Source organism: Streptomyces sp. SID14515 (assembly GCF_010548505.1).
Lineage (GTDB): Bacteria > Actinomycetota > Actinomycetes > Streptomycetales > Streptomycetaceae > Streptomyces > Streptomyces caviscabies.
The window spans coordinates 56,901-113,464 of the sequence record NZ_JAAGMH010000070.1 but is presented as its reverse complement, the minus strand read 5'-3'; the positions used below and the strand labels follow the sequence as shown (position 1 = coordinate 113,464).

Genomic DNA, 56,564 nt, shown 5'->3' with positions numbered 1-56,564 from the left:
GCCGCTCGTACGGGCCGGTGCGGCAGGTGAGGATGACCGGGCGCTGGTCCATGTTCCTTCGGTCGCTGCTGAGTTGGTCGAGCAGGGCCGCCGCGTGGGTGGCGCCCATCTCGTCCACGCCGTCGATGACGGGCATCACGTGGTGGCCGGTGACGAGTACGCGGGCCTCTGCCGCGCTCAGCGCGTACCGACGGGATATCTGCTCGGCGAACCAGACGTCGAAGGGCCGCCCAGGCTCCCAGGCCGTGGCGGCGATCCGTACGGGGACGGGTGCGCCCGCCTGGCGGGTTTCCAGCAGCGCCAGAATCACCTGGCCCGCCAGCACGCTCTTCCCGGCGCCGGACTCCCCGGTGATGACGACGCGCCGGGGGTGCAGAGCGCGGACGTGGTCGACGGCCCCGGTCCGCGGGTGCTCCCCGTCGGGGGTGTCCGGTGCCCGGAAGCGGAGGTCGATCAGGGGAGCGCCGAAGCCCAGGAGCCGGGCCAGCGCCGCCCTCTCCGCACCCTGCACGAGACCGGCCAGCCGGGACGCCGTCACCTCCGTCTCCGGGCGGCGCCGGAGGATCGCCACGGTGCCAAGCCAGGCGGCGAGCGCGGCCAGCGGCACCGCCACGACCCCGGCCGTGTCACCCGGCTCCAGCCCGCCCTTGCCCAGCGTCCGCACCGTCCACAGCAGGCTGCCCACCGTGACCACGGCCAGCAGGGGGTTCAGATACCGCAGCACCGTGTGGATGCGCTGCTCCCGTTTCGCTTCCATGGGGGCGATCTTCCCCGAACGCGCTTGCGGGAAGCGGGGGTTCGGGCCAGGGCCGACGTCTCCGCAGCTCACGGACGGCGGCGGTCCCGCCGTCCTGCGGTCCTGCGGTCCTGCGGTCCTGCTGACCTGCCGTCCTGCCGTATTCGCTGGTGGCGGGCGTGTTAGCGTCGGCGTCATGGCAGTACAGCGTGCTGGTGACGCGGAACCGGAACCCGAACCGGCGCACCCGACGCCGCCCGAGGGGCTCAAGAGCCGGGACCGGATTCTGTGGGCCGCCTCGACCATGCTCGGTGAGGGCGCGGGCTCGGCGCTGAGCGTGCGCGCCGTGGCCGAGCGGGCGCGGGTGAGCACGGGGTCCCTGCGGCACCACTTCCCCACGCAACGCGCGCTCATGGACGCCATGTTGAAGGTCGTCTTCGACCTCGTCCTGCCCGAGGCCGGCTTCCGGGACACGTCCATCTCTCCGCGTGACCGCCTGCTCGGCTGCGTACAGGGCCTCCTCGTACCGCCGGACAGCGCCCGGGACGCGCGTGAGGCGTGGCTGACCGTGCACGAGCGGTACATCGCGTCGGAGCCCACCCAGGCGATGCGGGCGGAGTACCAGGCGATGCAGCGCGAGGTGACCCGCCGGGTCGAGGAGTGCCTGAACGTGCTGGTCGAGGAAGGGGCGCTGCCCGCCGGAGACACGGCACGGCGCGCGCGGTTCCTGTTGACCCTGGCCAACGGCGTATCGATCGAGCAGGTGCTGCCGAGCGAGGACTCGTACATCGCCACTGAGCTGGACATGCTCCGCACGGGTGTCGACCTCGTGCTGGACAACCGGGTCTGAGCCGGTCCTCTGCGTGCGTCAGGTGCCGGCTCCGCCGTCCAGGAGCCAGTGGTAGCGCATCCGCATGGCCCGCTCGGTCGCACCGAGCGCCGCGCCGACGCCGAGCGTGACGTTCAGCCATATCGGCAGCCGCAACGGCGACTCGAAGGTGCCCAACGACTCGGCGATGGCCGGGATTTCAGAGATCGGCTGCGCGGCCTGGAGCAGATTGAGGCCGACGCCGATGAGCAGGAGCACCACCGACACGGCCCCGATGAGCACGCTGGCACCCGGGTGCTGACGGGCGAAGTTCATGCGTCGCCCCTCCGCCGAGCGGGGGTCGGGGACGAGACGCGTCTCCCTGCCGTCGTCCGCGACGAAGTGGCAGCGGCGCATGCCCACTTCGCTCCTGCGGACCTCGATGTTCCCGCCGGGGACGGGGAAGCGCGCCGGGAGCTTGGACTCGGCCTCGCAGAACCCGTCGCGGTACAGCCGGGCCCGGACCACGCCCGTCTCGGGGTCGCCGCCGTGCTTGACCTCCACGGTGTACGTCACGGAGAAGCCGCCGTCCTCCGGCAGCGCGATGGAGAGGAGCGAGCGCCGGGTCATCTGCCACCAGCGGAAGGGCTTCAGCGGCTTCCCGTCGCCCGGCTTCACCCGGCGCTCAAGTCGTCGGTCGTTCCAGCTCAGCCCCATGGTGACGCCCTCCCTGGCAGCGACCAATACGGTGTGCTACTTCAACCTCCCGACCCAAACTAACACACTGTACTAGTAACGTACGGTGATCAGAGTCCCCCGCGTGACGGCGGCGCCGCCGGGGCGATCGTCGTGCTCCACGGGTCGGCCAAGGGCGTCTCCGCCGCCAAGCGGGCCGTGATCACGCAGAACTCGGCGGACGCCCCCGGAGCGGCCGAGGAAGGCGATGCGTTCGGGGCGTCGGTCGCGGTCGCGGACCTGAACAAGGACGGGCGGCCCGACCTCGTGGTGGGGGCGGCGCAGGCGAACGGCCAGGGCGCGGTGTGGGCCCTGCCCGGCGGTACCTCCGGGCAGCCCCTCTACACGTCGTCGGCCTCTTTCGGCCCGGGCTCTCTCGGGCTGCGGAAGAACGACTGGCTGCTCCTGCGCGGCGAGTACGCCTTTGCGGATGGCTCGACACTCGCCGGCCATCCGCAAAGGCGTCAGCTCACTTGCCGATTTCCACGTCGAAATTGGCGTAGAAGATCATTCCGATGATGCCTGCCGCGACGATGAGACCGATCACCACCACGATGGTCAGGAACAGTGGTCGAGCGAATAGCGTCCGCATGACGTGCTGTCGCTGCCTCAAGCGCTCTGCCATCCGATTTCCCTCCTACGTCGGCTCTTCGGACATGCGAGCCGATCAGGCGTTCTTGAAATATCCGAACCTGTAGCCGGTCTCGTCGCAGCGGATGTGCTGGCGCTTGTCACTGTGGATCGCGCTGCCACTGTAGACGAAGTCGATGTTCCACACCGCGTACGCCAGGGCGTTACCGGCTGCGGAAATCCACTGGTCCTCCGGCTGGTTGGAGACCTGGACCCCCGGATTGAGGTTCTTGTGCGTGGCCGAGGCCGAGTAGACCTTGTCGACCTTCGTCGTCGTCGAGCGATACCACTGCTTCAGCGTGTGCTTGGCGATCTCGATACCGAAGACCTTGTAGTTGACCCAGTTGTAGCAACTCCAGTCCCCTGCCGTGCCCCGGGTGGCCGGAGCGGTCACGCCGCCTTCACTGGTGATGACGACGTCACCTCCGGCGAGCTTCGTCGTGACCCTCTCGCCGGTGGCGGTGCGCCGCGCCTCGGTGTCGGGATCGGCGCCCGGATCCCCCTTCTCCCCGGCCAGCGCCGTGACCAGCTCCGGATCGGCGATGTAGTTCAGGAACTTCGCCTGCTCGTCGGACGAGAGCGCCTCGAACTGCTCGGCGGTCCTGTCGGCGTCGGCGTCGTCCTGCTGACCGAGCCAGGCGACGTACTCCGAGGCTGTCGGCTTCTCGATCCCGGCCTTCGGCTCATCGGCGGCGGACGCCGGAGACAACGTTGCCATCATGCCGACGACCGAGGCGACCGCGACCGCCACCGTCACGACCTTGCCCGTGCCGCGGGACCGCGCCATACTGCGAATGCTCACATCTGCCCCTTCCAAGGGAGTGAGTAACAGCCCCGTGGTGTCCTACCACCGCGGGGCTATTTTTCTGCGCCCGGCAGAGAATGCCTATGGGTAGAACTGGAAGGTATGGACGTGCTGATGACGCGTCGACAGAACTCATCGCTGCGCGACGGCCGGTCGTGAACGCGCCGTCCGACACGTCACGCGCGCAGCCAATCCCCCGAGTTATCCCCGTATTTACATCTCGCCGTGCTGTGGTCCCCAGCACCGTAACGGTATTGAGGACGAACACGGAAGAGGTAAGGGAGGGCTCTTGCACAGGACTTGACCGGCAATGGACCGCCGGCCGACGGCAATCGGCATTTAACGTGTCACCCGCAGTAGCATCGGCCGATACTTACATCACCCAAAACCGCCGGATGAGGTGATCTTGGCGGCGGCTTTCCGGCCGATGGACACGACGTGACGCACCCACCCCCTCCCTCTGTGACCTGGGCCACTTCGATCCTGTTTCCTCGGCCCCTTCTCACGAAGTGAGATCCTTCGAAGTGAGATCCTTCGCCCTCAGCGCCAGCCACAGGTCGTAGCGGGCGCTCGGAGGCCGCAGCAGCGAGCGCTTGAGCGCCGTTTCGAGGCGGGTGAGGCGCTTGCGGGCGCCGGGCACGGAGATGCCCAGCTCGGCGGCGGCCGGTCCGAGGCGGCCCTCGCACCGCACCCAGGTGCGCAGGGTCTCCTCGGCGCCGATGACGGGGGCCAGTTGCCGGTCCGCCCAGTCGCGTACGGCGGGGCGGACCAGGATCTCGTCGAGACCGCCCGCCGCCTTCGACGTACCGGAAGCCGGCGATCCGGACCGCGCGGGCTCGGGGGTGCACGCCGGGGCGGGGGTGGCGCGGACGCGCAGCGCCAGGTCGAGCGCCGCCTGGTCGGCCAGCCGGTGCAGGTCGAGGCCGAGCAGCTCGCCGATGAGCCGCAGCCGGGCTGCGAGGGTGTTGCGGTGGACCTTGAGGTGGTCGGTCGCGTGCGACGAGAACGCCAGCCAGGAGGCCGCCGTGGCCAGCAGCTCCTGGCTCCCGGGGTCCTGCGTACGGCGCGGGACATGGGTCAGGAGCGGGTTCAGCAGCTCGTCCGCCCACCGGCGGCCGGCCGGTCCGACGACGAGCGCGGGGTCCGGCGAGACTCCGAACCGGGCGTGACGGGACGGCAGTTCGTGGGCGACGGCCAGGGCGTGGAAGGCCTGGCGGTAGCCGGTCGCGGTGTCGGCCAGCGGCACGGGTTCGCTGACGCCCACCACGCAGTCGCCCACCCGGGCGGCGACCGTCTCGTCGGTCGGTACGGCCCCCGGCTCCGGCGCCTTCTCCTCCGCGGGCATGACCAGGATGAGATGGCGGGCGTAGACGGGGCACCGCACGATCCAGGACCGGCCGCCGTCCGCTTCCGCGCAGACCCGGGCCACCTCGTCGCGCCCGTCGCCGGAGCACTCCACGACACACACCCGTACCGGATCGGGAAGCCGGGGCCGCAGCGCACCGGCGACCTGCTGGGCGATGGAGAGCTGCCCCGTCATCAGCAGATGCAGCACCGCCTCGCGGCCCCGGGACTCGGCGAGGTCCACCCGGCGGCGCTTGCGCTCCAGCGTCTCGGCCTGGAGGCACAGGGACAGTGGCAGGACCACGTCGGCCAGCAGCGTGGCGAGCCCGGCGGCCACCGGCCGGGGGGCGACGACGACGAGCACGGGGGCGGCGGGGTCGGCGGCGCTCAGGGGGAACAACAGGGCGGTGTGCGCACCGGTGTCGAGGGAGTACGCCCGGGCCCCGCGCTCCGTGAGGGCGTTCGCGCCCTCGGCGACGAGCCCCGCGACATCGGGCACCACCGCCCGCTCCGTACGGGCCGCCGCGTGCAGCACCGTGCCGTCCGGCCCGACGAGCCCGGCCCAGCCCTCGGCCCGCCCGGCGAGCCAGCGCAACAGCTCGGCCGTTCCGCCGGAGCGGGCCAGCCGGTGCATCCGCAGAAGATCGTCCGCACGCTCCCGTGCTCGCATCCGTCCCCCGTTCCTGCCCGGGGCACAGCCGCGGTACGGGTGGACCACCCGGCCCGACTGTGCGGACCGATACCCCCGTGGCCGCCCCACTGGGCGTATTGAATCTCCCGGTCTCCCTACCCGCCGTTCTATCGTCCGAACGTGGTCCGGCACGTCGGGGGAGACGGGGGAAGCCGGGACACTCGGGGGCTCGGCGGCAGCGGCTCACGGGGGTGGTCGCTGTCGCCGGTTCCACCCAGCGCGCTGCCCGGGCCCGATTGTCAGTGGTGCCTCCTACCGTCGTACGCAGGAGTCGGTTTCCACCGTCCGGCTTCCGGCTCTCGACGTCCGAGGAAAGGCGCCCCATGGAGTTCCGTATCGAACGCGGTGCCCTGACCGAGGCCGTGGCCTGGGCGGCCCGCGTCCTGCCCGTACGGTCACCGGTCCCGGTGCTGGGCGGCCTGCTGCTGGACACGGAGGGCGAGGCCGGGGGCGAGGGCGGACGGCTGCGGATCTCCGGGCTCGACTACGAGGCGTCCGCGCGCATCGACGTGGACGCCGAGGTCGTGCGGCCCGGCCGGGTGCTCGTCATGGGGCGGCGGCTGCTGGACATCTGCAAGGTGCTGCCCGACGGCCCCGTGGAGTGCGCGGTGGAGGGCTCGCGGTTCACGGTGTCGGGCGACGGCGCCCGGTTCGGCCTCTCCGTGCTGCCGCTGGACGACTACCCGGCACTGCCCGCGCTGCCGCAGGTCCGGGGCGCGGTGGACACGGAGCTGTTCGCGTCGGCCGTGGCCGATGTGGCGGTGGCCGCGGGGCGCGACGACACACTGCCCGCGCTCACCGGAATCCGGCTGGGGCTCGACGGCGACACGATGACGCTCGCCGCGACCGACCGCTACCGCTTCGCCGTACGCACCCTCCCGTGGAAGGCGACCGCCCCCGGCGAGAGCGCCGACGTCATCGTCTCCGCCCGCCGCCTCACCGAGATCGCCCGCTCGCTGGGCCGGTCCGGGCTGGTGAGCGTCGCCCTGGACGCCGGTTCGGCGGGCTTCGAGCACGCCGGGATGCGGACCACCGTGCGACTCCTGGATGGCCGACTGCCGCGCCACGAGAAGCTGTTCGCGCTGGAGGACCCGGCCGTGGCGGTGGTGGACCGGGCCCGGCTGACGGAGGCGGTCAAGCGAGTCTCCGTCGTCGCCGACGGGGACAGCCCGGTGCAGATGACCTTCTCCCGCGCCGACGCCTCGGTCCTGCTCCGGGCGGGTTACGAGGACGATGTGGCCTCCCAGCGGCTGCCGGCCACCCTGGAGGGGGCCGAGGAGCTGACGGTGGCCTTCAACCCCGGCTATCTGGCGGACGCCCTGGCCTCGTTCACGGATCCATCGCTGCGGCTCCTGCTGCTGGGGGCCGGCCAGCGCGCGCTGATCACGGACGGGACGCCGACGGACGGGGCGGGCCCGGGCACGCACCGGCATCTGCTCATGTCGGTGCGGCCGCAGTTGGTGTGACGGGGTCCGTGGCGTCAGCGGGCCCGTGGTGTGACCGGGCCCGCCGCCGTCCGTCCCCTCGCCGTCCGTTCCCGCGCGCGGGGCTCAGCTCTGCGGCCGGACACCCGCCTTGTCGACCACCGCTGTCTCGATCACCGCGCTGTCACCCATGAAATCGCCCTTCTTGCCGTACTCCGTGTCCCGCGTCAGATGGCTGCTCCAGCCCAGGTAGGACAGGTCCTCCGGGTCGAAGACCCACTCGGTGCGCACGCCGGAACGCTCGTCGCCGCGGGCGATGCCCACGCCCTTGCGGCCCATGGCGTCCACCGCGTCGGGAGTCTTGGTGACGCCGGGGATGAGGGCGACGGCCTCGAAGAGCCCGGCGGCGGTGTCGGGCGGGAGGAGCGCGTGGCCGACCAGGCCCCCGATCGACTCGAAGAGGGCCTGGTCGCGGTCCTCTCCCTCGAACTTCGGGGTGATCTCGTCGAAATAGTCCAGCAGTTGCCGCGGATCGGTCGGCAGCGTGGCCAGCCAGCGGTAGGTGGGCCGGTGCAGGCCCGGCCGGGTGCCCTCGCTGTCGCCCAGCTCGGCGTTGATGGGCAAGGTGGCCCCGCCCTGGCGGATCAGACCGAGCTTCTTCTGCGGGCCGGGCTTCTGCGAGTACCAGGACTCCGACTCCTCCAGCGGGCCGACCACCGCCTTTCCGCTCGTCAGGTCGACGTCCCGGCCCGTGCCGCGTGTGTAGAGGAACTGGTCGTCGCGGATCGGCAGGGCGTCGCTCTTCCCCGCCGCGTCCGAGATGCGCAGGAGCACCTGGGACACCGACCGGGTGTCCCCCGTGGAGCCCGTGCCCGCCGGGCCGCCGTTCTGCGCGGCGTAGCCCAGGACCAGCGCCCCGGCCACGGCCAGCGCGGTGGCGGGCGCCAGGAAGGAGGGTCGCAGCAGACGCGGGCGGGCGGGGCGGTCGGCTCGCTCGCGGGCGCGGTCCGGGGCGTCGGCCCCGGTACGGCCCTGGGCGCGGGCGGTGTCGTCGTCGATCAGGTTCATCAGGCGTTCCCTGTGGTGCTCGTGACGGCCCGGCGGAAGGTCGGTCCCGGGGGCGGGCGGCAGCAGCCGCGCCAGTTCGGCGCGCTCGGCCGCGTACGCTTCGCGGCCGTTGTCGGTACCCGTCATCGCGATCCCCTCTCGCTCGGCAGGGCGACGAACGCCGCCCTGCCTCCTACCTCTCCGCGGCCCCGGCCGGGTTCCCGCGCTTCCTGCGCTTCCCGCTCCTCCCGCGCCTCCTGCGCGAGCCGTTCGCCCGTCAGCGCGCGCAGCCGCTTCCGGGCCCGGGAGAGCCGGGAGCGTACGGTGCCCACGGGCACGCCCAGTGCGTCCGCCGTCTGCGCGTAGTCGAGCCCGGCCCAGACATAGAGCGCGAGCACCTCCCGCTCGGGCCCCCGGAGCCGGTCGAGGACCGCGCGTACGGCCGCGAGTTCGCGCTGGTGGTCCAGTCGCTCGGCGGACGCCTCGGCGAAGTCGGCGGTCTCCTCGGGCTTCGGCTGGCGGGCCAGGAAGGCGAGCCGGCGGCCGACCCCACGGCGGTGGTTGCGCGCCTTGTTGGTCGCGATGCCCAGCAGCCAGGGGCCCAGCGGACCGCCCTCGGCGCGGACCTGTCCGCGGGTGCGCCAGGCGGCGAGGAAGGTCTCCGACATCACGTCCTCGGCGGCCGAGAGGTCCCCGGTGAGACGGGCGGCGTGCTGGTGGACGGTGCGGGCGTACCGGTCGTAGAGGTCCGCGAAGGCCTCCCGGTCACCGGCCCGGATCCGCTCCCGTACTTCGTTGTCTTCCACGCCCTGTACCTCTCCGGGACCTGCGCCCGGTTCCCGTGGCCCGCGTCACACCCGGGGTCGGCGTCTCACGACGATCGTGCCAACCGGGCCGTGGACGCCGAAACGGGGGGTGGCCCGGCGTGAGCCGGACGCACCCCCCGTTCGGGTGGGGTCCTCGGGAACCTCAGGGGCCCTCGCGGGCCGGGGTCAGCAGCTCAGGTTCGAGCCGGTGGTGGTGCCGAGCACCTGGGTGAACTGCGTGAACTTGTCGATCCGGCTCTGGACCTGGGCCGGGTTGCCGCCGTTGCACTCGATCGCACCGTTGATGGAGCGGATCGTCTCGCCGAAGCCGGCGTTGTTCACGATGGCGTTGTGGCCGGTCATCGTGCCGGGGCCGGTCTGGGTGTTCCAGTACCAGAGGCCGGTCTTCCAGGCGATGGCGGCGTTCTGCTCGACCAGGTACGGGTTGTTCAGCAGGTCGATGCCGAGCGCGTCACCGGCCGCCTTGTAGTTGAAGTTCCAGCTCAGCTGGATGGGGCCCTTGCCGTAGTACGCGGACTGGCCGGCCGGGCAGCCGTAGGGCTGGCTCGCGTCGCAGTAGTGCGGGTAGTTCGCCTCGTTGACTTCCTTGATGTAGACCAGCCCGCCGGTCTCGTGGCTGACGTTGGCGAGGAAGGCCGCGGCCTCGCGCTTCTTGATCTCGTCGCTCCCGGTGTTGGCGAAGGCCGGGTAGGCGCTCAGGGCGTCGGTCAGGCCCTGGTAGGTGTAGAAGGCGTTCCGGTTCGGGAACATCTGGTTGAACTGGGCCTCGCTGACGACGAACCCGTTGCTCTGGCCCGGGTCCTCGCCGCCGCCGGTTCCGCAGGCGCCGTTGTCGGCCCAGACGTCGGAGCTGCCCGGCGTCTCGTTCTGGGTCCACCACTTGGCGGTGTAGTTGCGGCCGTTGTAGGAGGCGGTGCCGCCTCCGGTGTAGACCGCGGAGGAGTTCCAAGCCGTGGCACAGGTGGCGGCCTGCGCGGTGGCGGCGGGGAGGACGACGAGCGCCGCGACGATCGCGCCGAGCGCGACCAGCAGGGCCATGACACGTCGAATCACGTGATCACACTCCTTAGACGCGGCGCGACGTCCGGCCGTGCGCCGCCGTGGGGGTGCCCGACACTCAAGCGAGGATGGTCTGGACCTGTCAAGGTCTAGACCATCCTCGAAAAAGGCGCAGGTCGCACCGGGCCCGGCCGGGCCCGCCCGGAGCGTTCGCGTCAAGAGCGCTCTCAACAGCCCCTATTCCGGAGGGAGTCCATCCGGAACGCCTCGCGAAACGGGACGGAACCGAAGGTAAAACCTTTGACCCGTCCAGCATGCGGACGGATCGGCCCCATCGGCCCGCCCGGCCGCCCCGAGGCCCCTCGCGCCCAGGAGCCCGCGCCGGGAACACACCGGGGATCACGGGGGATCACCGGGGATCACGGCAAGAACCCCCCGGTCGCGCACGCGTAACGGAACGGCACCGCACGACCATATCCGCGAGCCCGCACGACACCGCCTGTGCAAGGATCCCCACGTGGATCAGCTGACACATGACGACCCGTCACACATCGGCCCGTACCGCCTTCTCGCCCGGCTCGGCGCAGGCGGCATGGGCGAGGTCTATCTGGCGCGCTCCGCGGGTGGCCGGACCGTCGCCGTCAAGCTCGTGCGGTCCGAGCTCGCCGCCGAGCCCGAATTCCGCAGGCGGTTCGCCCAGGAGATCGCGTCCGCCCGCCGTGTCGGAGGAGCCTGGACCGCCCCGGTTCTGGACGCGGACACCGACGCCGCGACACCCTGGGTTGCCACGGGATACGTGCCCGGCCCGACGCTGCACTCGGTGATCGCCGACCGCCCGGACCCGCTGCCGGAACGGTCCGTGCTGATCCTGGCCAATCGGCTCGCCCAGGCCCTCGGCGCGGTGCACGAGGCCGGTCTGATCCACCGCGATCTCAAGCCGGCGAACATCCTGGTGACCATCGACGGGCCCCGGGTCATCGACTTCGGGATCGCCCGCGCGCTCGACGCGGTGACCGCCGACGGAAAGCTGACCCGCACCGGCGCGGTCATCGGCTCCCCCGGCTACATGTCCCCCGAGCAGGTGCGCGGCGAGGCGCTGACGCCGGTCAGCGATGTGTTCTCGCTCGGATCGGTGCTGATGTTCGCCGCCACCCGGCGTCAACCGTTCGGCACTTCGCACAGCGGCATGCACGCGGTGATGTTCCGTATCGCCCAGGAGGATCCCGATCTCGAAGGGCTCCCCGACGCGCTCTGTGACCTGGTCCGCGACTGCCTGGCCAAGGACCCCGCGGACCGGCCCACCCCTGCGGACGTGGCCTCCCGTACCGCCGACGCGATCTCCGGAGCGGACGGAGAACCCTGGCTGCCCTCCCCCCTGGTCGCGGAACTCGGCCGAAAGGCAGCGGAGTTGCTCGACTCGGAGGCGCCCCGCACCCGTCTTCCGCACCCTCCGTCGTCCCCGCCTCCCGCCACTCCCCCGCCGCCGGTGAACCGCCCGGCATCCGAAGCCCCGGCACCCCCGGTCCTGCCGCCCGCCGCAGCGCCCACACCACTCCCCGCGACGCCTCCTCCGTCCGCGCCACCGCTGCCGCCGCCCGCACAGCCGCCGACCACCCCTGATCCGCTGCCCGGCCCCGCGCCGGCCCCCTCCCCGCTCGGTGTGTTCGGAGCACCCACCCCGTTCCCCGGCCTGCCGGCGTCGGCCGACCCGGCCACGCCCCACCCGGCCTCATCGAGCCGGCCCGCGTCCCGTCGGAACAGGCGGCGTACGGCACTGGTCATCGTGTCGGCCGTCGCGGCTGTCGCGCTGGTCGCGGGCGGCGCCACGTACCTCGTCAAGACGAACGCCAAGGGGAACGACGGAAAAGCCTCCGGCTCGGCCAAGGGAGCCGGATCCCCGTCCCCCTCCTCGCCCCCCACCCCTTCGGCATCCAAGGACGAGCCCACGGCCGCGAGCCCGAACGCCTCCGCGTCCGCGGCCGTCGAAGGCGTGATCGCCGACGAGTACCTGGGCATCTGGCAGGGCGTCACCAAGCGGGACGGGGAGGAGGTGGCGCTCCGGCGGATCACGATCACCCAGGGACCCGTCGGGGCCGACGTCGCCACGACATTCAACTCGTTCGACGACGGCCTGTGCACCGGAGCGGCCGAACTCATCTCGTTCGACAACCTGATGGTGCTGAACTCGCGTGCGGTGACCAGCATCCCCGAGGGCAAATGCGAGGACGGCGGCAGGCAGACCCTGCGCGCCGGAGCGGACGGCACGCTCATCTGGACCAGCAGCGACGGCGACGAGACCGCGACCCTGCGCAAGGTCACCGAATCCGGCTCCCCCGTCCCCACCCAGTTCCTCGGCACCTGGGAACTCGTGCCGTCCGCCGAAGACGAGGGGAACAACGCGGGAACGAAGACCACGCTGAAGCTGAGCCAGGCGCCCTACGGCGAGGTGGTCGCCCGGTACACCGGCGACGGACCTTCGTACCACTGCGAGTGGAAGAGCGTCCTCGTCGACGCCGACAGCAACGGACTCCGGCTGGGCCCCCAGACGGTGACGGCCGCCGAGCCCGAAGACAAATGCGACGACAGCGGAACCCGCGTGGTGCGGATGAAGGGGGCGGACGGCCTCTCGCTCACCTGGCTGGGCGAGTCGGCCGATCCCGTCACGTACCGCCGGGTGGGCTGAGGCGGGCGCGCGCCCACAGTTCGCGGGAAAAGCCGTGGGGCCCGGGATCGGAGTGATCCCGGGCCCCACGGACAAGCACTGCCTGCAAAGCACCGCCTACAGGAACGAGTTGATCTCGATGGTCTCGGTCCGGCCGGGGCCGACGCCGATCGCGGAGATCGGTGCGCCCGACATCTCCTCCAGGGCCTTCACGTAACCCTGCGCGTTCTTCGGCAGGTCGGAGAAGGTCTTGGCCTTGGTGATGTCCTCGGACCAGCCCGGGAGATTCTCGTAGATCGGCTTCGCGTGGTGGAAGTCGGTCTGGTTGTACGGGAGTTCCTCGACGCGCTTGCCGTCGATCTCGTACGCCACGCAGACCGGGATCTGCTCCCAGCCGGTGAGGACGTCCAGCTTGGTGAGGAAGAAGTCGGTCAGGCCGTTGACCCGGGTCGCGTACCGCGCGATCGGGGCGTCGAACCAGCCGCAGCGGCGGTCACGGCCGGTGGTCACACCGCGCTCGCCGCCGATGCGCCGCAGCGCCTCGCCGTCCTCGTCGTGCAGCTCGGTCGGGAACGGACCGGCGCCGACCCGCGTCGTATAGGCCTTGAGGATGCCGATGACGCGGCTGATCTTCGTCGGGCCGACACCGGCGCCGGTGCAGGCGCCGCCCGCCGTCGGGTTCGACGAGGTGACGAAGGGGTACGTGCCGTGGTCGACGTCGAGCAGGGTGCCCTGGCCGCCCTCGAAGAGGACGACCTTGCCCTCGTCGATGGCATCGTTCAGGATCAGGGTCGTGTCGGCGACGAACGGCTTGATCTGCTCCGCGTACTGGAGCATGTCCTCGACGACCTTGCCGGCCTCGATGGCCCGACGGTTGAAGACCTTGGCCAGGAGCTGGTTCTTCTGCTCCAGGGCCGCCTCCACCTTCTGCTCCAGGATCGACTCGTCGTAGAGGTCCTGGACGCGGATCCCCACCCGGTTGATCTTGTCGGCGTACGTCGGACCGATGCCCCGGCCCGTCGTGCCGATCTTGCGCTTCCCCAGGAAGCGCTCGGTCACCTTGTCGAGCGTGACGTTGTACGGAGTGATCAAATGAGCGTTGCCGCTGATCAGAAGCTTGGACGTGTCGACGCCTCGCTCGTTCAGACCGCTCAGCTCGGAGAGCAGGACCGCCGGGTCGACCACGACACCGTTCCCGATGACCGGGGTACAACCCGGCGACAGGATTCCGGAGGGGAGGAGATGCAGTGCGTACTTCTGGTCGCCTACGACGACCGTGTGACCGGCGTTGTTACCGCCTTGGTATCGCACGACATAGTCCACGGATCCACCGAGGAGGTCGGTGGCCTTCCCCTTGCCCTCGTCACCCCACTGAGCACCGAGCAGCACAAGTGCGGGCACAGGCGTACACCCCTTCCGGGCGGGGCATGTCCAAGGTCAGGGGGCGTACGTAAAGGTCGTACCTGCCGCACGACGATGTACGGCAAAGCCTGAGCCGTCGAACCGGGTGCCCCGGAATAGACGAAGCCCCTGGCGCAATAGCGCAAGGGGCTCTTGCACCAAGATGCTACCCGAGGAAGGACCGAGGTGTCGGCTGCAGAGCCCCCCGGCGACGGCGACGACCAGCTCCTGGTGGTCATCGACCCGGTCGCCCGCCGGACCGACGGCGAGTCCGTGCGCATCGCCAGGGACGTGCTGAGCGCCGGCTCGCACGCCAAGATCTGCCTTCCGGACACCCCCGAGGAGTTCGCCCGGGCCCTGTCCCGGCGGGGTTCGCGCCGGCCCGTGGTGGTCGGCGACGATCACGCACTGCTGCGCGCGGTGGCCCAGCTGCACCGCGAACGGGAGCTGGCCGACGGCGTCCTCTCCCTGATCCCCGTCGGCGCGGCGCACGCCCTGGAGGTGGCCCACGCCCTCGGCGTCCCCCGGGGCGCGGTGGCGGCCGCGCGGACCGCGCTGGACGGTGCGGTGCGGCGGCTGGACCTCCTGGTCGACGACAGCGACGGCGTGGTCCTCGGCCGCCTGCGCATCCCCGCCCCCGCCCCGCCGCCCGGCCCGGGCGGCCCGCCCTCGGGCGTCACGGCCGTCTGGGACACCTGCCGCTCGCTGATGACGTCCCTGGTCCGCCCGGCCCCGGTCGCCGCCGCCGCCCACCCGGGCACGCACCGTCTGCGCATCGAGGCGGACGGGGTGCTGCTGAGCGACCTGGACACGCCGGTACGGGGCATCTCGGTGACTTCGCAGGGCGGCGGCGGCCTGGCCGACGTCGTCGTCCGCACCGCCTCGGGCGAGGAGGTGACGGCGGAGGCCAAGGCGGTCACCGTCTCCGGCGCGGACTTCCGCTACCGGGCCGACATACAGACCGGGGGGCCGGTGCGCACCCGGACCTGGACGGTCCGGGCCGGCGCCTGGGGGCTGATGCTGCCGGGCCCGGCGAGCGCGGACGGTTCAGCGGGCGCACGCTGGTAGAAGACGCCCGGAACGTCCCGGAGGTGTTCGTCATGACCAGGACCGCTGTCGGATGGCACATCGACCTCGAATTCGAGGAGGACACCCACCGCACCCGCGCGGCGGCGCTCGTCCGCCTCTCCGACGGAACAGAGGTACGCGCCCACGGCTACGCCAGCCGCCACCCCTCGGACGCCGACCAGCAGCGGGTCGGCGAGGAGATCGCGGGGGCCAGGGCGCTGAACGAACTGGCGATGAAACTGCTGACCAAGGCGCACGACGAGATCGACGAGGCCTCGGGCCGAAAGTCGTACCCGCTGGCTCCTTGACCGCCGGTCGGACGTCGACCGCCGGTCCGGACGTCGACCATCGGTCCCGACGCCCGGCTGTCGGGACGTCCGACCGTCCGACGGCGAGCGCGTCAGTCCTTCGAGGCGTCGGGCGAAGGGAAGGTCAGCGTCGCGCGGTGCGCCTTCCAGCGGTCCATCATGCCCACCAGCTCGTCCTGGACGAACTCGAAGAACGCGGCCGTCTCGGCCAGCCGGGCGCCGGCCGGGGTGTCCTCGCCCAGGGTGCGGGCGCCTTCCTTGAGGGTCTCCTCCCAGCGGGTCAGGACCCGGTCCCGCCGGGCGAACGTGGTGTACCAGATCTCGTTCTGCAGGCGGTAGCGGTCACGCCGGGAGCCCGGCTCGCGCTCCCGGCTCACCATGCTGACCTGGGTGAGATAGCTGACCGCGCCGGAGACGGCGGCCGGGCTGATCTGCAGGGCCAGCGCCAGCTCCGCCGAGGTCATCGCGGCGTCGTCGTCGACGAGGAGCGCGGCGAAGACCCGTGAGGCCATGCGCTGCATGCCCGCCTCCGTCATGTCGGCGGCGAACCGCTCCACGAAGCGGGAGACGGCCTCGGAGTCCGGGGGGCCCGGCTGGTTGTCGGTACTCATGGCTTGATTTTATACGCTTCCTTAACTTCACAAATTTGTGAAAGTAGCGTACGTTCAGAACCATGGAGAAGGCAATCAGGGTGGCCGGACTGCACAAGTCGTTCGGGCGCACCCATGCTCTGGACGGCCTCGACCTCACCGTCGAGACCGGTGAGGTGCACGGATTCCTGGGTCCCAACGGGTCGGGGAAGTCGACCACCATCCGCGTCCTGCTGGGCCTGCTGCGGGCCGACGCCGGGACGGCCCGCCTTCTCGGCGGGGACCCGTGGCACGACGCCGTGGAACTGCACCGCCGCGTGGCGTATGTCCCCGGGGACGTGGCCCTGTGGCGCAATCTGTCCGGCGGGGAGGTCATCGACCTGTACGGCAGACTGCGCGGCGGCCTGGACACGGCCCGCCGGGCGGAGCTGCTGGAGCGTTTCGATCTCGACCCCACGAAAAAGGGCCGGACGTACTCCAAGGGCAACCGGCAGAAGGTCGCGCTGGTGGCCGCGTTCGCCTCGGACGTGGATCTGCTGATCCTGGACGAGCCGACCAGCGGGCTGGACCCCCTCATGGAGGAGGTCTTCCAGAGCTGTGTCGAGGAGGAGCGGCGGCGGGGACGGACCGTACTGCTCTCCAGCCATATCCTCAGCGAGGTCGAATCCCTCTGCGACCGGGTCAGCATCATCCGGCAGGGCCGGACCGTGGAGACGGGTTCACTGGCCGAGCAGCGTCATCTGACCCGCACGAGCATCACCGCCGAGCTCGCGGAACCCCCCGTCGGACTCGACCGGCTCCCGGGGGTGCACGATGTCGACCTCCAGGGGACGCGAATCCGCCTCCAGGTCGAGACGCATCTGCTGGACGCCGTCCTCACCGCCCTCACCGCCGCCGGGGTGCGCTCCCTGACCAGCAGCCCGCCCACGCTGGAGCAGCTGTTCCTCCGCCACTACACGGCGGACCGGGCCGAGGGCTCGCCCGACGGCGACCGGAGCCCGGCCGACGGGGCGGAGGCCGGAGCGTGATGACCACGGCGAACGACACGACAGCGTCCGGGGCGGCGGGCAGGGAAGCAGGCCGGCCGGCGGACGGGGGCGCGGTGGGCCGGGCCGGGGGCCGGGGGCGGTTCACCGGGACCGGGACCCTGCTGCGGCTCGCGCTGCGCCGGGACCGCCTGATGATCCCGGTCTGGGTGCTGGTCCTCGGCGGCTCCTTCGCCTCCGTGGCCTCTTCCCTCGCCTCCCTGTACGACACCGCCGCCCGGCGCGCCGAGCTGGCCGCGTCGATGACCGGCAACAGCTCGCTCCGTTCGCTGTACGGACCGGTGTTCAGCGACAGCCTCGGCGGTCTCGTCGCCTGGCGCATGCTCGGCTTCGGGGCGGTGCTGGCCGCCGTGATGAGCCTGCTCATCGTGGCCCGGCACACCCGCGAGGAGGAGGAGAGCGGCCGTCAGGAGATGCTCTCCTCCGCCGTGGTGGGCCGCTTCGCCCCGCTGTCCGCCGCGCTCCTGGCGGCGGTGCTCGCCAACGCCGCGCTCGCCGTGGTGACAGCCGCCGGGCTGATGGGCGCGGGCGCCGGAGGCCCGGGAGCGATCGCCCTGGCGCTGGGGGTCGCGGGGACCGGTGTGCTGTTCGCCTGCACGGCCGCCGTGGCCGCGCAGCTGACCGAGAACACCCGGCTGGTCAGGGGGCTGACGGCGGCGGGGCTCGGGGCGGCGTTCGTCCTGAAGGCCGCGGGCGACGCGGCCACCGACGACGCGTCCTCCCCGCTGACCTGGCTCTCCCCCATCGGCTGGGCGGAGAATCTGCGCGCCTACGCCTCCGAGCGGTGGTGGGTGCTGCTGCTGTTCACCGCCGCGGTATTGGTCCAGGCCGCTGTCGCGTACGCCCTCACCGCGCGGCGCGATGTGGGGATGAGCTTCCTGCCGAGCCGGCCGGGCCCGCCCACGGGACGGATCTCCACGGCAGCCGGACTGGCCCTGCGGCTGCACCGCCCCACCCTGATCGGCTGGACACTCTCCTTCGCCGTGGTCGGCGTGATCTTCGGCGGACTCGCGGACGGGGCCGCCGAGTTGGTCGGGGACAACGCGAAGGCCCAGGAGATCTTCGAGCGGATGGGCGGGGCCGCCGCCCTCACCGACACGTTCCTGGCGGCGATGGCCGGGCTGCTGGGCATGGTGGCCGCACTGTATGTGGTCGCCTCGGTGCTCCGGCTCCACGGCGAGGAGACGGCGGGCCGGGCCGAGCCGGTTCTCGCGGGCGCGGTGGGCCGGCTCCGCTGGGCGGGCGGCCACCTGGTCGTCGCGTTCGGCGGGGCGGTGCTCCTGCTGGCGGCGGGAGGCCTGGGCCTGGCCCTCGGCCACGGGGACCGCCCGGCCGAGATCATCGGCGCGACCCTGGTCCAACTGCCCGCCGTCTGGCTGCTGGGCGGAATCACGGTCCTGGTGTACGGGGCGGCCCCGAAGCTGGTGGCCGGGGCCTGGGGGCTGACCGGCCTCTGCCTCGCCATCGGCTGGATCGGCCCGGCCCTGGACCTGCCCCGGTCCGCGATGAATCTCTCCCCCTTCAGCCACCTCCCGAAGCTGCCGGGCCACGCCATGTCCTGGCCGCCCGTACTCCTGCTGACCGCGTGCGCCGCCGCCCTCACGACGGCGGGCCTGACAGCGCTACGCCGCCGCGACGTACTGACGTGACCCTCGCCGCATCTCCAGCCCTTCCGGCGTCTTCAGCCCTTCCGGCTTGTCCAGCCCTTCCGGCATGTCCAGCCCTTCCGGCGCTTGAGGAGCGGGGGAGCATGTCAGCCCCCGGCATCTTCAGCCCCTCCGGCGTTTGAGGAGCGGGGGTCCGGGGGCAGCGCCCCCGAAAGCGGAACCGGAACCGCGCCCGCACCCCGCCGCGTCCCCCGCAGCATGGAGACCGAGAACCCGCGCCGCGAAGCCGCCGTAGGCACCGCCGGCTGCCTGACCGCCGCCGTCGGCGCCCTCGCGGGCATCGCGCTGTGGACCCCGTACGGCAAGGACGGTCTCTTCGACGGCTTCGAGGGCGCCACGAACTGGGACGTGGTCCGGTACGGTCTGCCCCTCATGGTCATCGGCGGGATCGCCGCGGCGCTGGCCGTCTTCGCCGCGGTCCGCGGCCACTGGCTGCGGGCGCTCAGTCTGATCGCCGCCGTCGCGGGGCTCGCCGCGATCGGTTACGCCGTCGACGCGCTGGCCGGCCCACCACGGCCGGAGTGCTCCACCCCCTGCTGACCGCCCCCGCTGACCGCCCCGCCTACACCTCCGCCCGCAGCTCCTTCAGCCCCCGGATCACATACCCCGGGTGCCACGCGGGCTCCGCCGTCATCCGCAGCGCGGGCGCCTTCCGCAGCAGCTCCCCGAAGGAGGCGGCCAGCTCCAGCCGGGCCAGCGGGGCGCCCAGGCAGAAGTGGATGCCCGCGCCGAAGGTGATGTGCGAGTTGTCCGTCCGGGACAGGTCCAGCGTGTCCGGGCGCGCGAACCGCTCCGGGTCCCGGTTGGCCGAGCCGAACAGCAGCGCCACCTCCGCGCCCCGCCCGATCACCTGGCCATCGATCTCGATGTCGTCCAGCACCCAGCGCTCGAACATCTGCAACGGGGTGTCGTAGCGCAGGAGTTCCTCGATCGCGGTGGGCAGCAGTCCGGGGTCGGCGCGCAGGGCGGCCAGCTGCTCCGGGTGGTGGAAGAGGGTCCGCCAGCCGTTGACGGTGGTGTTCACCGTCGCCTCGTGGCCCGCGTTCAGCAGGAGCACACAGGTCGAGATCATCTCCTGCTCGGTCAGCCGCTCGCCCTCGTCGTGGGCGGCGATGAGGGCCGAGATCAGGTCCTCGCCGGGGTTCGCGCGCCGCTCGGTGATCAGCCCGCGCAGATACGCGGAGAAGTCGACGGAGGCCCGGACGGCGGCGGTCGCCGTCTCCTCCGAGGGGTTCAGCTCGAACATCCCGCAGATCGCCGCCGACCAGGGCCGCAGCAGGGCCCGGTCCGCCTCCGGGACGCCCAGCATCTCCGCGATCACCGCGACCGGCAGCGGCTCCGCGACATCGGCCAGCAGGTCCCCGCCGCCCTTCGCCACGAACGAGTCGACCAGCTCGGCCGCCAGCCGCCGGACGGTCGGGGCCAGGTTCTCGACCGTACGCGGGGTGAACGCCTTGGAGATCAGCCGCCGGATCCGCGGATGGTCGGGGGCCTCCAGATCGAGGATGCCCTGCCCGTTGAGCGTGGTGAACGGCTCGTGCGCGGCGGGCGGCGGGGTGCGGCCGAACTCCTCGTGGCTGAAGCGGTGCAGATACGTCCGGCCGAGCCGCCGGTCGCGCAACAGGGCCGATACGTCGGAGTGGTGCGGGATCAGCCACTGCCCCGTCGGCTCGAACCAGTGCGCCCGGCCGGCGGCGCGCAGCGCGGTGTAGGCGGGGTAGGGATCGGCGACGAACGCGGGCGACCAGGGGTCGAAGACTGCTGCCGAATTGGTGTGCATGGGTCAGTTGTAGCGCCAGGGAGAAGTCCGGTGGCGTGACAGGTAAGGGCGGGAACGGACGTTCTGGGTCCGAATGAGTGACCTTGATGGGGGTTGCTCGTTGTGCTGGGTGATGGGTTGCACGGCTTTGGGGTGGGGGTGTGGTGGTGGCTGGTGTGCGCGTGTTGGCGGGGCCGTTCGTGGTGTCGGGTCCTTCGGGGGTGGCGGTGCGGGACCGTCTCAAGCACCTCACCCACGAGGACGAGCGGGTGCTGCGGGCGGTCGGTGGGTATCAGGGTGTGCTCGCTTCGCGTGATCTGAAGGTTCGCTGCGGGCAGGGCCTGGAGCATGGCGCTGATACATGGGCTGCGCGTAAGCGGGGGCTGACGAAGGTGTCGTCGTCGCGGATCGCCGGGGCAATCACCAAGGCCAGCCATGATCAGTGGACGCTCGCCCGTCGCTGTCAGGCCGCGCACATCCGGTCGCTGGAAGCAGGGATCCGGACCCTGCGGCACCGACTGTCGCTCCCGGTCGGAGCGAAGGGTACGAAACGTGCGGCGGGCGGCTACCGGTCCAAGGGGGAGTGGTTCCGCAAGTCCCGCCGCCTCAAGGACCTGGAGGCACGGCGCGCTGCTGTGGTGAAGGACTGGCGTGCGGGTCGGGTGCGGGTCGTGCGGGGAGGTAAGCGCCTGCTCAAGACCCGGCACCACCTCTCGGCGGCCGGGCTCACCGAACAGCGGTGGCGTGGGCGGTGGGAGGCGGAACGCTGGTTCCTGGCGGCGGACGGCGAGTCGGGGAAGCGGTTCGGGAACGAGACGATCCGCGTCACCCCCGACGGCCAGGTCAGCATCAAGCTGCCGATCCCACTGGCGCACCTGGCCAACACCTCACACGGTCGCTACACCATCGCCTCGACGGTGGTGTTCGCGCACCGGGGTACGGAATGGGCCGACCGCATCCAAGCGAACCGGGCTGTCGCCTACCGTATCCACTTCGACACCGCCCGGGGCCGCTGGTATCTGACCGCGTCCTGGCAACGCCCCCAAGTGCGGGCCGTCCCGTGGGAGAGTGCCCGGGCCGGGGGTGTGATCGGTGTCGACACCAACGCCGACCACTTCGCCGCCTACCGCCTCGACCAGCACGGCAACCCGGTCGGCGAGCCGCACCGCTTCGCCTACGATCTCTCCGGCACCACCCAGCACCGTGACGCACAAATCCGCCACGCCCTGACCCGGCTCCTGCACTGGGCCAAACAGGCCGGTGTCACCGCGATCGGTATCGAGGACCTCGACTTCAGCTCGGAGAAGACGCGGGAGAAGCACGGTCGCAGGAAGCGTTTCCGGCAGCTGATCTCCGGCATTCCCACCGGGAAACTCAAGGCGCGGCTGGTTTCGATGGCCGCCGAACAAGGTCTGGCGATCATCGCGGTCGATCCGGCCTACACCTCGATATGGGGCGGGCAGCACTGGCAGAAACCGCTGACCACGCCCCGACGCAAGATGTCCCGTCACGATGCCGCCGGTATCGCCATCGGGAGACGCGCCCTCGGACACCCGATCCGGCGTCGGACGGCACCGCCCCCACACGACCGGAGAGATCGTGTGGGGCATCGGACCGTCCAGGCCGCACCAGGTGCACGAGAGCGTGAGGGAACCCGCCCACCCGCAACGGACCACGCCCCCAGAGACGTGCCGCCGAGCGGGACGCGAAAGCGGGAACCCAGCGCACCCAAAACCGTTCGGGATGCGCCCAGAACACATCAGTGGGTCCAGCATCCACTCATGCACACTGGCTAGGGACGGTCGAAGGACACGTGCATACCTCACTTTCTCTGACGCCGGGGCCTACCCCGGCGTGACCAGCCGCGCCTCGTACGCGAACACCGCCGCCTGGGTGCGGTCGCGCAGCCCCAGCTTCACCAGGATGCGGCTGACGTGCGTCTTGATCGTGGACTCGGCGACGATCAGGTGCGAGGCGATCTCCGCGTTGGAGAGGCCCTGCGCGATCAGGACGAGCACCTCCGTCTCGCGTTCGGTGAGATCGCCGATCCGGGCCAGGGCGGGCGGCCGCGGGGTCTCCGCGAGCTTGGAGAACTCGGTGATCAGCCGCCGGGTCACCGTCGGGGCGAGCAGCGCCTCGCCCGAGGCCACCACCCGTACCCCGTCGGCGAGCTGCCGGGCGGAGGCGTCCTTGAGGAGGAAGCCCGAGGCCCCGGCCCGCAGCGCCTGGTAGACGTACTCGTCGAGATCGAAGGTCGTCAGCACCAGGACCTTCGCGTCGGCGTCCCGTGCGACGATCTCGCGGGTCGCCTCGATGCCGTTCATCTCCGGCATGCGGATGTCCATCAGGACGACGTCCGGGCTCAGGGCGGCGACCTGGGCGAGGGCCTGCTGCCCGTCCACCGCCTCGCCCACGACGGTGATCCCCGGCATCGCGTTGAGCAGGACCGAGAAGCCCTCGCGGACCATCATCTGGTCGTCGACGATCAGGACCCGGATGTCGGTTTCGCTCATGCCCGGCCGTCCTGTACGCGTTCGATGACGACCGTCTCACCGTTGCCGTTGCCGTTGCCGTTGCCCGTCGCTTCCCGCGTCCCCGGCTCCGGTTCCGGCTCCTGGGACAGCGGTACGGGCAGGAAGACGGCCACCTCGTACCCGCCGTCCGCCGTCGTCCCGGCGGTCATCTCGCCGTTCAGCATCGCGACCCGCTCCCGCATCCCGGTGATCCCGTGCCCGGCCCCCGGCGAGGGCTTGACCAGGCCGCGCGGGGGTCCGTTGACCACGCGCAGTCCGAGCCCGCCGAGGACATAGCCGAGCTCGACCCTGGCGGAGGCGCCCGGCGCGTGCCGCAGGCTGTTGCTCAGGGCCTCCTGGACGATCCGGTACGCCGACAGCTCGACGCCCTGCGGCAGCTCGCGGACGGCCCCGGTGATCACCTTCTCCGTCTCCAGGCCCGTCTCGCGGACGTTGTCCAGGAGCCCGTCGAGCGCGGCGAGGGTGGGCTGCGGGGCGTCCGGGGCCTCGTAGTCCTCCGCCCGTACGACGCCGAGGACGCGGCGCAGCTCGGTGAGGGCGGCCACCGCGTTCTCCCGGATGGTGACGAAGGCCTGCTCCAGCTCCGGCGGCGGGTTCTCGACCCGGTAGGGGGCGGCCTCGGCCTGGATCGCGACGACCGACATGTGGTGGGCCACCACGTCGTGCAGCTCCCGGGCGATGGTGGTGCGCTCCTCCAGCAGCGTGCGCCGGTCGCGCTCGACGGCGGTGACGGTGCGCTGCACGGTGACCTCGTGCTCGGCGTCGCGCCGGATCTGGACCACGGCGACGACGAGCAGCGCGAAGGCGGAGAGCGTGGCCAGCGGTGCGGTGATGGACGGGTCGCCGCCCTCCAGCAGCACCCCGAACAGCAGGGTCAGCAGCCACATCCAGGCGGCGGTGCGGGGCCGGGTCCGGGCGGCCACGACGACCAGCACCACCAGCTGCGCCGCGAAGGCGCTCGGCCCCCACAGCCCCTCGCTGCCCAGGATCGCGCAGAAGACGGCCGCCAGCATCGACGCCCAGAACGCGGCGACCGGCCTGATGAGGGTCATCGCCACCGCGATGGCGGGGACCAGACCCATCAGGAGGCGGAACCGCCACTCGGCGAAGCCGGCCATCATCACGAGGAAGGCGGCGAACAGCACCAGGGCGTGCGGGGTCCAGACGACGGCCTTGCGCAGCCCCTCGGGCAGCCGCCGGATCAGCCGTCCGTCGGGGTTCAGCGGCGGCAGGGGCCGGTAGGCGAACACCTGGCGGAAGAGGTCCTCCCGCAGGCCGTCTATCGCCCCTGCGGCTGCCCGGTACTCCGGGCCACGGTTCTTTGTCTGGGTCTCGGTCACGCTTCCACGGTAGGCGGCGGCGGACGGCGGGTCGTCAGCATCTCTACGGATTCCGGGGCGTCCCCCTCAAGGACTACCCGCCTCCGCCGTACCGCGTCAGGCACCGGAAAGACCCTGGTCAGCGGTCCTTTCAGGCCTGCGCGCGGAAGTGCTCCGCGTGCTCCTGGGCCCACTGCGCGAAGGTCCGCGCCGGCCGCCCGGTGACCTTCTCCACGGTGTCGAGCACGGTGCGGCCCTCCGGCGGCGTGTCCCGGTAGACGTCGATCAGGAACGCGATCACGTCCTCCGGCATGCCCTGGCCCCGCCAGCTCTCCAGCGCCTGCTCCTCGGTGAGCTCGACCAGCCCGACGTCCGCGCCCCGGGCCGCGCCGATGGCCGCCGCCTTGTCGCGGACGGTGAGCACCTGCGGGCCGGTGACCAGGTACTCCTGGCCGCCGTGGCCGTTCTCCGTGAGGGCCGCGGCCGCCACCGCCCCGATGTCCGACTCGTGGACCATCGCGCTCAGCCGGTCGACGAAGGGCTCGCGCACCACGCCCTCGCTCCTGATGCCGGGCGCCCACTCCAGGGCGTTCGCCATGAACTCGACCGGCATCACGACGGCCCAGTCGAACCCGCTCGCGCGCACCGCGCTCTCCATCGGGGTGGCCCCGCCGCCGTGCAGCACGCTCACCCGGCGCACACCCGCCTTCCGGGCCAGCCCGAGGATCTCCTCACCGGTCTCCAGCGGGGCGAAGAGGCCGCCGCCGAAGGTGATGAGGTGCAGCCCGGTCACTCCGTCCAGCGCGGGCTCCAGCGACGCCGGATCCGTGAGGTCGCCGCGTACGACGTCGACGCCGGCCGGAAACTCCGCGCGCGCCGGGTCGCGGGTCAGCGCCCGGACGTGCTCGCCGCGCTCCAGCAGCTGCTCGACCACACGGCGGCCGACCGTTCCCGTGGCTCCGGTCACCAGGATCGTCATGAGGTTCTCCATCGTCGGTTCCGACTCCGCCCGAGCGGAGGTGGCGCCCCACCGGCACAGGACCAACGTAGAGACCCTTGCGGACACCTACGGTCCGCAAGCGCGAGGCCTCGGGAACGAGTTCACCAGGCGAGCTGGGTGATCTCCTCGGCCACCACGGCGCAGGCGTCGGCGGCCGGGTCGATCAGCGGGAAGTGCCCGACGCCGCCGAGCAGGGTCAGCCCGACCGTCTCGCCGGACCTGGCCGCCGCGTCGACGTACGCCTCGGCGACGGCCTGGGGTACGACGATGTCGTCGACGCCCTGGACGATCGCGGTGGCGATCCCGGTCGGCAGCAGCACGCCCGGGTCGGCGTGCGCCGACCGCTCCTCGAAGTCGGCTTCGTCGCCCAGGAGTTGGGCGACCGCTCCGCCGCACACCCCGAGCTCGACCGCCGTGGCGAAGTCCGCGATCGGGGCCAGCGCGACGACCCCGCGCAGCGGCGGCGGGGCGGGCAGCCGCCACGGCGACCCCTCGGGCAGCACGTGCCGCGCCGCCGCCCACAGGGCGAGGTGTCCGCCCGCCGAGTGCCCGGCGACCACGATCCGCCGCACATCGGCGCCCGGCAGCTCGCGGACGGCCAGCACGGGCATCGCGTCCAGGGCCGCGGCCACGTCGTCGAAGGTCTCCGGCCAGCGTCCGGCGACGGGATCGGCGCCGCCCGGGCGGGCGCCGTCCTCGCCGCCGCGCTGCTGCGGGATGTCGTCGCCGCCGCGCCGGTACTCCACGTTCGCCACGGCGAAGCCCCGGCGGGCCAGGAAGTCCGCGAGCGGGGAGGCGTGGGCCCGGTCGTACGGGGCCCGCCAGGCGCCGCCGTGCAGGAGGACGACGAGCGGGGCGCCGGTGCGGCCGTCGCGCGGGGCGTAGAAGTCGACGACCTGGTCGGGGTGGTCACCGTAGGCGGCGGTCCGGTCGGGGGCGACCTCCGGATGCGCGAACGCCGACTCCATCTCGGCGACGTCCCGATCACGCGCGGCAGAATCCGACATGCTGCTCAACCGTCCTATGCCTGTGTCCTGTGCCCAACTGGGTTGACCTGCGGGGACGGTACCAGGACTCGGCACCGCCCCCGCCCGGTCGAACACACGGTGACGGACCGTCAGCCGACGGTGTCCCCGACCACGTTCTCGGCCGCGTCTCCAGCCGCGTCCCCGGCCCGGTCCCCGGCGGGCACCTCGGCCAGCACCTCGGCGAGGATCCGCGCCGCCCGCTCCGCGTCGGCGAACCCCACGTACAGCGGGGTGAAGCCGAACCGCAGCACGTCCGGCCGCCGCAGATCGCCGACGACGCCCCGCTCGATCAGCCGGCGCATCACGGGCTCCGCCTCGTCGCAGCGCAGGGCGACCTGGCTGCCGCGTGCGGCGTGCGCGGCCGGGGTCACCGAGGCGACCCGGCCCGCCGGTACGTACGCCTCGACGCACTCCAGGAAGAAGTCCGTCAGGGCCAGCGACTTGGCCCGTACGGCGTCCACGGACACCCCGTCCCACACGTCCAGCGCCGCTTCCAGCGTCAGCATGGAGACGATGTCGGGCGTGCCGACCCGGCCCCGTACGGAACCGTCCGCCGGGGCGTAGTCGGCGGTCATGCCGAACGGGTCGGCGTGCGAGTTCCAGCCCGGCAGCGGCGAGTCGAAGGCGACCTGGTGGCGCTCGGCGACGTACAGGTACGCGGGCGAACCGGGGCCGCCGTTCAGGTACTTGTAGGTGCAGCCGACGGCCAGGTCCACCCCGTGCTCGTCCAGCCCGACGGGCAGCGCGCCCGCACTGTGGCAGAGGTCCCACACCGCGATCGCGCCCGCCGCGTGGACGGCGGCGGTCAGACCGGGCAGATCGTGCAGTCGGCCGGAGCGGTAGTCGACGTGGTTGAGCAGCACGGCGGCCGTACGCGGGCCGAGCGCGCCGGCCGCGTCGGCGGGCGCGACGGGCACGATCCGGTGACCGGTCAGCCGGGCGGCGGCGGAGGCGATGTACCCGTCCGTGGGAAAGGTCGTCGCGTCAACCAGGATCTCGTCGCGTCCCTCCCCCGCGAGCCGGGCGGCCGCGACGACCGCCTTGAAGACGTTCACGCTGGTCGAGTCGCCGACGACGATCTGCCCTGCGGCGGCCCCGACGAGCGGGGCGATCCGGTCGCCGATCCGCTCCGGCGCGGTCCACCAGCCGCTCTCGTCCCAGGACCGGATGCGCAGCTCGCCCCACTGGCGGGTGAGGACGTCCTGCACCCGGGCGGGCACATGGACGGGCAGCGCGCCGAGGCTGTTGCCGTCGAGGTAGACGCCCTCGTCGAGCGCGAAGAGCGCGCGGCGGTCGGCCAGCGGGTCGGCGGCGTCGAGCTTCAGCGCCCGTTCGCGAAGCAGGTCACGGGAGGTCTCAGACATGGCTGCGCGCCGTCCACAGCTCGGGGAACACGTTCTTCGTGGCGCGCTTCTCCAGCCAGGCCACCCCGGCGGAGCCGCCGGTGCCGGTCTTGGAGCCCATCGCGCGCCGGGTGGCGACGAGGTGGTCGTTGCGCCATCGCCAGACGAGTTCGCCGACGTCGGTGAGCAGCTCGCCGAGGCGCACCAGCTCGTCGTTCTGGTCGTCGGAGGCGTAGATCTCCGCCCACACCGCCTCGACCTCGGGCGACGGCTCGTACCGCTTGGTCAGGTCCCGCCCGGTGACGGACTCCGGAACGGCGTATCCGCGCCGGGCCAGCAGGGCGAGGGTCTCGTCGTACAGGCTGGGCTCGCCCAGCGCCTTCTCCAGCTCGGCGTACACCCGGGGCGCGCCCCGGTGCGGCACCAGCATGGAGGCGGACTTGTCGCCGAGCAGGAACTCCATCCGCCGGTACATCGCCGACTGGAACCCGGAGCCCTCGCCGAGGGAGCCCCGGTAGGAGTTGAACTGGGCGGGGGTGAGTCCGGCCAGCGGCCGCCAGGACTCGTTGAGCGCCTCCAGCTCGCGCAGCGAACGCTTCAGGGCGTCGCGCGCGACGGGTATGCGGTCCTCGCGCAGGGCGCGGGTGGCGGTCTCCCACTCATGGACGATGACCGTGAACCACAGCTCCATGACCTGGGTGGTGACCAGGAAGACCATCTCGCCGGGATCGTCCGAGCGCAGGTGCTGGAGGTGGGTCAGGACATCCGCCTGGACATAGTCCTCGTACGGAGTCGTTCCCGCGAAGTCCAGGTGCGGGGTGTCCGCACCGGTGGCTTCGGGGTCGGGGTGATTCGTCGACATTTCTGTCTCCTCGACACGAGCTTCCGGGTAGCGGTCCGCCCCTTCCGTGAGGTGATGGAGCTCCGGTCCCCTGCTCGCATACTAAGCGCCTCCCCGCTCGTGGCGCTTGGGCGGGGAGGCGCTCGGGAAGTCAGCTGAGGATGTCGGCGGCGGTGGGCGAGGAGTCCCGCAGGAACGTCGAGCAGCGCTCGTACTCCTCGGTCTCCCCGATCGACCCGGCGGCCCGCGCCAGGGCGTGCAGGGCGCGCAGGAAGCCGCGGTTCGGCTCGTGCTCGAACGGGACCGGGCCGTGGCCCTTCCAGCCGGCCCGGCGCAGGGAGTCGAGGCCGCGGTGGTAGCCGGTACGGGCGTACGCGTACGACTCGACGACCCGGCCGCCCTCGAACGCCTCGTCGGCGAGCTGCGCCCAGGCGAGCGAGGAAGTGGGGTACTTCGCGGCGACGTCGGCGGGCGGGGTTCCGGCGGCGAGCAGCTCGCGCGGCTCGGGGTCGTCGGGGAGGTGGGTCGGGGCGGGGCCGCCGAGCAGGTTCTCGTGGATGGACATGGCTCAAGTGTGCCTCCCGCGAGGCCCCGGCGGCACCGGGGCCCGGGCCGGTGGCACAGCGCGTTCACACGGGCTTCGGGGTCCCGCCCTCCCGCCGGTGCTCCGGCTCCAGCGGCGGGGCGACGACCCCGCAGTGCACCGCGCACTCGGGCCGCTCGCTCCGGGCGGCGGCGGCCGGGGCCCGCACCGTCCACCAGGCGATGACCGCGCCCGCCACCAGCAGCCCGGCGCACATCGGCATCGCCCGCCGGAAGGTCGCGGCGAACTCGCCCGCGTCCCGGTACGCCTCCGGACCCATCCCGGCGAGCAGCGGCAGGGCGGCCACCGCGATGAGCCCGGCGGCCCGCGCGGCGGCGTTGTTGATGCCGCTGGCAAGACCGGCCCGCCCGGCGTCCACGGCCGCCAGGACGGTCGCGGTGAGCGGCGCGACGACCACGACGAGCCCGGCGCCGAGCACCAGGACGGCGGGCAGCACCTCGGTCACGTACCCGCCGACGGAGGCACTGTCCGCACCCACCCGCAGCATCAGGAGCATCCCGGCGGCGGCCAGCAGCGGCCCCACCGTGAGCGGGATACGCGGTCCGATCCGCCGCCCCAGCTCCCCCGACCAGGCCGAGAACAACAGCATCAGCACGGTGGTGGGCAGCAGCGCGGTACCGGCCCCCAGCGCGGAGTACCCGGCGACCACCTGGAGCTGGATCGCGGAGAGGAAGAAGAAGCCGCCGAGGGCCGCGTAGACGCAGAAGGTCACCAGGTTGACCGAGGTGAACAGCCGGGAGCGGAAGATCGACGGCGGCAGCATGGGGTCCGCCCGCCGCCGCTCCACCGCCACGAACGCGGCCCCCAGGGCCACCCCGCCGACCGCCGCCCCGATCACCACCGGCGACGCGCCCCGCCCCGGGGCCTCGATCAGCGCGTACGTCACCCCGGCCAGCGCCAGCGCCCCGAGCGCGGCCCCGAGCACGTCGAACCGGCCGTGCGCCGCCGGATCCCGCGACTCCGGTACGTGCCGGAAGGCTACGGGTACGCAGATGGCGGCGAGCGGCAGGTTCAGCAGGAACACCCACCGCCACCCGGGCCCGTCGACGAGCCAGCCGCCCACGAAGGGCCCCACGGCCGCCCCGACCCCGCCGAACCCGGACCAGAGCCCCACCGCCCGCGCCCGGTCGTCCGGATGGAAACTGGCCTGGATGAGCGCGAGGGACCCGGGCGTGAGGAGCGCGCCACCGACCCCTTGCAGGGCCCGCGCGGCGATGAGAACCCCCGCGTTCGGCGCGATCCCGCAGAGCAACGAGGCGGCCGCGAACCACACCACCCCCACGACGAACACCCGCCGCCGCCCGTACCGGTCCCCGAGCGCCCCGCCCAGGAGGATCAGCCCGGCGAGCGTGAGCATGTAGGCGTTGACGGTCCACTGGAGAGCGGCCATGTCGGTGCCGAGATCCTCACCGATACGGGGCAGGGCCACGTTGATGACCGTGGAGTCCAGCATCGCCATGCCGGACCCGAGCACCGTGGTCAGCACGACCCAACGCCCGGCGGAAGAGGCGACCCGAATCTCACCGGGCGCGGGGGCAGCAGCCATACGAGCAGCATCCCGGCACCGCCCACGTGCTGCCACCGGGACAACCCCGGACTCCGGTCCGTCGGGGGCCTGGGCAGACCCCGCCCCCAGGCCCCCGGCCTCCTGCCCGTCAGGCCCGGGGCAGACGCACCACGGCCGTCCCGCCCTCCAGGTCGACCAGGGTCCGGTGCGGCGGCGCCCCGTCCTCCTCGTCGTCCCGCAGCAGCAAGGCCGACCGCCGCTCCTTGAGCTCGCTCTGCTTGCCCGGTGAGAAGGTCGCGTGCAACTGCTCGAACCCGGTCGCCGATATCTGCCCCTGCCGCGCGCTGTTCCGCCAGGGCAGCAGACCGGCCCGCCCGGCCCGCAGCATCAGCTGATCGACGAAGGCCAGGGCGGTGAGCAGGATGACCAGTCCGGGCAGAGTCATGAAGACAAGGAAAGGCATGCCCTCAGTGTGCCCATGCCTCCCCGACCCTTCCAGCCCTTCCCGTGAGGGGCCCCACCGATCGAGGAGGCCGGCATCTCAAGCCCCTCCGCCGCTTCAGGAGCGGCGGCTGTGCTGGACGAGGGCCCGTTCTTCAAGCCCCTCCGGCGATTGAGGAGCGGGGGCCCGGGGGCAGCGCCCCCGAAACCACCCGCCTACCGCACGGCCCCCACAGCCCGCACCAACGCCTCGACCCCCCGGACAACCTTCCCCCGAGGACACCCCACGTTCAGCCGAACAAACCCCGGCGCCCCATAAACCGCACCCCCCATGATCGCCACCCCCTCCCGCTCCACCAGCACCCGCTGCAACGCCTCGTCGTCCACACCCACCGCCCGCAGGTCGATCCACGCCAGGTACCCGGCCTGCGGCGGCACCCACCCCAGCTCAGGAAGATCCGCCCCCAGCCGCTCCGCGACATACGCCAGGTTCCCCGCCACATACGCCCGCACCGCGTCCAGCCACGCCGTCCCCTCCCGGTACGCCGCGATGTGCGCGGTCAGCGACAGCACGGCCGGCGAGGCCAGCCCCTCCGCCGTCTCCATCCGCCGCAGGAACTCCGCCCGGTCGCCCGGATCGCCGATCAGCCCGTACGACCCGGTCAGCGCCGGAAAGTTGAACGCCTTGGACCCGGAGGTGATCAGCGCCCAGCGCCCGCCTCCCGCCACCCGCGTCCACGGCACATGGACCCGCCCCGCCTGCTCCTCGTGCACGAAATCCGCGTGGATCTCGTCGCTGATCACCGCGACCCCGTACCGCTCGGCCAGCGAGGCCGTCCGCGCCAGCTCCTCGGCCGTCCACACGTACCCGGTCGGGTTGTGGGGCGAGCACAGCACCAGGACCTTCGCATCGGCCCGCGCCAGCTCACGCTCCAGCGCCTCCCAGTCCCCCACCGGCACCCCCCGCAGCTCGCGCCCGAGCCCGGTGATCGCCTTGCGGAAGCCGTCGTAGGTGGGCGTGTGGACGACGACGCCGTCCCCCTCCTCCGTCCACATCTGGAGCAGCTGGGAGAGCTGGCTGAGCACGGACGGGCCGTAGACCAGCTGCCCGGTGTCGATCGTGGTGCCGTACCGGGTGGCGTACCAGTGGGCGACCGCCGAGCGGAAGTCGTCGTGCTGCCAGCTGGTGTAGCCGAACACTCCGTGCTCCAGCCGGGCCCGGAGCGCGGCCAGGACCTCGGGGGCGGTGGCGAAGTCCATGTCGGAGATGGTGAACGGCAGCAGCCCGTCCACCCCGAACCGGTCCGCGACCCCGTCCCACTGGACGCACCAGGTGCCCCGGCGGTCGACGACGGCGTCGAAATCGTAGGTCGCGCCCACAGCAGGTCCTCTTCTCTCCCTGCACGGCAACGGGCCCGGCCCCCTGAAGGAGGACCGGGCCCGCGACCGTACGTCCGTACTCGTCGTGCTTACTTCAACGTCGTGCTTACTTCAGCTTCGTACCGGTGGAGCGCAGGTTCGCGCACGCCTCGGTGACGCGCGCGGCCATGCCGGCCTCGGCGGCCTTGCCCCAGGTGCGGGGGTCGTAGGTCTTCTTGTTGCCGACCTCGCCGTCGACCTTCAGGACACCGTCGTAGTTGCGGAACATGTGGTCCACGACCGGGCGGGTGAAGGCGTACTGGGTGTCGGTGTCGAGGTTCATCTTCACGACGCCGTTCTCCAGCGCGGTGGCGATCTCCTCGGCGGTGGAGCCCGAGCCGCCGTGGAAGACGAAGTCGAACGGCTGGCTGCCGGCCGGCTTGCCGTACTTCTCCGAGACGCCCGCCTGCAGGTCCTTCAGCAGCTCGGGACGGAGCACGACGTTGCCCGGCTTGTAGACGCCGTGGACGTTGCCGAAGGAGGCGGCCAGCAGGTAGCGGCCCTTCTCGCCCAGGCCGAGCGCCTCGGCGGTGCGCAGCGCGTCGTCGACGGTGGTGTACAGCTCGTCGTTGATCTCGTGCGTGACGCCGTCCTCCTCACCGCCGGTCGGGGTGATCTCGACCTCAAGGATGATCTTGGCGGCGGCGGCCTTGGCCAGCAGCTCCTGACCGATGGCCAGGTTGTCGGCGAGGGTCTCGGCCGAACCGTCCCACATGTGGGACTGGAACAGCGGGTTGAGGCCCTTGGCGACGCGCTCGGCGGAGACGTCGAGCAGCGGACGTACGTAACCGTCCAGCTTGTCCTTGGGGCAGTGGTCGGTGTGCAGCGCGATGGTGACGTCGTACTTCGCGGCGACGATGTGCGCGAACTCGGCCAGGGCGACCGCACCCGTGACCATGTCCTTGTTGTGCTGGCCGCCCAGGAACTCCGCACCACCGGTGGAGATCTGGACGATGCCGTCGCTCTCGGCCTCCGCGAAACCGCGCAGGGCGGCGTGCAGAGTCTGGGACGAGGTCACGTTGATGGCCGGGTAGGCGAACTTGCCCGCCTTTGCCCGGTCGAGCATCTCGGCGTAAGCCTCGGGGGTTGCGATGGGCATCTGACCGCTCCTTGGGATGTGCGGGTGTGCAGGCTGTGAGTCCCTGACCTGGGGGCGACGTCATCGTCGCCCCCATCTTCCCAGACTCCTCATCCGGCTCCACTCGGCGGACCCTGTTTCACGTGAAACCGTCCGCCCCGGGCTCAGCCGAGGTCGAGGTCGGCCACCGAGTAGACGTGGACGTACGGCAGCCCGGCCTCGGCGATCGCCGGGGCGGCCCCGCGCTCGACGATCACGGCGACGGCGACGACCTCGCCGCCCGCCTCGCGCACCGCCTCGACGGCGGTCAGCGGCGAACCGCCCGTGGTCGAGGTGTCCTCGACGACCAGGCAGCGGCGGCCCTTCACATCGGTGCCCTCGATCCGGCGCTGCATCCCGTGCGCCTTCTGCGCCTTGCGGACGACGAACGCGTCCAGGCTCGTACCGCGGGCGGCGGAGGCGTGCAGCATCGAGGTGGCGACCGGGTCGGCGCCCAGCGTCAGCCCGCCGACGCAGTCGTAGTCCAGCTCGGCGGTGGCGTCGAGCATGACCTGGCCGACCAGCGGCGCGGCCTTGCCGTCCAGCGTGATGCGGCGCAGGTCGATGTACCAGTCGGCTTCCAGACCCGAGGAGAGGGTCACCTTGCCGTGCACCACGGCCTTGTCCTTGATCTGCTGGAGCAGGTCAGCGCGTACGTCAGTCATGTCCACGAGGGTAAGCGGTACGGGCAGGGCCTACGGCCGGGCCTCTCCACGGAGCGGCGTCCAGCTCCAGGTCGTCGCGATCTCCAGCGGGTCGATCGGGGTCACCAGCCGGGGCGCGGTGTTCAGCCCGTTGGGCGGCCCGGACTGCGTCTCCACACAGACGGCCTCGGCCTGCTCGTCGTAGATCACCACCCACTCGCTCCGGCTCTTCACCGTCAGCTCCAGCCGCTCCGGCCAGGTGAGCTTCACGTCCACGCCGTCGGGCATGCCGAAGCAGTCGTCCCACGGGCCGGGCAGCGGGTCGATGCGGCGACCGGTGGGCAGATGGTCCGCGCCGCGCTCCTCCTGCCAGGCGGCGTCGAAGGACAGCTCGGCGTTCCGGCCGTCGTGGGTGCGCAGGAACCACGGGTGCCAGCCGGCCTGGGCCGGGAAGGAGTCGCCGTACGTCTCGACGGCGAGGCCGAGCGTCAGCGTGTCCTCGGTCAGCTCGAAGGTCTGCGTGACCCGGCCCGGGTACGGCCAGGGCTCGGCGAGGTCGTAGTAGAAGGCCGCCCGGCCCTCGGCCACGTCGGCAGCCGTGTGGGCGGTGTGCCAGGAGGTGTCCCGGCCGGTGCCGTGGATGGCGTGCGGCGGTGAGTTCAGCGGCAGCCGGTGGAGCTCGTCGCCGTTGCGGAACTCCCCGTTCGCGGTACGCCCGCACCACGGCACTATCGGGAAGCAGCCATATCGATCGCCCTGGCGGAGCAGTTCGGCGCCCCCGATCCGCAGGCTGCTGATCCGGCAGCCGTTCACGGGGTCGACGGTCAACTCGGCTTCGCCGACGGTCAGCCTGACGTTCTCTTCGCTCCTGCTCACGCGACGACCCTACTGGCCCACCACCGCCTCCGGCTGCCGCTCCCTCCGGCTGTTCCTACCTCCGGCGCCGCAGGGCCCGGCCCAGCACGACGGCGGAGGCGAGCGCGAGGGCGGCGGCCGGGGCGACCCACCGCAGGGTGGTGCTCGCGCCGCCCGCTTCCGGCGAGGGCACGGGGGCGTAGCGGCCGCGCGGGGGCGCGTGGTCGACCTCCTCGGCACTGCGCCCGATCATGGTGCGGCGGGCGTGCGCGGCCTCGGCGGGCGGTTCGTCCGGAACGGTGAACTCCACCCCGGCGACGGGGTCGAGCGAGGGCGGCGGAACCGGCGAGTCGAACACGGACCCGGCCTCGGAGTCATCGCCGCCCGCCCCGCCTTCGGCCTCGTCCTCGGCCTCAAGAGCAAGCTCCTCGGCATCGGCATCGGCATCAGGCGAAGGCGCACTGTCCGTACCGTCCGCACCGCCCTCGCGGACCTCGTCGCCCTCAAGCCCTTCCGCGACCACCGCACGGTCCTCGGCGCCGGGCTCCGCGTCTTCGTCCTCGGACTCGTCCTCGCCGCGCTCCGCCAGTGACTCCGTCACCAACTGCTGGGTGAAGCGGTCCAGGAGCCGGTGGGCGGCCGCGAGCGCCGCGCCCTCCTCCAGCTCGACCAGCCGCCCGTCGCCGCCCGCCGTACCGCTGTACGCGAGCGTCGTCCCACCGTCCGACGCCGTGAGGCCGATGGTCAGGGCCAGCTCGACCGCACCGGCACCGCGGGCCTCCACGCCCTTCCCGGTCACCGAGAAGCGCTGCCCGTCCGGACCTCCGCCGCCCTCCGGACCGGTGAGCCGCAGCTCGCCCCGGTAGGTGATGGTGTGGCCGCCGACCCGGAGCTTCAGCCGGCCCGCCAGGGGCGACGCCGACGCGTCGGCGTCCTGCTGGAGGCCGGGGACGCAGCGGGCGACGCGGGCGGGATCGCCCAGCGTGCGCAGCAGGGTCGGGACGGGAACCGGAACGAACACCTCATGCTCCATGGAAACCGAGCCTAATCGGCCACGGCCCCGGACGTCAGCGCTTCGGCCGCCGAAACCCGAGGACCGCCGGTCTCACGCGTCCTCCCGGTACCGCGGGTGGATCAGCGTGGACGGGGCGAGACCCGACAGCCGGGCGTCGTCCGCGGCCCGCGCCCCCTCGCGCAGCTCCCGGCCCCCCAGCGACCGCGGTACGGGCCCTCCGGCGGCCAGCGAGGGCCGCGGCACCGGGCCGGGTCCGGCGAGGAGGAAGCCCCAGTCCTCCCGCTCCCGTGCGTCGCCGCCGCCCCGGTCCGGGCTCGCGGCGAGGCCCGCGTACCGGCCGGTGACGCGGTACGGGCGGGTCGCGAGGCCGCCCGCGCGCACCGAGGCCTCCACCGTCCAGAAGGTCTGCGGCCGGGAGCCCAGCGGCCCGGCGTGCACCACGAGCCGCCCGTCCGGGGCCAGGGCCTCGGCGACCAGCCCGTAGAACTCGGCGGAATACAGCTTCGTACTGGCGGTGATGCCCGGGTCCGGGAGGTCCGAGACCACCACGTCGTAGCGTCCCCGGTCGGCCCGGAGCCAGGGGAACGCGTCCGCGCCGACCACCGTGAGCCGCGGGTCGCGGAAGGCGTGGCCGTTCAGCTCGGAGAGGGCGGGGTCGGTGCGGGCCAGTCGGGTGACGGCCGGGTCCAGCTCGACGACGGTGACCTCGCGGACGTCCGGGTAGCGCAGCACCTCGCGGGCGGCGAGCCCGTCGCCGCCGCCCAGGATGAGCACGCGGCCGCGGGGCCCGTTCATCGCGGGGTGCACCAGCGCCTCGTGGTAGCGGTACTCGTCGCGGGCGCTGACCCGCAGCCGGCCGTCCAGATAGAGGCCGAGGGAATCGCGGTCGGCGCCGGTCAGGACGACCTCCTGCACCCCGGTCTGCACGGCGACCCGTACCTGGTCCCCGTACACCGCCCGGCGCGCCGCCCGCTCGAAGTCGTCGACCAGCACCGTGGCGGTGGCCAGGATCGCGATCACCGAGAGGTTGACCAGGATCAGGAGCCACCGGGAACGGGAGCTGAGGTCGCGCCGGAACACCCACAGGACCAGCGCACCGCCGGCCGCCGCGTTGATCGCGCCGGTGAACAGCGCACCGGTCAACTGCCCGAGCATCGGCAGCAGCAGAAAGGGGAACGCGAGCCCGCCGACCAGCGCGCCCACGTAGTCGGCGGCGAAGAGATCGGCGACGGCCCCGCCCGCGTCCTGCCGGTCGACGCGCTGGATCAGCGTCATCAGCAGCGGGATCTCCGCGCCGATCAGCACCCCGATCGCCAGCGAGAACCCGACCAGGGCGTACTGCGACTCGCCGAGCCAGGCGAAGGAGGCGTAGAGCACCAGCGCCGAGGAGCCGCCGATCAGCGCGAGAGCCGCCTCGACCATGCCGAAACCGACGGCGGCATGGCAGCACAAACGTTTCGCGAGAAGCGAGCCGATGCCCATCGCGAACACCATCACGGAGAGCACGACGGAGGCCTGGGTGACCGAGTCGCCGATCAGATAGGAGGCGAGCGCGACCAGTTCGAGCTCGTAGACGAGACCGCAGGCGGCACAGACGAAGACCGCGGCCAGCACGAGGAACCGGCCGGTCCTCGGCCGTACGGGAAGCCGCGCCGCGCCCCCTCGCAGCGACATCTGCTGGTCGATCATGACGCGAACGCTACGTCACGACACCATCGCACCTTGTCACCCACACGGGTGTAAGTACCCCTGCCAACTAGGCCGCGGGTGCGGGAATCCGCACACCCACCCGGGTCCGGGTCACCACCAACTGCCCCTCCTGCGGGTACGCGTGCCAGGTACGCCACCGCACCTGGCCCTCGGTGCGCTGGGCGAGCATCGCGGTGAAGGCGTACGGGCTGCCGGGGAAGGTGCCCGCCAGCCCGTGCGGGTGGTCGCTCACCAGGGCGAGCAGTTCCTGCGCCCGCCCGGCGAACTGCCCCTGGGTCAGGGTCTCGACGCGCGCGGCGAATTCGTACTCCCAGTCCCCGAGCCGCTTCGCGACGCCGAGGGGCAGAGGGGTGCTGCTGCCGGGCATGCACGCCACGGTCTCGGAGCAGACGCCGCGGTCCTCCCGGAGGAGGACCTGGTGGGAGGCGCCGAGCAGCCTCAACTGGAGTTCGGCGCCGTCGAGCCGGAGATCGAGGACCGCCAGGGCGGGCAGCGGCTCCCGCCCCAGCGTCCAGGCCAGGTCGGCGGCGCGGGTATCGGAATAGGCCGTCTGGAGGGTGGTGAGCATGGGTGGGCTCCGCAAACACACATGGACGCGCAGGGACAGCAGGACGCCCCGGGTGACTGCGCGTGGGAGGTGGGGAGCGCCCGATCCGGCCCAACTGGGGTCCGAGGGCTGAATGTTCTCTTCGACGAGGGAATCACGAAGTACGCCGCACTCACAGCGTTTTCGACCAACTTGCCGTGGTTTCCATCCCCTCGGGGGCCCACGGGTTCACTTGTTCAACCGAAAACGTCCGCGTCGCTCAACGAAAAGGCGTCCGGAGGGAGTTCACCCTCCGGACGCCCGGTGCCGGGGTCACTGTGGGTGACCCCCGACGGCTGGGTCAATCACCGCCTCCCCCGCCACAACCGCCGCCGCCTCCCCCGCACGAATGCCCCCCGGAGCGCCGGCTCCCGCCGGAGCTTCGGCTCCCCCCGGAGGGTCGGCTCCCCCCGGAGGGCCGGCTCCCGCCGGAAGGCCGCGTGCCTCCACCGCCGGAAGCAGACGTGCCTCCCCCGTCGGCATCCCGGCCGCTATCGCGCACCATCCCCCACACGAGCCACACAGCGCCCACCACCGGCGCCCCCAGCAGCAGCACCGTCAAGACGATCTCCATTGCCGTCCACCCGCCTTTCTCTCCCCCGAAGCGAGGTCCCCCGTCGCTTCCCCGTTGTCGCGACCGCCCGTCGGCCCGCGGCCCCGTCAGCTGCCGCCGGCGGGGCGGCCCCGTCAGCTACCGCCGCCCCCGCAACCCCCGCCGCCACCGCCGCACGACGAGCCGCCGCCGCAGGAGTGGCCGCCCGAGTGCCCGCCGGAATGCCCGCCGGAGTGACCGGAGCCGCCGCCGCAGGACGAGCCCGAGTCGGTGCCGCCCGCCCACCAGCCGGCCCCGGCGCCACCGGCCGAGTAGCCGCTCGCGGAACGCCGACGTCCGGACCGCGACGACGAGCCGCTCCCGCCGCCGGTCTTCCGCAGGACGGCCACCAGCCCTCCGACGACGGCCGCGGCGATCACTATCGCGATGAAGACGCCCATGGCCCCCACCCGCCTTTCCTTCCCCCGAAGCGAGGTCCCCCGTCGCTTCCCCGTTGTTGTGTGACAGGGGGATGCCCTCCTCGTCCGGGCGCCAAAGCGGACTTGAGCAACTCCAGAGCTTCGGCACAGGATGGCGCCCATGACACAGGGACGAGCGACCCCGGGAAACCCGGCGCAGGAACGACCGCTGCTCAACCGCCGCCTCGCCGCGTTCGGCACGACGATCTTCGCCGAGATGTCCGCACTGGCCGTGCGGACCGGCTCCATCAACCTCGGCCAGGGCTTCCCCGACACGGACGGCCCCGAGGAGATCCGGGAGGCGGCGGTACGGGCGCTGCGCGCCGGCCACGGCAACCAGTACCCGCCGGGCCCCGGCGTCCCGGAGCTGCGCAACGCCGTCGCCGCCCACCAGGAGCGCTTCTACGGCCTCACCTGGTCCCCGGAGACCGAGGTCCTGGTGACCACCGGGGCCACCGAGGCGATCGCCGCCTCGCTGCTCGCCCTCCTCGAACCGGGCGACGAGGTCATCGCGTTCGAGCCGTACTACGACTCGTACGCCGCCTGCGTCGCGATGGCGGGCGCGCAGCGCGTACCGCTCACCCTGCGCGCCCCGGACTTCCGCCCGGACCTCGACGAACTGCGCACCCTGATCACCCCGCGCACCCGCCTGCTGCTCCTGAACACCCCGCACAACCCGACCGGCACGGTCCTCACCCCCGACGAACTGGCCGGAATCGCGGCCCTCGCGGTGGAGCACGATCTGCTGGTGGTCACCGACGAGGTGTACGAGCACCTGGTCTTCACGGGGGCGCACCACCCGATCGCCGCGCTCCCCGGGATGCGCGAGCGCACGGTCTCCATCTCCTCGTCGGGCAAGACGTTCTCGTACACCGGGTGGAAGATCGGCTGGGTCACCGGGGACGCGCCCCTGGTGGCGGCCGTGCGCGCGGCGAAGCAGTATCTGACCTTCGTCAGCGGCGGCCCGTTCCAGTACGCGATCGCCGAGGCGCTCGCCCTGCCCGACGCCTTCTTCACCGACTTCCGCGAGGGCATGCGCCGCAAGCGCGACCTGCTGGCGAAGGGCCTGCGCGCCGCGGGCTTCCGGGTGTACGAGCCGGAGGGGACGTACTTCATCACCACCGACATCGCCCCGTTCGGCGACGAGGACGCCTACGCCTTCTGCCGCGCGCTGCCGGAGCGCTGCGGGGTGGCGGCGGTGCCGAACTCGGTCTTCTACGACGACCCGGAGGCGGGGCGCGGCCAGGTCCGGTTCACGTTCTGCAAGAAGGACGAGGTGCTGGAGGAGGCGGTGGAGCGGCTGGGGCGGCTGGGGTGAAGTACGGCGACGGCCCGGGAGGCGGTCGTGATGACCGCCGCCCGGGCCGCTGAGGTGGACCGTGGCGTCAGGCGCCCGCGGGCTCCTCGCCGTCCTTCTTGTCCTCGGCGGGCTGGATGCCGAGGCGCTCGACGAGCCACTTGTCGAACTCGATCGAGGCGCGCACCCAGCTGACCGTCGAGGAGACGAAGTGCTCCAGGCTGACGCCGGTGCCGATGAGCATCTGCGCCTCACCGATCAGCCGGACGGAACCCGCCTCGCCCTCCTCGCCCTCGTGGGCGTGGGTGTAGACCTTGGGCCACAGGGTGCGGCGGTTCCAGTCGTCGATCGCGTCCAGCAGGACGGGACGCTGGTCGAGCGCGTGGGGGCGGTCGTAGAACGTACGGACCGAGAAGACCTGCTGCTCGTCCTCGCCCCGGAACATGAAGTAGGTCCGGAACTCTTCCCACGGCGCCGCGAGGTCGCCCTCGTCGTCGACGACGTACTTCAGCTCCATCTGGTCCAGAAGCTGCTTGACGAGGTCCTGGTCAGGGACGACGGGGCCCTCCGGTCCTGCCGCCTGCGGTTCGGGCTGGCCCCCGAAATTAGGAATCGAGGACGGATCGATGCTCACCGTTATTTCCCTTCGTGCGGTTGCGGCCATCCTCTCCCATGGCGGGCGGGGCATGGCAAGCCCCGGCGGTCCCGATCCGCCACAAGCTGACAGACAGCGTGCGAGGACGGGATCCGCCGGGCTTTCGCCCACAGCCTGCGACGGCTCGTGACCGGCGGTTACGAGGCGGGGCCGACGATCAGTCCGTCCTCGGCCCGGTCCACCCGTACGGTGTCACCGTCGCGGACCTCACCGGACAGGATCTCCTTGGCGAGCCGGTCGCCGATCGCCGTCTGGATGAGCCGGCGCAGCGGCCGCGCCCCGTACGCCGGGTCGTTGCCCTCCTGGGCGAGCCAGGCCAGCGCCTCGGGCGAGACCTCCAGGGTGAGCCGGCGGTCGGCGAGCCGGGCCGCCAGCCGGTCGATCTGGAGCCCGGCGATGTGGGCCAGCTCGTCGCCGGAGAGCGCCGAGAAGACCACCAGGTCGTCGAGCCGGTTGATGAACTCCGGCTTGAAGGAGGCCCGCACCACCTCCAGCACCTGTTCCTTCTTCACCTCGGGCTTGACCAGCGGGTCCATGAGGAACTGGCTGCCGAGGTTGGAGGTGAGGACGAGGATGGTGTTGCGGAAGTCGACCGTGCGGCCCTGGCCGTCGGTGAGCCGGCCGTCGTCGAGGACCTGGAGCAGGATGTCGAAGACCTCGGGGTGAGCCTTCTCGACCTCGTCCAGGAGCACGACGCTGTACGGGCGGCGGCGGACGGCCTCGGTGAGCTGGCCGCCCTCCTCGTACCCGACGTAGCCGGGCGGGGCGCCGACGAGCCGGGCGACGCTGTGCTTCTCGCCGTACTCGCTCATGTCGATGCGGATCATGGCCCGCTCGTCGTCGAACAGGAAGTCCGCGAGCGCCTTGGCCAGCTCGGTCTTGCCGACGCCGGTGGGCCCGAGGAAGAGGAACGAGCCGGTGGGCCGGTCGGGGTCCGCGATCCCGGCCCTGGTCCGCCGTACGGCGTCGGAGACGGCCTGCACGGCCTCGCTCTGCCCGATCAGCCGCTTGCCCAGCTCGCTCTCCATCCGCAGCAGCTTCTGGGTCTCGCCCTCCAGCAGCCGGCCGGCCGGAATGCCGGTCCAGGCGCCGACGACGTCCGCGATGTCGTCCGGGCCGACCTCCTCCTTGACCATGGTGTCCTTGGAAGCCTCCTGCTCCGCCTCGGCGGCCTCCTCCAACTCCCGCTCCAGCCCAGGGATCTCTCCGTAAAGCAGCTTGGACGCGGCGTCGAAGTCGCCGTCGCGCTGGGCGCGTTCGGCCTGGCCGCGCAGCTCGTCGAGGCGCTCCTTCAGCTCACCGACCCGGTTGAGGCCCTGCTTCTCCTTCTCCCAGCGGGCGTTGAGGCCGCGCAGCTCCTCCTCCTTGTCGGCGAGGTCGCGGCGCAGCTTCTCCAGACGCTGCTTGGAGGCGGCGTCGGACTCGTTCTTCAGCGCCAGCTCCTCCATGCGCAACCGGTCGACGGAGCGCTGGAGTTCGTCGATCTCCAGCGGCGAGGAGTCGATCTCCATACGGAGCCGGGAGGCGGCCTCGTCGACGAGGTCGATGGCCTTGTCGGGGAGGAAGCGGGAGGTGATGTAGCGGTCGGAGAGGGTGGCGGCGGCCACCAGCGCCGAGTCCGCGATCTGCACCTTGTGGTGGGCCTCGTAACGGCCCTTGAGCCCACGCAGGATCGCGATGGTGTCCTCGACGGACGGCTCGGCGACCAGCACCTGCTGGAAGCGGCGCTCCAGGGCGGGGTCCTTCTCGATGCGCTCGCGGTACTCGTCGAGCGTCGTCGCGCCGACCATCCGCAGCTCGCCGCGGGCCAGCATCGGCTTGAGCATGTTGCCCGCGTCCATGGCGGAGTCGCCGCCCGCGCCCGCGCCGACGACGGTGTGCAGCTCGTCGATGAAGGTGATGATCCGGCCGTCGCTCTCCTTGATCTCGGAGAGGACGGTCTTCAGCCGTTCCTCGAACTCACCGCGGTACTTCGCTCCGGCGACCATCGCCCCGAGGTCGAGCGAGACGAGCCGCTTGTTCTTCAGGCTCTCCGGCACATCGCCCTTGACGATGCGCTGGGCGAGCCCTTCGACGACGGCGGTCTTCCCGACGCCGGGCTCGCCGATGAGCACGGGGTTGTTCTTCGTCCGGCGCGACAGCACCTGCACGACGCGGCGGATCTCCTGGTCACGGCCGATGACCGGGTCCAGCTTGCCCTCGCGCGCGGCGGCCGTGAAGTCGGTGCCGAACTTCTCCAGGGCCTTGTACTGGCCCTCCGGGTCGGGTGTGGTCACCCGGCGCCCTCCCCTGCTCGTCTCGAATGCGGCCAGCAGCTTCTTGGCGCCGGCCCCCTGCCCATCGAGGATCTCACCGGCTCGGCCGCCCTTCGCGGCGATCCCGATGAGCAGGTGCTCGGTGGAGATGTAGTCGTCGCCCAGCTCCTTCGCCCGCTGGGCGGCGTCCTGGATGACGGCGAGCAGTTCACGGTTGGGCTGCGGCGGGGCCACGGTGGAACCGGTGACGCTGGGCAGGGTCCCGAGCAGCCGCTCGGTCTCACCGCGCACGAGCGCCTGGTCGGCCTCGACGGCGGCGAGGAGGTCGATGATGTTCTCGTTGTCCTCGCCCCCCAGCAGCGCGAGCAGCAGGTGTCCCGGGGTCAGATCGGGGTGCCCGTCCTTCACGGCCCGGTTGGTGGCCGCGTTGATGGCGTCCCGGCTCTTGTTGGTCAGCTCGGCGTCCACGTGTGGTTACTCCTCCTCGCAGCTGGGGGTCAGACATACGTCGTGCATTGACTTAATCAACGTACACAAAGTTGAGTCTATTCCACTCAAGGCACTGATCGCACGCGCTGCGGGCACCCGAGACCCGGCCTCGTACGCTGCCCCCATGGCAGACGTACGCAACCCCTCCCCCGAATACGTCGCGTTCTGGCGCGAGAGCCACCTGTCCACGCTGACGACCCCCCGCCCGGACGGCACGCCGCACGTGGTGCCGGTGTGCGTGACGTACGACCCGGAGGCCGGGGTGGCACGTGTGATCACCGACGGCGGCAGCCGCAAGGTCGCCCACATCCGCGCGGCCGGCCCCGAAGGGGCGCGCGTGGCCGTCTGCCAGATCGACCGGGCCCGCTGGGCGACCCTGGAGGGCCGCGCGGTCATCCGCACCGAACCGGAGGCCGTCGCGGACGCGGAGGCCCGCCACGAGGAGCGCTACGGCCGTCCGCCGCGCGTCAACCCGACCCGGGTCGTCATCGAGATCACCCTCGACCGGGCGCTCGGCAAGGCCTGAGGCCGTTCCGTCGCGAACGGCCGGGTCCCGGCCCGGAACAGCACAACGGCGCCACCGTGTTCAGGTCACGGTGGCGCCGCTGTGTGGGGGAAGCGCCTGGAGCGACAGGTGACGACGGGGGAATCGCTCAGGCACTGCGGGGGGTGGCGGAAAGGGGTTCTGCGTCGAACAGCTCGTGGTCCCGCTGATCGAGGTTGACGAAGATCATGCCGTACCTGACGGCGCAGCGGACCGGCTGCGGCGCCCCACGGGGCCGACGGAGGCAGCGATAGGCGCGGACATCCTCGTCCTCTTCCATCACCACGACGATCGGCTCTCCGAACAGGGTGACCATCAACGAGTCGCCACGGCGGGGGAGGGCCGTGAGCAGATCGATGAAATGCCACCCTGAGCGATAAGCGGTCGCCATCTCGCGCCGGAAGGTGCGGTCGTCCGGCGGGGTGGTCATGCGCTGCCCCAATCACTCGGGACAAAGTCCCAGGTCAGGTCAGGGGGTGGTGCGGCCTCCGAACGCAACTCGGCAGCCCGCTCGGGCGCAGCGCCCGCGGCAAGATCGATGGCGCCGAGCACTCCGGACGCCAGCCCGGCGGAGAAGGCAACGGCAAGCACCGAGCGAAGCGTTTTCTTACACATGGTGGGCTTCGTCCTCACTTCCAAAGTTTCCTCTCCCCCGCACCACAAGACGATGGCCCATCGAGGCACGTCAAACCACAGAAGCGATGCATCATGTTCCTGCTGATGCATGTTCCTGGGGGGTGGAGAATTGACCACAGATAGAGCGAAACCGACACATCCCCACTCTGTCACCACTTTGTGCGACGAGGGGGCGCGGCTCTACGCGAGTGCGCTGAGCGTGGGAAAGATAGCCCGTGCCGAAGTGGAGTCTGCTCCATGCCTGCTGGATTTCGCCCTGCTGCACCCTGACCCGGACGACCCCACCTGGCTACGACCGGTACCGGCGTTCGCGGCGCTCACACAGCGTCTCCACCCCATCGAGCGCGAGATCCAGGAACGGCGACGCCTCTCGGTGGAACTCACCGAGGCCTTCGAGCCCTTCATGGCGGTCAGCTCCCTGACACCACCCATCACCCACGCGATCACTGTCCTGGAAGGCATCAATCGCATCAACGCCTCCATAAAGCTCGCCATGTCCGAGTGCCAGTCGGAGGTTCTCACCATCCAGCCCGGGGGCGGACGCAGTGAGGATGCGCTGAACATCGCCGTGGAGCGGGGGCACACGCTGACGGAACGGGGCGTGGGCATGCGGACGCTGTACCAGCACACAGCCCGCCACAGCCATGGAACGCTCAACTATGCGGCCCGCATGGCTGAGAGCAAGGTGGAGATCCGAACGCTCGAAGAGCTCATCGAGCGACTCATGATCTTCGACCACACCGTTGCGTTCATACCGGCCACGGACGACCGGACCGTGGCCCTCGAACTACGCCATCCCGGCATCGTCAAATACCTCGTCAAGGTCTTCGAGCAATTCTGGCACCGCGCAGTCCCGTTGCAAGAGCAGATTCCTTACGACCCTCGACCGGAGGGCATCTCCGGCGTACGTCACTCCATCGCCAAACTGCTGGTCGAGGGGCACGTCGACGAGGCCATCGCCCGCCGCCTCGGGATGAACGTCCGCACCTGCCGCGCCCACATAGCCAAACTCAGCGCCGCGCTCGGCAGTAACAGCAGGGCGCAACTCGGCTATCTGATCGCGCGGTCGGGAATCCTGGAAGCGGATTCCTGACCGCGGGATCACCCATCCCGGGCCCAGGCGTGACCGCACAAGGGGGAGAGTGCAGCCACGCCCAGATCGCATCGAAGGCCCCCGTCTCCCTGCGACACATCCAGATTCCCTGCACAACTACCCTGGCGCCACCGTCCACTTGTTGCACTGCACAAAGCAGGGGGATCCCAAATGGGTACAGACGAAAGCAGACCGGCCCATCCTCACCTGAACACCGAAGTGTGCGAACCGGCTCTGCGTGTGTACCGGGAAGCCCTTCGGACAGGGCGTGTTCCTCGGGCCGAGCTCAACGCCGTGCCCTGCCTCGTCGATCTGGCGCTGCTCCATCCCGACCCGTGGGACGACACATGGATGCGCCCCGTGCCACCGTCTGCCGCCCTGGCCCACCTGCTGCAGCCCGTCTCCCGGGAGATCGACGAGCGCCTGCGCCTCGCCACCGCCCTCAGCCAAGCCCTCTTGCCTCTGACCTCCGTCGCCCACGACGACCCCAACCTGGCGATCACCGTCCTGGAGGGGATCGCAGCCATTCAGGCATCCATCGATGAAGCCACGGCCACGGCCACCGATGAAATCCTGACGGCCCAGCCAGGCAGCAATCGGCCCGCCGAAACACTGCGAGCGGCTCTGGCCAATGCCCAGACCGCCATTCGACGCGGAGCCCGGATCAGGCACATCTACCAACACCCGGCCCGGTACAGCAGCTCCGTCAGGGACTATCTGTCCCAGGTACCGGCCAAGCACCTTTCGGTACGCACGACCGAGCTCACCGTCGAGCGCCTGATCATCATCGACCGGACGGTCGCCTACATCCCCGCATCCGCCGACCGCAACACCGCCCTGCGGATCAGACACCCGGCCCTGGTCGCCTACCTCATCCAGGTCTACGAAGTCCTGTGGGCGCAAGCCGTCCCGCTGGCCGAGAACCATCACACGGCGGCACCGGACGTCCCGGTCACCGCCGTACAACGCAGCATCGCCCGCCTCCTCGCCGAAGGCCACGTCGACGACGTCGTGGCCCGCAAGATGGGCATCAGCGTCCGCACCTGCCGCGCCCACATCGCCAAACTCATGCAGACCCTCGGCGCCACCAGCCGCACCCACCTCGGCGCACTCCTCGCCCGGTCCGGCATCGCGGAAGCCGACCGACGCGAGCACTGACACCAATGCAATGGGAGGCCGACCGGTCCTGATGGTGCACTGCAGCAAGCTGAGGGTGGCCGGCCCGCCGCCCACACGGCATCGTGGTGACCACCGGACCCACCCGGCCCACCCGGCCCACCCGGCCCACCCGGTCCGTCGTCCGCAGGGGGAACCGTGATCCAGGCCGTCCTGGCAACCGACGATGTGACGTTCCACCGGACGATCCGGGCGACGCTGCAGGCGACCGGGCAGGTGACCGTCGCGCCCTGGCACTCGCCGGACTCCCTGCTGCCCTGCGTCGCCGTACACCGGCCGGACGTGATCCTGCTGGACGCCCGCTCGGGCCGGGCCGAGCCGCTGCGCAACCAGCTGTACGTACTCCGGGAGTTGGCGCTCCACCAGGCGTTCGCCGTCTTCGTCGAGCCGGACGATCGGGCCATCGCCGAGGTGGCCCGCAGCAACGGCGCGGCACACGTCCTCACGGCCGGCGACAACCGGCGCCAACTCATGCGTACCGTCACGCTCGTGGCCGAGGGAGGCCGGGCAGACCGGGACCCCCGCTCCACCGTCGCGTCCTGCGAGAATTCCGTACGCCAGTCCTGACCGAACTGGTGAACGCCTCCCGTACGACAGAAGGACCACGAAGCCCAGATGACCGACACCACCCCCGCACCCGCCGCCGTCGAGGACGACCACCACGGGGACATCCTGGTCGAACTCACCGGCGAGCAGAACGAGATGCTCATCGTGAGCGGCGAGGGGATCCCCCGCGTCGTCCTCACCCGCGCCCCCGGCGCCGAGGTCGACGACCACATCGTCATCGGCACCCGCGACCCCCGCCGGCTCACCCTCACCGTCGACGGCCGGGACGCCACGATCACGCCCGGGGAGGGCAAGCTCCGCCGCCGCTCCTACCGGGTCGACGTCCGCTGCGCGGATACGTCCTACCGCCTCGTGCCCGACTCGATCCCGAGCAGCCGGCTGACCCGCGACGGCAAGCACATCGGGGACTTCTCCTCGGACGGCGACCGGCGGGTCATCGCCGAGTGGCGGGACGGGGCCGCCGTCGAGCCGCTCGACGCCGCGATCGGCTACGCCCTGGCCGCCGCGTTCGGCACCGGCGGCCAGCCGATGTGGATGATGGCGGTCGACGCGATCAGCACCGCCCTGCCGTAGGCCCACCGGGCCGTAGGCCCCGCCGCCCCACGCCCCCGGACACGAGACGGGGCCGGGAAAGCGTCCATCCGCTCTCCCGGCCCCGTCCGCGTACCGCTGAAGGGTCCCGCTAGTCCGTCGGCCGCTTCGGCTTCGGCCGCCAGACCACCAGCGCGCTGGTCTGCTGGACGTCCTGGTACGGCACCAGGTCCCGGCGGTACGAGGCGTGCACCTGGGCCTCGCGCTGCTGCATGGCGACCGCCGCGCCGTCCACCGCCGCCGAGAGCTCGGCGACGCGCTGCTGGAGGGCCGCGACCTGGTTCTCCAGCTCGATGATCCGCTTGATGCCGGCGAGGTTGATGCCCTCGTCCTGCGACAGCTGCTGCACGGTGCGCAGCAGCTCGATGTCACGGGCCGAGTAGCGACGGCCGCGCCCGGCCGTACGGTCCGGGGAGACCAGGCCGAGACGGTCGTACTGGCGCAGTGTCTGCGGGTGGAGACCCGAGAGCTGGGCCGCGATCGAGATCACGTACACCGGGGTCTCATCGGTCAGCTGGTACGGATTGCGTCGACGGCCGTCCATCTCAAGCTCCCTTCGCGGCCTGGAACAGTTCCGCCCGCGGGTCCTCGTCCGCGGTCGCCTTCCGGTAGGCCTCCAGGGCGTCCCTGGCCTCCTGGCCCAGGTCCCTGGGGACCGCGACCTCCACGGTGACCAGCAGGTCTCCGCGGGTGCCGTCCTTGCGCACCGCACCCTTGCCCCGGGCGCGCATCGTACGCCCGTTGGGGGTGCCGGCGGGAAGTTTCAGGGTGACCGGCGGACCGCCGAGGGTGGGGACCTTGACCTCGCCGCCGAGCGTCGCCTCCGGGTACGTGACGGGCACGGTGACCGTGAGGTTGTCGCCCTTGCGGCCGAAGACCGGGTGGGCGTCGACGTGGACGACGACGTACAGATCGCCGGCCGGGCCGCCGCGTTCGCCCGCGCCGCCCTTGCCGCGCAGCCGGATCCGCTGGCCGTCGGAGACGCCCGCCGGGATCCGCACCTGCATGGTGCGCGCCGACTTCGCCCGGCCGCTGCCCTTGCAGACGTCGCAGGGGTCCTGGGCGATGAGGCCCCGGCCCTTGCAGTCCACACAGGGGTCGGTGAGCGAGAAGCCGCCGCCGCTGCCGCGCGAGACCTGGCCGGTGCCGACACAGGTCGGGCAGACCCTGGGGGTGCCGTTCTTGTCGCCGGTGCCGGAACACGCCTTGCAGGGCGCCTGGCTGGACATCCGCAGCGGGACCGTGGCCCCGTCGACCGCCTCGGTGAAGCTGAGCGTCACCTCGGACTCGATGTCCTGGCCGCGCTTCGGCTGTACGCGGGTGCCGGTGCCGCCGCGGTTGAACAGCCCGCCGAAGACGTCGCCGAGACCGCCTCCGCCGCCGCCGAAGCCGCCGCCCGCACCGCCCTGTCCGCCGCCCGGGGCGCCCCCGCCGAAGAGGTCGCCCAGGTCGAAGTTGAAGTTGCCGCCCGCACCACCGGGGCCGGCCCGGAAGCCGCCGTTGCCGAAGAGGGCGCGCGCCTCGTCGTACTCCTTGCGCTTCTTGGGGTCGCCGAGGACGTCGTTCGCCTCGGAGATCTCCTTGAAGCGCTCCTCCGCCTTGGCGTCACCCTTGTTGGCGTCCGGGTGGAACTCGCGGGCGAGCTTCCGGTACGCCTTCTTGACCTCGGCGTCGGTGGCGTCCTTCGGGACGCCGAGGACCTTGTAGTAGTCCTTCTCGACGAAGTCCTTCGTGCTCATCGACGTCCCTCCTTCCGGACGATCGGCCGAGCGGCCGGCCCGTGGGCCGGCCGCCGGGCCGGTCGGTGTGCACCGTGGTGATCAGACGCGTTGCCGTCAGACCTCCTCGGTGCCACCGCTCTCCTCGTCGTCTGTCTTCTCTTCCTTGGCCGCGGCGGGCGTGGCGCCCGGCTGCGGCTCGGCGACGGCCACCCGCGCGGGGCGGATGGTGCGCTCGCCGATGCGATACCCCGGCTGCAGGATCGCCACGCAGGTCGTCTCGGTGACGTCCGGCGCGTAGCTGTGCATCAGGGCCTCGTGGATCGTCGGGTCGAAGGGCTCGCCCTCCTTGCCGAACTGCTGGAGGCCCAGCTTCGCGACGGTGGTCTCCAGCGATTCGGCGACCGACTTGAAGCCGCCGACCAGCTCGCCGTGTTCCCGCGCGCGGCCGACGTCGTCGAGCACGGGCAGGAGCTCGGACAGGAGGTTCGCGACAGCGATCTCCTTGACCGTCACCCGGTCCCGCTCGACGCGGCGGCGGTAGTTCTGGTACTCGGCCTGCAGCCGCTGGAGGTCCGCGGTGCGCTCGCCGAGCGCGGTGCGTACCTGGTCCAGCTGTGCGGTCAGACCGACGGACGGGTCGGTGTCCCCGGCCGGGGCCGCCGCCTCCTCCTCGGAGGGTGCGGCAGCCTTCGGCTCGGCGTCATCAGGGGTGGCGCCGGAGGGGACGTCGGGCTTCTCCTCGAAGCCCGGAGTCTCCTCGGTCACGCCGCACCGCCCTTGGTGTCCTTCTCGTCGTCCACGATCTCGGCGTCGACGACGTCGTCGTCGGCCTTGGCCTGGCCGTCGCCCGGGGCCTCGGCGCCCGGGGCCGCACCCTCGGCCTGGGCGTTGGCGTACATCGCCTGACCCAGCTTCTGGGAGACGGCCGCGACCTTCTCGGTGGCCGTACGGATCTCGGCGGAGTCCTCGCCCTTGAGCTTCTCCTTCAGCTCGCCGACAGCGGTCTCCACCTCCGTCTTGACGTCCGCGGGGACCTTGTCCTCGTTGTCCTTGAGGAACTTCTCCGTCTGGTAGACGAGCTGCTCGCCCTGGTTGCGCGACTCGGCGGCCTCGCGGCGGGCGTGGTCCTCCTCCGCGTACTTCTCGGCCTCTTCGCGCATCCGGTTGACCTCGTCCTTCGGCAGCGAGGAGCCGCCGGTGACGGTCATCTTCTGCTCCTTGCCGGTGCCGAGGTCCTTGGCGGCGACGTGCATGATGCCGTTGGCGTCGATGTCGAAGGCGACCTCGATCTGCGGCACCCCGCGCGGGGCCGGCGGCAGACCGGTCAGCTCGAACATCCCGAGCTTCTTGTTGTACGCCGCGATCTCGCGCTCGCCCTGGTAGACCTGGATCTGCACGGACGGCTGGTTGTCCTCGGCCGTCGTGAAGATCTCGGAACGCTTGGTCGGGATCGTGGTGTTGCGCTCGATGAGCTTGGTCATGATCCCTCCCTTGGTCTCGATGCCGAGGGACAGCGGGGTGACGTCGAGGAGCAGGACGTCCTTGACCTCGCCCTTGAGGACACCGGCCTGGAGCGAGGCGCCGATGGCGACGACCTCGTCCGGGTTCACACCCTTGTTGGCCTCCTGGCCGCCGGTCAGCTCCTTGACGAGCTCGGCGACGGCGGGCATACGGGTGGAGCCACCGACGAGAACGACGTGGTCGATCTCGGAGAGCTGGATGCCCGCGTCCTTGATGACGTTGTGGAACGGGGTCTTGCAGCGGTCCAGGAGGTCCGCGGTCAGCTGCTGGAACTGCGAGCGCGTGAGCTTCTCGTCCAGGTGCAGCGGGCCCTCGGCGGACGCCGTGATGTAGGGCAGGTTGATCGTGGTCTCGGTCGAGGACGAGAGCTCGATCTTCGCCTTCTCCGCGGCCTCGCGGAGACGCTGGAGAGCCATCTTGTCCTTGGACAGGTCCACGCCGTGCCCGTTGGCGAACTGCTTCACCAGGTAGTCGACGACGCGCTGGTCCCAGTCGTCACCACCGAGGTGGTTGTCACCGTTGGTGGCCTTCACCTCGACGACGCCGTCACCGATCTCCAGGAGGGACACGTCGAAGGTGCCGCCACCGAGGTCGAAGACGAGGATCGTCTGGTCGTCCTTGTCGAGGCCGTACGCCAGGGCGGCGGCGGTCGGCTCGTTGACGATGCGCAGGACGTTGAGGCCCGCGATCTCACCGGCCTCCTTGGTCGCCTGACGCTCGGAGTCGTTGAAGTACGCCGGGACGGTGATGACCGCGTCGGTCACCTTCTCGCCCAGGTAGGACTCGGCGTCGCGCTTCAGCTTCTGCAGGATGAAGGCGCTCATCTGCTGCGGGTTGAAGCTCTTGCCGTCCAGGTCGATCTTCCAGTCAGTGCCCATGTGGCGCTTGACGGAGCGGATGGTCCTGTCGACGTTGGTGACCGCCTGGCGCTTCGCGACCTCGCCGACGAGCACCTCGCCGTTCTTGGCGAAGGCGACGACGGACGGCGTGGTCCTGGCGCCTTCGGCGTTGGTGATGACGGTGGGCTCGCCGCCTTCGAGAACGCTGACGACGGAGTTAGTCGTGCCCAGGTCGATGCCGACCGCACGTGCCATTTCAATTCCTCCAACTGACTACTTGAGTGGATCTGACTCAAGAATGCATGACGCCGGTCCATGAGTCAACAGACCTGAGTCCCTTACGCTCAACTTAAGTGCTTATCCCGAGCACATCTGCGCCCGCGACGCCGCCCCACCACCCCACCCGCGCACGCCACACCCCTCGCGCACCACCCACCCCACCGTCTCACCGTGGGATCGTTCTGTCACAAAATGCCGTGAGACGGTCACAACCGTCACCGACCGGCAGGTTTCACCGTGGATCGTCACACCATCGAACCTCGAACCCCGGGCGGACGCGATGCAGAACGCGAGGAAGCCGCGCGTACGGCAGAAGAACCGGAAGAGCCGGAGGAATCAGGGCCGACCACCCCGACCCCGCGCGGCGCCGAACGTCACGGAGCCGCGCGACCCCCATCCGTACGAGCGCGACCCCCACCCGCACGAGCGCGACCCCCACCCGTACGAGGAGAAGCCCCATCCGTACGAGGAGAAGCCCCGCCCCCTCCCGACAGTGACCGGAACGGCCAGGAGCCACTTCCCCTCGCGCCCCGCCGCACGCCTGGCCGGCCTCACCGACCGGGCCGGGCGGCTGGCTGACCGCTTCCTGCCACGCACGACGGCCGAACGCGCACTGGACCTGATTCTCGGCATCTTCCTGCTGATCCTGACCGCCCCCGCCGTCGCCGTGGCGGCCCTCGTCCTGACCGCGCGGCGGACCCCGGGCGGCGCCTGGGACCGCAGGCCCCGGACCGGTCTGGGCGGCCGGGTCTTCGAACTGCGCACCCTGCGCACCCGCAGGCTCCGGCTGGACCTGTTCTCCCGGCTTCCGCACGTCGTGCGCGGCGAACTTTCCCTGGTCGGACCCGCCCCGCTGGCCCCGGGCGACCCACGCGCCGCAGGTCCGGGGGCCAGGCAGTGGCGGCAGGAGTTGCGGCCGGGCCTGACCGGACTGGCCCAGGTCCGCGCCCGCTCCGGGATGCCGTGGGACGACCCCGCCCTGCTGGACCAGCACTACGCAGAGCACCATGGAGTCGTACTCGATCTGGCGGTCCTCGCCGAAGCCGTACGCGGTCCACTGCGATCGGGGCTCCGGAAGGTCCGCCGAACCAAGGCACACCTGAGCGACACAGATCACCGCCCGCCCGGCTGCAGCGGGGTGGACTAAGTGGATAGTGTCAGCACAGACTAATTAAGTTACTGCTTAGTAGTAGCGGGCAGTAGCCACTGGACCCCGCTCTCGCAGGCCCGAGGAGCCCCCAAAATGCAACTCGCCGCGATCATCGTGTCGCTGGTGCTGACGGTCGTCGGCGTTGCGCTCATCACCCGAGCCGTCGCGCAGATCTACCGCTTCGTCCGTCTCGGACAAGCGGTACCGGCAGGCAGCCGCACCGACGACCCCAAGCAGCGGACGATCACCTTGATCAAGGAGTTCGTCGGCCATACCCGCATGAACCGCTGGGGAATCGTGGGCGTCGCCCACTGGTTCGTCGCGGTCGGCTTTCTGACCCTGGGCCTGACGATCGTCACGGCGTACGGCCAGCTGTTCAAGGCCGACTGGGTGCTGCCGTACATCGGCACCTTCCTGCCGTACGAGGTCTACATCGAGTTCATCGCGCTCGGTACGACCCTCGGCATCCTCGTCCTGATCGCGATCCGCCAGCTGAACCTGCCCACGCGGGCGGGCCGCAAGTCGCGCTTCACCGGTTCGAAGATGGGCCAGGCGTACTTCGTCGAGGCGATCATCCTGATCATCGGCGCCGCGATCATGCTGCTCCGCGGCCTTGAGGGCGCCCTGCACCACGTGGACAGCTACGGGCCCGCGTACTTCGCCTCGTACCCCCTGGTGCTGGCCTTCAAGGGGCTGAGCGTCGAAACGCTGCAGAACCTGGTCTACCTGTTCGCGATGATCAAGCTCGGTACGACGATGATCTGGGCGATCACCGTCGGCCTCAACACCAACATGGGTGTCGCCTGGCACCGCTTCCTCGGCTTCCCGAACATCTGGTTCAAGCGGAACGCCGACGGCGACGTCGCGCTCGGCGCGCTCCAGCCGATGACGACGGGCGGCAAGGAGATCGACTGGGAGGACCCGGCCGAGGATGCGGTCTTCGGCGTCTCCCAGGTCGAGCAGTTCTCCTGGAAGGGCATCCTCGACTTCTCCACCTGCACCGAGTGCGGCCGCTGCCAGTCGCAGTGCCCCGCGTGGAACACCGGCAAGCCGCTCTCGCCGAAGCTCCTGATCATGTCGCTGCGCGACCACGCGCACGCCAAGGCCCCCTACCTCCTGGCCGGCGGCGGCAAGGACATGGAAGGCAATGAGAAGGCCACCGAGGAGCAGCTCAAGGACGTTCCCGCGGCCGCCCTCGCCGAGGCCGAGCGTCCGCTGATCGGGACCGCCGAGGAGAACGGCGTCATCGACCCGGACGTCCTGTGGTCCTGCACCACCTGCGGCGCCTGCGTCGAGCAGTGCCCGGTCGACATCGAGCACATCGACCACATCGTCGACATGCGCCGCTACCAGGTGATGATCGAGTCCGCGTTCCCGTCCGAGGCGGGCACGATGCTCAAGAACCTGGAGAAGAAGGGCAACCCCTGGGGGCTGGCCAAGAAGGCCCGCGTCGAGTGGACCAAGGAGGTCGACTTCGAGGTCCCGATCGTCGGCAAGGACGTCGAGGACCTCACCGAGGTCGACTACCTCTACTGGGTCGGCTGCGCGGGCGCCCTGGAGGACCGGGCCAAGAAGACCACCAAGGCCTTCGCGGAGCTGCTGCACATCGCGGGCGTCAAGTTCGCGATCATGGGCGGCGACGAGAAGTGCACCGGTGACTCCGCCCGCCGCCTGGGCAACGAGCCGCTCTTCCAGCAGCTCGGCCAGGAGAACGTGGCCATGCTGAACATGGCGTACGGCGAGGACGACGAAGACGAGACGACGAAGAAGCCCAAGTCGTCGAAGAAGATCGTCGCGACCTGCCCGCACTGCTTCAACACGATCGCGAACGAGTACCCGCAGCTCGGCGGCGAGTACGAGGTCATCCACCACACCCAGCTGCTCCAGCACCTCATCGACGAGGGCAAGCTGATCCCGGTGACCCCGGTCGAGGGCCTGATCACGTACCACGACCCGTGCTACCTGGGCCGTCACAACAAGATCTACACCCCGCCGCGCGAGATCATCGCGAAGGTCCCGGGCCTGCGGAACGAGGAGATGCACCGCCACAAGGAGCGCGGCTTCTGCTGCGGCGCCGGCGGCGCCCGGATGTGGATGGAGGAGCGGATCGGCAAGCGCGTCAACAACGAGCGCGTCGACGAAGCCCTCGCCCTCAACCCGGACATCGTCTCCACCGCCTGCCCGTTCTGCCTCGTCATGCTGACCGACTCGGTCAACGGCAAGAAGAACG

Annotated in this window: 54 protein-coding genes (2 of these 54 cut by a window edge); 18 read left to right on the top strand and 36 right to left on the bottom strand. The window is 71.3% G+C overall.

Annotated features, from left to right (window positions below; genetic code table 11):
• Positions 1-757, bottom strand: partial view of an NACHT domain-containing protein gene (locus G3I54_RS13985; RefSeq protein ID WP_164614566.1) — the beginning only. Its footprint begins 1,736 nt before the window's first position; the window shows 757 of its 2,493 coding nt (coding positions 1-757); the start codon lies at positions 755-757; its stop codon lies beyond the left edge, outside the window.
• A gap of 175 nt (positions 758-932) precedes the next feature.
• Between G3I54_RS13985 and G3I54_RS13980 the strand changes: the two genes are divergently transcribed.
• Positions 933-1,586 carry a TetR/AcrR family transcriptional regulator gene (locus tag G3I54_RS13980; protein ID WP_164614563.1) on the top strand — a complete coding sequence of 218 codons (654 nt, stop codon included), beginning with the start codon at positions 933-935 and terminating at the stop codon, positions 1,584-1,586.
• A gap of 18 nt (positions 1,587-1,604) precedes the next feature.
• Here the strand turns inward: G3I54_RS13980 and G3I54_RS13975 are convergent, their stop codons facing one another.
• Entirely contained in the window at positions 1,605-2,261 is a 657-nt protein-coding gene (locus G3I54_RS13975; protein ID WP_164614561.1) for a hypothetical protein, read from the bottom strand.
• A 132-nt stretch (positions 2,262-2,393) separates the two neighbouring features.
• On the opposite strand from G3I54_RS13975, the gene G3I54_RS13970 reads away from it, so the two are divergent.
• Positions 2,394-2,798 carry an FG-GAP repeat protein gene (locus G3I54_RS13970; RefSeq protein WP_343240333.1) on the top strand — a complete coding sequence of 135 codons (405 nt, stop codon included), beginning with the start codon at positions 2,394-2,396 and terminating at the stop codon, positions 2,796-2,798.
• Here the strand turns inward: G3I54_RS13970 and G3I54_RS13965 are convergent.
• The 3 genes from G3I54_RS13965 to G3I54_RS13955 all read right to left on the bottom strand — a co-directional run bounded on the left by G3I54_RS13965 (position 2,749) and on the right by G3I54_RS13955 (position 5,692).
• Positions 2,749-2,904: a hypothetical protein gene (locus G3I54_RS13965; protein ID WP_164614559.1), complete on the bottom strand. Its 156-nt coding sequence runs from the start codon at positions 2,902-2,904 to the stop codon at positions 2,749-2,751. The two genes, G3I54_RS13970 and G3I54_RS13965, sit on opposite strands and share 50 nt — an antisense overlap.
• Positions 2,905-2,946: 42 nt before the next feature.
• A complete protein-coding gene (locus G3I54_RS13960; protein WP_164614549.1) occupies positions 2,947-3,711 on the bottom strand; it encodes a hypothetical protein in 765 nt (254 codons plus the stop codon).
• A gap of 505 nt (positions 3,712-4,216) precedes the next feature.
• The gene (locus G3I54_RS13955; RefSeq protein WP_164614668.1) at positions 4,217-5,692 is read right to left on the bottom strand and encodes a helix-turn-helix domain-containing protein; all 1,476 of its coding nucleotides are present in this window, start codon (positions 5,690-5,692) and stop codon (positions 4,217-4,219) included.
• Positions 5,693-6,072: 380 nt separating this feature from the next.
• Here G3I54_RS13955 and dnaN point away from each other — a divergent pair, with 380 nt between their 5' ends.
• Complete coding sequence (gene dnaN / locus G3I54_RS13950; RefSeq protein ID WP_164614547.1) at positions 6,073-7,215, top strand: DNA polymerase III subunit beta; 1,143 nt, start codon at positions 6,073-6,075, stop codon at positions 7,213-7,215.
• Positions 7,216-7,299: 84 nt separating this feature from the next.
• Here dnaN and G3I54_RS13945 read toward each other — a convergent pair whose 3' ends face one another.
• From G3I54_RS13945 to G3I54_RS13935, 3 genes are all read right to left on the bottom strand, one after another.
• Positions 7,300-8,367 carry a CU044_5270 family protein gene (locus G3I54_RS13945; RefSeq protein ID WP_164614545.1) on the bottom strand — a complete coding sequence of 356 codons (1,068 nt, stop codon included), beginning with the start codon at positions 8,365-8,367 and terminating at the stop codon, positions 7,300-7,302.
• On the bottom strand, positions 8,364-9,026 hold the full coding sequence (locus G3I54_RS13940) for an RNA polymerase sigma factor (protein ID WP_164614543.1): 663 nt from the start codon (positions 9,024-9,026) through the stop codon (positions 8,364-8,366). Before G3I54_RS13940 ends, G3I54_RS13945 begins: the two co-directional genes overlap by 4 nt.
• 186 nt (positions 9,027-9,212) lie before the next feature.
• Positions 9,213-10,100, bottom strand: coding sequence for a glycoside hydrolase family 19 protein (locus G3I54_RS13935; protein WP_164614540.1), 888 nt, complete (start codon positions 10,098-10,100; stop codon positions 9,213-9,215).
• Positions 10,101-10,563: 463 nt separating this feature from the next.
• On the opposite strand from G3I54_RS13935, the gene G3I54_RS39990 reads away from it, so the two are divergent.
• Positions 10,564-12,729, top strand: coding sequence for a serine/threonine-protein kinase (locus G3I54_RS39990; protein ID WP_164614538.1), 2,166 nt, complete (start codon positions 10,564-10,566; stop codon positions 12,727-12,729).
• Positions 12,730-12,825: 96 nt separating this feature from the next.
• Here the strand turns inward: G3I54_RS39990 and G3I54_RS13925 are convergent, their stop codons facing one another.
• On the bottom strand, positions 12,826-14,109 hold the full coding sequence (locus tag G3I54_RS13925; RefSeq protein WP_030082081.1) for an adenylosuccinate synthase: 1,284 nt from the start codon (positions 14,107-14,109) through the stop codon (positions 12,826-12,828).
• A 186-nt stretch (positions 14,110-14,295) separates the two neighbouring features.
• Between G3I54_RS13925 and G3I54_RS13920 the strand changes: the two genes are divergently transcribed.
• Complete coding sequence (locus G3I54_RS13920) at positions 14,296-15,177, top strand: diacylglycerol kinase (RefSeq protein ID WP_164614536.1); 882 nt, start codon at positions 14,296-14,298, stop codon at positions 15,175-15,177.
• Positions 15,178-15,209: 32 nt separating this feature from the next.
• A complete protein-coding gene (locus G3I54_RS13915; RefSeq protein WP_164614534.1) occupies positions 15,210-15,485 on the top strand; it encodes a DUF1876 domain-containing protein in 276 nt (91 codons plus the stop codon).
• Positions 15,486-15,577: 92 nt separating this feature from the next.
• On the opposite strand, the gene G3I54_RS13910 is transcribed toward G3I54_RS13915, so the two are convergent.
• A complete protein-coding gene (locus G3I54_RS13910; RefSeq protein WP_164614532.1) occupies positions 15,578-16,096 on the bottom strand; it encodes a MarR family transcriptional regulator in 519 nt (172 codons plus the stop codon).
• Positions 16,097-16,158: 62 nt separating this feature from the next.
• On the opposite strand from G3I54_RS13910, the gene G3I54_RS13905 reads away from it, so the two are divergent.
• The 3 genes from G3I54_RS13905 (at position 16,159) to G3I54_RS13895 (ending at position 19,328) form a co-directional block, all read left to right on the top strand.
• Positions 16,159-17,103, top strand: coding sequence for an ABC transporter ATP-binding protein (locus G3I54_RS13905; RefSeq protein ID WP_164614530.1), 945 nt, complete (start codon positions 16,159-16,161; stop codon positions 17,101-17,103).
• Positions 17,104-17,255: 152 nt separating this feature from the next.
• Positions 17,256-18,770, top strand: coding sequence for an ABC transporter permease (locus G3I54_RS13900; RefSeq protein WP_203686223.1), 1,515 nt, complete (start codon positions 17,256-17,258; stop codon positions 18,768-18,770).
• Between the two features lie 216 nt (positions 18,771-18,986).
• Positions 18,987-19,328 carry a hypothetical protein gene (locus tag G3I54_RS13895; RefSeq protein WP_164614528.1) on the top strand — a complete coding sequence of 114 codons (342 nt, stop codon included), beginning with the start codon at positions 18,987-18,989 and terminating at the stop codon, positions 19,326-19,328.
• A 22-nt stretch (positions 19,329-19,350) separates the two neighbouring features.
• Here G3I54_RS13895 and G3I54_RS13890 read toward each other — a convergent pair whose 3' ends face one another.
• Positions 19,351-20,568 carry a cytochrome P450 gene (locus tag G3I54_RS13890; RefSeq protein ID WP_164614526.1) on the bottom strand — a complete coding sequence of 406 codons (1,218 nt, stop codon included), beginning with the start codon at positions 20,566-20,568 and terminating at the stop codon, positions 19,351-19,353.
• A 146-nt stretch (positions 20,569-20,714) separates the two neighbouring features.
• Between G3I54_RS13890 and G3I54_RS13885 the strand changes: the two genes are divergently transcribed.
• Complete coding sequence (locus G3I54_RS13885) at positions 20,715-22,343, top strand: IS200/IS605 family accessory protein TnpB-related protein (RefSeq protein ID WP_343240332.1); 1,629 nt, start codon at positions 20,715-20,717, stop codon at positions 22,341-22,343.
• 48 nt (positions 22,344-22,391) lie between these two features.
• Here G3I54_RS13885 and G3I54_RS13880 read toward each other — a convergent pair whose 3' ends face one another.
• From G3I54_RS13880 to G3I54_RS13800, 17 genes are all read right to left on the bottom strand, one after another.
• Positions 22,392-23,060 carry a response regulator transcription factor gene (locus G3I54_RS13880; RefSeq protein WP_164614522.1) on the bottom strand — a complete coding sequence of 223 codons (669 nt, stop codon included), beginning with the start codon at positions 23,058-23,060 and terminating at the stop codon, positions 22,392-22,394.
• A complete protein-coding gene (locus G3I54_RS13875; RefSeq protein WP_164614520.1) occupies positions 23,057-24,421 on the bottom strand; it encodes a histidine kinase in 1,365 nt (454 codons plus the stop codon). The genes G3I54_RS13880 and G3I54_RS13875 overlap by 4 nt, the downstream gene beginning before the upstream one ends.
• A gap of 130 nt (positions 24,422-24,551) precedes the next feature.
• On the bottom strand, positions 24,552-25,379 hold the full coding sequence (locus G3I54_RS13870) for an NAD(P)H-binding protein (protein ID WP_164614518.1): 828 nt from the start codon (positions 25,377-25,379) through the stop codon (positions 24,552-24,554).
• Between the two features lie 122 nt (positions 25,380-25,501).
• Complete coding sequence (locus G3I54_RS13865) at positions 25,502-26,407, bottom strand: alpha/beta hydrolase (protein ID WP_164614516.1); 906 nt, start codon at positions 26,405-26,407, stop codon at positions 25,502-25,504.
• 110 nt (positions 26,408-26,517) lie between these two features.
• Entirely contained in the window at positions 26,518-27,792 is a 1,275-nt protein-coding gene (kynU, locus tag G3I54_RS13860; protein WP_164614514.1) for a kynureninase, read from the bottom strand.
• Positions 27,785-28,633, bottom strand: a complete 849-nt coding sequence (locus tag G3I54_RS13855; protein ID WP_164614512.1) for a tryptophan 2,3-dioxygenase family protein — start codon at positions 28,631-28,633, stop codon at positions 27,785-27,787. Before G3I54_RS13855 ends, kynU begins: the two co-directional genes overlap by 8 nt.
• Positions 28,634-28,763: 130 nt before the next feature.
• Positions 28,764-29,177 (bottom strand): DUF3151 domain-containing protein, encoded by a 414-nt coding sequence (locus tag G3I54_RS13850; protein ID WP_164614510.1) that lies wholly within the window; start codon positions 29,175-29,177, stop codon positions 28,764-28,766.
• A gap of 64 nt (positions 29,178-29,241) precedes the next feature.
• A complete protein-coding gene (locus G3I54_RS13845; RefSeq protein ID WP_164614508.1) occupies positions 29,242-30,762 on the bottom strand; it encodes a DHA2 family efflux MFS transporter permease subunit in 1,521 nt (506 codons plus the stop codon).
• Between the two features lie 109 nt (positions 30,763-30,871).
• Positions 30,872-31,186, bottom strand: coding sequence for a DUF6191 domain-containing protein (locus tag G3I54_RS13840; protein WP_164614506.1), 315 nt, complete (start codon positions 31,184-31,186; stop codon positions 30,872-30,874).
• Positions 31,187-31,380: 194 nt separating this feature from the next.
• Positions 31,381-32,544 carry a MalY/PatB family protein gene (locus G3I54_RS13835; RefSeq protein WP_164614504.1) on the bottom strand — a complete coding sequence of 388 codons (1,164 nt, stop codon included), beginning with the start codon at positions 32,542-32,544 and terminating at the stop codon, positions 31,381-31,383.
• A 106-nt stretch (positions 32,545-32,650) separates the two neighbouring features.
• Entirely contained in the window at positions 32,651-33,682 is a 1,032-nt protein-coding gene (gene fbaA / locus G3I54_RS13830) for a class II fructose-bisphosphate aldolase (protein WP_164614502.1), read from the bottom strand.
• Positions 33,683-33,825: 143 nt separating this feature from the next.
• Positions 33,826-34,365, bottom strand: a complete 540-nt coding sequence (pyrE, locus tag G3I54_RS13825; protein WP_030082052.1) for an orotate phosphoribosyltransferase — start codon at positions 34,363-34,365, stop codon at positions 33,826-33,828.
• Positions 34,366-34,395: 30 nt separating this feature from the next.
• Positions 34,396-35,220, bottom strand: coding sequence for an aldose 1-epimerase (locus G3I54_RS13820; RefSeq protein ID WP_164614500.1), 825 nt, complete (start codon positions 35,218-35,220; stop codon positions 34,396-34,398).
• Between the two features lie 55 nt (positions 35,221-35,275).
• Entirely contained in the window at positions 35,276-36,232 is a 957-nt protein-coding gene (locus G3I54_RS13815; RefSeq protein ID WP_164614498.1) for an SRPBCC domain-containing protein, read from the bottom strand.
• A gap of 72 nt (positions 36,233-36,304) precedes the next feature.
• Entirely contained in the window at positions 36,305-37,903 is a 1,599-nt protein-coding gene (locus G3I54_RS13810) for a polyamine aminopropyltransferase (RefSeq protein WP_164614496.1), read from the bottom strand.
• A gap of 67 nt (positions 37,904-37,970) precedes the next feature.
• Positions 37,971-38,492 (bottom strand): DUF2617 family protein, encoded by a 522-nt coding sequence (locus G3I54_RS13805; RefSeq protein ID WP_164614494.1) that lies wholly within the window; start codon positions 38,490-38,492, stop codon positions 37,971-37,973.
• Between the two features lie 705 nt (positions 38,493-39,197).
• Positions 39,198-39,503 (bottom strand): hypothetical protein, encoded by a 306-nt coding sequence (locus tag G3I54_RS13800; protein ID WP_164614492.1) that lies wholly within the window; start codon positions 39,501-39,503, stop codon positions 39,198-39,200.
• Between the two features lie 139 nt (positions 39,504-39,642).
• On the opposite strand from G3I54_RS13800, the gene G3I54_RS13795 reads away from it, so the two are divergent.
• Complete coding sequence (locus G3I54_RS13795; RefSeq protein WP_164614490.1) at positions 39,643-40,839, top strand: pyridoxal phosphate-dependent aminotransferase; 1,197 nt, start codon at positions 39,643-39,645, stop codon at positions 40,837-40,839.
• Positions 40,840-40,906: 67 nt separating this feature from the next.
• Here the strand turns inward: G3I54_RS13795 and G3I54_RS13790 are convergent, their stop codons facing one another.
• Together G3I54_RS13790 and clpB are read right to left on the bottom strand one after the other, a co-directional pair.
• On the bottom strand, positions 40,907-41,452 hold the full coding sequence (locus G3I54_RS13790) for a YbjN domain-containing protein (RefSeq protein WP_030082039.1): 546 nt from the start codon (positions 41,450-41,452) through the stop codon (positions 40,907-40,909).
• A gap of 158 nt (positions 41,453-41,610) precedes the next feature.
• Positions 41,611-44,196 carry an ATP-dependent chaperone ClpB gene (clpB, locus tag G3I54_RS13785; RefSeq protein ID WP_164614488.1) on the bottom strand — a complete coding sequence of 862 codons (2,586 nt, stop codon included), beginning with the start codon at positions 44,194-44,196 and terminating at the stop codon, positions 41,611-41,613.
• A gap of 145 nt (positions 44,197-44,341) precedes the next feature.
• Here clpB and G3I54_RS13780 point away from each other — a divergent pair, with 145 nt between their 5' ends.
• On the top strand, positions 44,342-44,743 hold the full coding sequence (locus G3I54_RS13780; RefSeq protein ID WP_164614485.1) for a TIGR03618 family F420-dependent PPOX class oxidoreductase: 402 nt from the start codon (positions 44,342-44,344) through the stop codon (positions 44,741-44,743).
• 127 nt (positions 44,744-44,870) lie between these two features.
• On the opposite strand, the gene G3I54_RS13775 is transcribed toward G3I54_RS13780, so the two are convergent.
• Both G3I54_RS13775 and G3I54_RS39455 read right to left on the bottom strand, forming a co-directional pair.
• Positions 44,871-45,191: a hypothetical protein gene (locus G3I54_RS13775; RefSeq protein ID WP_030588701.1), complete on the bottom strand. Its 321-nt coding sequence runs from the start codon at positions 45,189-45,191 to the stop codon at positions 44,871-44,873.
• The gene (locus G3I54_RS39455; RefSeq protein WP_164614386.1) at positions 45,188-45,487 is read right to left on the bottom strand and encodes a hypothetical protein; all 300 of its coding nucleotides are present in this window, start codon (positions 45,485-45,487) and stop codon (positions 45,188-45,190) included. Before G3I54_RS39455 ends, G3I54_RS13775 begins: the two co-directional genes overlap by 4 nt.
• Here G3I54_RS39455 and G3I54_RS13765 point away from each other — a divergent pair.
• The 4 genes from G3I54_RS13765 (at position 45,486) to G3I54_RS13750 (ending at position 48,806) form a co-directional block, all read left to right on the top strand.
• Positions 45,486-46,490: a helix-turn-helix transcriptional regulator gene (locus G3I54_RS13765; protein ID WP_203686179.1), complete on the top strand. Its 1,005-nt coding sequence runs from the start codon at positions 45,486-45,488 to the stop codon at positions 46,488-46,490. The genes G3I54_RS39455 and G3I54_RS13765 overlap by 2 nt on opposite strands.
• Before the next feature lie 171 nt (positions 46,491-46,661).
• Entirely contained in the window at positions 46,662-47,648 is a 987-nt protein-coding gene (locus G3I54_RS13760; protein ID WP_164614481.1) for a helix-turn-helix transcriptional regulator, read from the top strand.
• A gap of 156 nt (positions 47,649-47,804) precedes the next feature.
• Positions 47,805-48,233, top strand: a complete 429-nt coding sequence (locus tag G3I54_RS13755) for a hypothetical protein (protein WP_164614479.1) — start codon at positions 47,805-47,807, stop codon at positions 48,231-48,233.
• Between the two features lie 48 nt (positions 48,234-48,281).
• Entirely contained in the window at positions 48,282-48,806 is a 525-nt protein-coding gene (locus G3I54_RS13750; RefSeq protein ID WP_164614477.1) for a hypothetical protein, read from the top strand.
• A 109-nt stretch (positions 48,807-48,915) separates the two neighbouring features.
• On the opposite strand, the gene G3I54_RS13745 is transcribed toward G3I54_RS13750, so the two are convergent.
• The 4 genes from G3I54_RS13745 to dnaK form a co-directional block, all read right to left on the bottom strand.
• A complete protein-coding gene (locus G3I54_RS13745; protein ID WP_007452885.1) occupies positions 48,916-49,368 on the bottom strand; it encodes a helix-turn-helix domain-containing protein in 453 nt (150 codons plus the stop codon).
• 1 nt (position 49,369) lies between these two features.
• On the bottom strand, positions 49,370-50,563 hold the full coding sequence (gene dnaJ, locus G3I54_RS13740) for a molecular chaperone DnaJ (protein WP_103510595.1): 1,194 nt from the start codon (positions 50,561-50,563) through the stop codon (positions 49,370-49,372).
• Between the two features lie 96 nt (positions 50,564-50,659).
• Complete coding sequence (gene grpE / locus G3I54_RS13735; protein ID WP_164614475.1) at positions 50,660-51,310, bottom strand: nucleotide exchange factor GrpE; 651 nt, start codon at positions 51,308-51,310, stop codon at positions 50,660-50,662.
• Positions 51,307-53,160, bottom strand: a complete 1,854-nt coding sequence (gene dnaK, locus G3I54_RS13730) for a molecular chaperone DnaK (RefSeq protein WP_164614474.1) — start codon at positions 53,158-53,160, stop codon at positions 51,307-51,309. The genes grpE and dnaK overlap by 4 nt, the downstream gene beginning before the upstream one ends.
• Before the next feature lie 517 nt (positions 53,161-53,677).
• Here dnaK and G3I54_RS13725 point away from each other — a divergent pair.
• Both G3I54_RS13725 and G3I54_RS13720 read left to right on the top strand, forming a co-directional pair.
• Positions 53,678-54,331 (top strand): sugar transferase, encoded by a 654-nt coding sequence (locus G3I54_RS13725; protein ID WP_164614664.1) that lies wholly within the window; start codon positions 53,678-53,680, stop codon positions 54,329-54,331.
• Positions 54,332-54,427: 96 nt separating this feature from the next.
• A protein-coding gene (locus G3I54_RS13720; protein ID WP_164614471.1) for a (Fe-S)-binding protein crosses the window boundary here: on the top strand, positions 54,428-56,564 show its 5' portion. It continues 131 nt past the right edge of the window; 2,137 of the gene's 2,268 nt are visible here — the first part of the coding sequence; the start codon lies at positions 54,428-54,430; the stop codon falls past the right edge of the window.

Bases quoted from the DNA above. Each gene is read 5' to 3' on its own strand.
- G3I54_RS13980 (WP_164614563.1), top strand. From the start codon at position 933: ATGGCAGTACAGCGTGCTGGTGACGCGGAACCGGAACCCGAACCGGCG.
- G3I54_RS13915 (WP_164614534.1), top strand. From the start codon at position 15,210: ATGACCAGGACCGCTGTCGGATGGCACATCGACCTCGAATTCGAGGAG.
- G3I54_RS13880 (WP_164614522.1), bottom strand. From the start codon at position 23,060: ATGAGCGAAACCGACATCCGGGTCCTGATCGTCGACGACCAGATGATG.
- G3I54_RS13810 (WP_164614496.1), bottom strand. From the start codon at position 37,903: ATGATCGACCAGCAGATGTCGCTGCGAGGGGGCGCGGCGCGGCTTCCC.
- dnaK (WP_164614474.1), bottom strand. From the start codon at position 53,160: ATGGCACGTGCGGTCGGCATCGACCTGGGCACGACTAACTCCGTCGTC.
- G3I54_RS13975 (WP_164614561.1), bottom strand. From the start codon at position 2,261: ATGGGGCTGAGCTGGAACGACCGACGACTTGAGCGCCGGGTGAAGCCG.
- G3I54_RS13775 (WP_030588701.1), bottom strand. From the start codon at position 45,191: ATGACCACCCCGCCGGACGACCGCACCTTCCGGCGCGAGATGGCGACC.
- G3I54_RS13840 (WP_164614506.1), bottom strand. From the start codon at position 31,186: ATGCCTTTCCTTGTCTTCATGACTCTGCCCGGACTGGTCATCCTGCTC.
- G3I54_RS13855 (WP_164614512.1), bottom strand. From the start codon at position 28,633: ATGTCGACGAATCACCCCGACCCCGAAGCCACCGGTGCGGACACCCCG.
- G3I54_RS13795 (WP_164614490.1), top strand. From the start codon at position 39,643: ATGACACAGGGACGAGCGACCCCGGGAAACCCGGCGCAGGAACGACCG.
- G3I54_RS13895 (WP_164614528.1), top strand. From the start codon at position 18,987: ATGGAGACCGAGAACCCGCGCCGCGAAGCCGCCGTAGGCACCGCCGGC.
- G3I54_RS13910 (WP_164614532.1), bottom strand. From the start codon at position 16,096: ATGAGTACCGACAACCAGCCGGGCCCCCCGGACTCCGAGGCCGTCTCC.
- G3I54_RS13905 (WP_164614530.1), top strand. From the start codon at position 16,159: ATGGAGAAGGCAATCAGGGTGGCCGGACTGCACAAGTCGTTCGGGCGC.
- G3I54_RS13955 (WP_164614668.1), bottom strand. From the start codon at position 5,692: ATGCACCGGCTGGCCCGCTCCGGCGGAACGGCCGAGCTGTTGCGCTGG.
- kynU (WP_164614514.1), bottom strand. From the start codon at position 27,792: ATGTCTGAGACCTCCCGTGACCTGCTTCGCGAACGGGCGCTGAAGCTC.
- G3I54_RS13815 (WP_164614498.1), bottom strand. From the start codon at position 36,232: ATGGAGCATGAGGTGTTCGTTCCGGTTCCCGTCCCGACCCTGCTGCGC.
- G3I54_RS13750 (WP_164614477.1), top strand. From the start codon at position 48,282: ATGACCGACACCACCCCCGCACCCGCCGCCGTCGAGGACGACCACCAC.
- G3I54_RS13870 (WP_164614518.1), bottom strand. From the start codon at position 25,379: ATGACGATCCTGGTGACCGGAGCCACGGGAACGGTCGGCCGCCGTGTG.
- G3I54_RS39455 (WP_164614386.1), bottom strand. From the start codon at position 45,487: ATGCATCAGCAGGAACATGATGCATCGCTTCTGTGGTTTGACGTGCCT.
- G3I54_RS13900 (WP_203686223.1), top strand. From the start codon at position 17,256: ATGATCCCGGTCTGGGTGCTGGTCCTCGGCGGCTCCTTCGCCTCCGTG.
- G3I54_RS13845 (WP_164614508.1), bottom strand. From the start codon at position 30,762: ATGGCTGCTGCCCCCGCGCCCGGTGAGATTCGGGTCGCCTCTTCCGCC.
- G3I54_RS13965 (WP_164614559.1), bottom strand. From the start codon at position 2,904: ATGGCAGAGCGCTTGAGGCAGCGACAGCACGTCATGCGGACGCTATTC.
- dnaN (WP_164614547.1), top strand. From the start codon at position 6,073: ATGGAGTTCCGTATCGAACGCGGTGCCCTGACCGAGGCCGTGGCCTGG.
- dnaJ (WP_103510595.1), bottom strand. From the start codon at position 50,563: ATGAGCACGAAGGACTTCGTCGAGAAGGACTACTACAAGGTCCTCGGC.
- G3I54_RS13805 (WP_164614494.1), bottom strand. From the start codon at position 38,492: ATGCTCACCACCCTCCAGACGGCCTATTCCGATACCCGCGCCGCCGAC.
- G3I54_RS13780 (WP_164614485.1), top strand. From the start codon at position 44,342: ATGGCAGACGTACGCAACCCCTCCCCCGAATACGTCGCGTTCTGGCGC.
- G3I54_RS13850 (WP_164614510.1), bottom strand. From the start codon at position 29,177: ATGTCCATCCACGAGAACCTGCTCGGCGGCCCCGCCCCGACCCACCTC.
- G3I54_RS13890 (WP_164614526.1), bottom strand. From the start codon at position 20,568: ATGCACACCAATTCGGCAGCAGTCTTCGACCCCTGGTCGCCCGCGTTC.
- G3I54_RS13765 (WP_203686179.1), top strand. From the start codon at position 45,486: ATGTTCCTGGGGGGTGGAGAATTGACCACAGATAGAGCGAAACCGACA.
- fbaA (WP_164614502.1), bottom strand. From the start codon at position 33,682: ATGCCCATCGCAACCCCCGAGGCTTACGCCGAGATGCTCGACCGGGCA.
- G3I54_RS13945 (WP_164614545.1), bottom strand. From the start codon at position 8,367: ATGACGGGTACCGACAACGGCCGCGAAGCGTACGCGGCCGAGCGCGCC.
- G3I54_RS13865 (WP_164614516.1), bottom strand. From the start codon at position 26,407: ATGTCGGATTCTGCCGCGCGTGATCGGGACGTCGCCGAGATGGAGTCG.
- G3I54_RS13760 (WP_164614481.1), top strand. From the start codon at position 46,662: ATGGGTACAGACGAAAGCAGACCGGCCCATCCTCACCTGAACACCGAA.
- G3I54_RS13745 (WP_007452885.1), bottom strand. From the start codon at position 49,368: ATGGACGGCCGTCGACGCAATCCGTACCAGCTGACCGATGAGACCCCG.
- G3I54_RS13800 (WP_164614492.1), bottom strand. From the start codon at position 39,503: ATGGGCGTCTTCATCGCGATAGTGATCGCCGCGGCCGTCGTCGGAGGG.
- pyrE (WP_030082052.1), bottom strand. From the start codon at position 34,365: ATGACTGACGTACGCGCTGACCTGCTCCAGCAGATCAAGGACAAGGCC.